The 51782-nt window shown below is 45.7% G+C and carries 43 protein-coding genes; 21 read left to right on the top strand and 22 right to left on the bottom strand.

What is annotated here, in order from left to right; genetic code table 11:
- Positions 1-1474 precede the first annotated feature (1474 nt).
- Entirely contained in the window at positions 1475-1888 is a 414-nt protein-coding gene (locus CWB98_RS16765; protein ID WP_138545901.1) for a hypothetical protein, read from the bottom strand.
- Positions 1889-2289: 401 nt separating this feature from the next.
- On the opposite strand from CWB98_RS16765, the gene CWB98_RS16770 reads away from it, so the two are divergent.
- A complete protein-coding gene (locus tag CWB98_RS16770; RefSeq protein WP_212751145.1) occupies positions 2290-3000 on the top strand; it encodes a DUF6058 family natural product biosynthesis protein in 711 nt (236 codons plus the stop codon).
- 24 nt (positions 3001-3024) lie between these two features.
- Here CWB98_RS16770 and CWB98_RS16775 read toward each other — a convergent pair whose 3' ends face one another.
- A complete protein-coding gene (locus tag CWB98_RS16775; protein ID WP_138545902.1) occupies positions 3025-3876 on the bottom strand; it encodes a bile acid:sodium symporter family protein in 852 nt (283 codons plus the stop codon).
- 352 nt (positions 3877-4228) lie between these two features.
- Between CWB98_RS16775 and CWB98_RS16780 the strand changes: the two genes are divergently transcribed.
- On the top strand, positions 4229-4576 hold the full coding sequence (locus CWB98_RS16780; protein WP_138545903.1) for a hypothetical protein: 348 nt from the start codon (positions 4229-4231) through the stop codon (positions 4574-4576).
- 113 nt (positions 4577-4689) lie between these two features.
- Here CWB98_RS16780 and CWB98_RS16785 read toward each other — a convergent pair whose 3' ends face one another.
- The 4 genes from CWB98_RS16785 to CWB98_RS16800 form a co-directional block, all read right to left on the bottom strand.
- Positions 4690-5604 carry a hypothetical protein gene (locus CWB98_RS16785; protein ID WP_171045685.1) on the bottom strand — a complete coding sequence of 305 codons (915 nt, stop codon included), beginning with the start codon at positions 5602-5604 and terminating at the stop codon, positions 4690-4692.
- Entirely contained in the window at positions 5558-5902 is a 345-nt protein-coding gene (locus CWB98_RS16790; RefSeq protein WP_138545905.1) for a hypothetical protein, read from the bottom strand. Before CWB98_RS16790 ends, CWB98_RS16785 begins: the two co-directional genes overlap by 47 nt.
- A gap of 547 nt (positions 5903-6449) precedes the next feature.
- The gene (locus tag CWB98_RS16795) at positions 6450-6671 is read right to left on the bottom strand and encodes a hypothetical protein (protein ID WP_138545906.1); all 222 of its coding nucleotides are present in this window, start codon (positions 6669-6671) and stop codon (positions 6450-6452) included.
- A gap of 174 nt (positions 6672-6845) precedes the next feature.
- Positions 6846-7025 (bottom strand): hypothetical protein, encoded by a 180-nt coding sequence (locus tag CWB98_RS16800; protein WP_138545907.1) that lies wholly within the window; start codon positions 7023-7025, stop codon positions 6846-6848.
- Between the two features lie 250 nt (positions 7026-7275).
- Between CWB98_RS16800 and CWB98_RS16805 the strand changes: the two genes are divergently transcribed.
- The 4 genes from CWB98_RS16805 to CWB98_RS16820 all read left to right on the top strand — a co-directional run bounded on the left by CWB98_RS16805 (position 7276) and on the right by CWB98_RS16820 (position 10603).
- Positions 7276-8481, top strand: a complete 1206-nt coding sequence (locus CWB98_RS16805; protein ID WP_138545908.1) for an RsmB/NOP family class I SAM-dependent RNA methyltransferase — start codon at positions 7276-7278, stop codon at positions 8479-8481.
- A gap of 15 nt (positions 8482-8496) precedes the next feature.
- Complete coding sequence (locus tag CWB98_RS16810) at positions 8497-8748, top strand: DUF2999 family protein (protein WP_046004601.1); 252 nt, start codon at positions 8497-8499, stop codon at positions 8746-8748.
- Positions 8749-8897: 149 nt separating this feature from the next.
- The gene (locus CWB98_RS16815) at positions 8898-9695 is read left to right on the top strand and encodes a glycoside hydrolase family 25 protein (RefSeq protein WP_138545909.1); all 798 of its coding nucleotides are present in this window, start codon (positions 8898-8900) and stop codon (positions 9693-9695) included.
- Positions 9692-10603, top strand: a complete 912-nt coding sequence (locus CWB98_RS16820) for a hypothetical protein (protein ID WP_138545910.1) — start codon at positions 9692-9694, stop codon at positions 10601-10603. Before CWB98_RS16815 ends, CWB98_RS16820 begins: the two co-directional genes overlap by 4 nt.
- A 100-nt stretch (positions 10604-10703) precedes the next feature.
- Here the strand turns inward: CWB98_RS16820 and CWB98_RS16825 are convergent, their stop codons facing one another.
- Entirely contained in the window at positions 10704-11927 is a 1224-nt protein-coding gene (locus CWB98_RS16825; protein WP_054013532.1) for a NupC/NupG family nucleoside CNT transporter, read from the bottom strand.
- Between the two features lie 17 nt (positions 11928-11944).
- On the bottom strand, positions 11945-12574 hold the full coding sequence (gene udk, locus CWB98_RS16830) for a uridine kinase (RefSeq protein ID WP_049865267.1): 630 nt from the start codon (positions 12572-12574) through the stop codon (positions 11945-11947).
- A gap of 316 nt (positions 12575-12890) precedes the next feature.
- Here udk and CWB98_RS16835 point away from each other — a divergent pair, with 316 nt between their 5' ends.
- The 5 genes from CWB98_RS16835 (at position 12891) to CWB98_RS16855 (ending at position 17431) form a co-directional block, all read left to right on the top strand.
- Entirely contained in the window at positions 12891-14105 is a 1215-nt protein-coding gene (locus CWB98_RS16835) for a phosphopentomutase (RefSeq protein WP_138545911.1), read from the top strand.
- A 17-nt stretch (positions 14106-14122) separates the two neighbouring features.
- The gene (gene deoD, locus CWB98_RS16840; RefSeq protein WP_054013530.1) at positions 14123-14824 is read left to right on the top strand and encodes a purine-nucleoside phosphorylase; all 702 of its coding nucleotides are present in this window, start codon (positions 14123-14125) and stop codon (positions 14822-14824) included.
- A 208-nt stretch (positions 14825-15032) separates the two neighbouring features.
- The gene (locus CWB98_RS16845; RefSeq protein WP_138545912.1) at positions 15033-16004 is read left to right on the top strand and encodes a hypothetical protein; all 972 of its coding nucleotides are present in this window, start codon (positions 15033-15035) and stop codon (positions 16002-16004) included.
- A gap of 98 nt (positions 16005-16102) precedes the next feature.
- Entirely contained in the window at positions 16103-16843 is a 741-nt protein-coding gene (locus CWB98_RS16850) for a ferredoxin--NADP reductase (protein ID WP_138545913.1), read from the top strand.
- A 129-nt stretch (positions 16844-16972) separates the two neighbouring features.
- Positions 16973-17431, top strand: a complete 459-nt coding sequence (locus CWB98_RS16855) for a nuclear transport factor 2 family protein (RefSeq protein WP_138545914.1) — start codon at positions 16973-16975, stop codon at positions 17429-17431.
- 260 nt (positions 17432-17691) lie between these two features.
- Here the strand turns inward: CWB98_RS16855 and CWB98_RS16860 are convergent, their stop codons facing one another.
- Positions 17692-18573 (bottom strand): TPR end-of-group domain-containing protein, encoded by an 882-nt coding sequence (locus tag CWB98_RS16860; protein ID WP_171045686.1) that lies wholly within the window; start codon positions 18571-18573, stop codon positions 17692-17694.
- A 124-nt stretch (positions 18574-18697) separates the two neighbouring features.
- On the opposite strand from CWB98_RS16860, the gene CWB98_RS16865 reads away from it, so the two are divergent.
- Positions 18698-19489 (top strand): substrate-binding periplasmic protein, encoded by a 792-nt coding sequence (locus CWB98_RS16865; protein ID WP_138545915.1) that lies wholly within the window; start codon positions 18698-18700, stop codon positions 19487-19489.
- Positions 19490-19748: 259 nt separating this feature from the next.
- Here the strand turns inward: CWB98_RS16865 and CWB98_RS16870 are convergent, their stop codons facing one another.
- The 3 genes from CWB98_RS16870 to CWB98_RS16880 form a co-directional block, all read right to left on the bottom strand.
- Entirely contained in the window at positions 19749-20045 is a 297-nt protein-coding gene (locus CWB98_RS16870) for a hypothetical protein (protein ID WP_138545916.1), read from the bottom strand.
- A gap of 319 nt (positions 20046-20364) precedes the next feature.
- The gene (locus CWB98_RS16875; RefSeq protein ID WP_138545917.1) at positions 20365-21000 is read right to left on the bottom strand and encodes a response regulator; all 636 of its coding nucleotides are present in this window, start codon (positions 20998-21000) and stop codon (positions 20365-20367) included.
- Positions 20993-22117, bottom strand: coding sequence for a sensor histidine kinase (locus CWB98_RS16880; protein WP_138545918.1), 1125 nt, complete (start codon positions 22115-22117; stop codon positions 20993-20995). The genes CWB98_RS16875 and CWB98_RS16880 overlap by 8 nt, the downstream gene beginning before the upstream one ends.
- Positions 22118-22274: 157 nt before the next feature.
- On the opposite strand from CWB98_RS16880, the gene CWB98_RS16885 reads away from it, so the two are divergent.
- The 5 genes from CWB98_RS16885 to CWB98_RS16905 all read left to right on the top strand — a co-directional run bounded on the left by CWB98_RS16885 (position 22275) and on the right by CWB98_RS16905 (position 28295).
- Positions 22275-22994, top strand: coding sequence for a hypothetical protein (locus CWB98_RS16885; RefSeq protein ID WP_138545919.1), 720 nt, complete (start codon positions 22275-22277; stop codon positions 22992-22994).
- A 313-nt stretch (positions 22995-23307) separates the two neighbouring features.
- Entirely contained in the window at positions 23308-25944 is a 2637-nt protein-coding gene (locus CWB98_RS16890; RefSeq protein ID WP_171045687.1) for a reprolysin-like metallopeptidase, read from the top strand.
- Complete coding sequence (locus tag CWB98_RS16895; RefSeq protein ID WP_138545921.1) at positions 25934-26287, top strand: hypothetical protein; 354 nt, start codon at positions 25934-25936, stop codon at positions 26285-26287. The genes CWB98_RS16890 and CWB98_RS16895 overlap by 11 nt, the downstream gene beginning before the upstream one ends.
- Positions 26288-26986, top strand: a complete 699-nt coding sequence (locus CWB98_RS16900; protein WP_138545922.1) for a response regulator — start codon at positions 26288-26290, stop codon at positions 26984-26986.
- Positions 26976-28295: a sensor histidine kinase gene (locus CWB98_RS16905; RefSeq protein ID WP_138545923.1), complete on the top strand. Its 1320-nt coding sequence runs from the start codon at positions 26976-26978 to the stop codon at positions 28293-28295. Before CWB98_RS16900 ends, CWB98_RS16905 begins: the two co-directional genes overlap by 11 nt.
- Here CWB98_RS16905 and CWB98_RS16910 read toward each other — a convergent pair.
- From CWB98_RS16910 to CWB98_RS16955, 10 genes are all read right to left on the bottom strand, one after another.
- Positions 28279-28704, bottom strand: coding sequence for a hypothetical protein (locus CWB98_RS16910; RefSeq protein ID WP_138545924.1), 426 nt, complete (start codon positions 28702-28704; stop codon positions 28279-28281). The genes CWB98_RS16905 and CWB98_RS16910 overlap by 17 nt on opposite strands.
- Before the next feature lie 30 nt (positions 28705-28734).
- Positions 28735-29520, bottom strand: coding sequence for an HvfC/BufC N-terminal domain-containing protein (locus tag CWB98_RS16915; protein ID WP_138545925.1), 786 nt, complete (start codon positions 29518-29520; stop codon positions 28735-28737).
- A complete protein-coding gene (bufB, locus tag CWB98_RS16920; RefSeq protein WP_249364704.1) occupies positions 29513-30349 on the bottom strand; it encodes an MNIO family bufferin maturase in 837 nt (278 codons plus the stop codon). The genes CWB98_RS16915 and bufB overlap by 8 nt, the downstream gene beginning before the upstream one ends.
- Before the next feature lie 97 nt (positions 30350-30446).
- On the bottom strand, positions 30447-30905 hold the full coding sequence (gene bufA2, locus CWB98_RS16925) for a BufA2 family periplasmic bufferin-type metallophore (protein WP_138545927.1): 459 nt from the start codon (positions 30903-30905) through the stop codon (positions 30447-30449).
- A gap of 297 nt (positions 30906-31202) precedes the next feature.
- The gene (locus CWB98_RS16930) at positions 31203-32321 is read right to left on the bottom strand and encodes a DUF3466 family protein (protein WP_171045688.1); all 1119 of its coding nucleotides are present in this window, start codon (positions 32319-32321) and stop codon (positions 31203-31205) included.
- A gap of 241 nt (positions 32322-32562) precedes the next feature.
- Positions 32563-32820, bottom strand: a complete 258-nt coding sequence (locus CWB98_RS16935; RefSeq protein WP_138545929.1) for a hypothetical protein — start codon at positions 32818-32820, stop codon at positions 32563-32565.
- A 22-nt stretch (positions 32821-32842) separates the two neighbouring features.
- Positions 32843-33235 carry a hypothetical protein gene (locus CWB98_RS16940; protein ID WP_138545930.1) on the bottom strand — a complete coding sequence of 131 codons (393 nt, stop codon included), beginning with the start codon at positions 33233-33235 and terminating at the stop codon, positions 32843-32845.
- Position 33236: 1 nt separating this feature from the next.
- Entirely contained in the window at positions 33237-33545 is a 309-nt protein-coding gene (locus tag CWB98_RS16945; protein ID WP_138545931.1) for a DUF883 C-terminal domain-containing protein, read from the bottom strand.
- 133 nt (positions 33546-33678) lie between these two features.
- On the bottom strand, positions 33679-34794 hold the full coding sequence (locus tag CWB98_RS16950; protein ID WP_138545932.1) for a DUF418 domain-containing protein: 1116 nt from the start codon (positions 34792-34794) through the stop codon (positions 33679-33681).
- Between the two features lie 141 nt (positions 34795-34935).
- Entirely contained in the window at positions 34936-35382 is a 447-nt protein-coding gene (locus tag CWB98_RS16955) for a helix-turn-helix domain-containing protein (RefSeq protein WP_138545933.1), read from the bottom strand.
- Between the two features lie 358 nt (positions 35383-35740).
- On the opposite strand from CWB98_RS16955, the gene CWB98_RS16960 reads away from it, so the two are divergent.
- The 4 genes from CWB98_RS16960 to CWB98_RS16975 all read left to right on the top strand — a co-directional run bounded on the left by CWB98_RS16960 (position 35741) and on the right by CWB98_RS16975 (position 51032).
- Complete coding sequence (locus CWB98_RS16960; protein ID WP_138545934.1) at positions 35741-37750, top strand: alpha-amylase; 2010 nt, start codon at positions 35741-35743, stop codon at positions 37748-37750.
- A gap of 462 nt (positions 37751-38212) precedes the next feature.
- Entirely contained in the window at positions 38213-39577 is a 1365-nt protein-coding gene (locus CWB98_RS16965) for a hypothetical protein (RefSeq protein ID WP_138545935.1), read from the top strand.
- 302 nt (positions 39578-39879) lie between these two features.
- Positions 39880-50451: a SpvB/TcaC N-terminal domain-containing protein gene (locus CWB98_RS24640; protein ID WP_283241213.1), complete on the top strand. Its 10572-nt coding sequence runs from the start codon at positions 39880-39882 to the stop codon at positions 50449-50451.
- Positions 50451-51032: a hypothetical protein gene (locus tag CWB98_RS16975; RefSeq protein ID WP_138545937.1), complete on the top strand. Its 582-nt coding sequence runs from the start codon at positions 50451-50453 to the stop codon at positions 51030-51032. Before CWB98_RS24640 ends, CWB98_RS16975 begins: the two co-directional genes overlap by 1 nt.
- The last annotated feature ends 750 nt before the right edge of the window (positions 51033-51782 follow it).

The following is a 51782-nucleotide window of genomic DNA, read 5'->3' on the forward strand; positions in this document are numbered from 1 at the left end:
GATTAGTTGACCACTACAAACTGAGCTACTTCGAAGGAAGAGTTACATGGGCACCTCTCTAAACTAAGCGGATAAAGCAGCTTACCTTGGTGAATGAGGGAAGTTCATTAAGAAATTATATTATGGCTGGAGGAGTGCACTTGAGAGCTTCTTATAGACAACCTGTTACAGCTGTTGTTTCTCGTGACAGCTTGAGATGACAACACGGGTAGAGTGAGTTAAAGGTTTCCTCGGTCAAAGAAAGTTGACGTAGACTATTGAATGACTAGTTATTTATTGATTTTTATTGGGATAGTGATTGATATATCGTCTTGCTTCTTTAATTCAAAAAAGAGTTTAAGGCGCGGGGGAGTGTCCGGGATACTTGTTATTCCAGCTGTTTTGTATCTACTGGTATTTCTATGGGACAGAGAACTAGTGGTTTTTGCAAAGACTCTAGATGTTGCAATATTCATTGGAATACATCTAGCTTTGCAATATGGTATTCCAAGCCTATTTTATCAAAGGAAGGACAATAGTCGAAACAAAAAGGAAAGCAAAAACAGAGTTGCACGGACGTATTTGGACGCTCCGGCGATGTCAAACCGATCAGGCCTGCGGGATAGCGAGTTTTCTTGACCTCTTTTACCTGTTTTAACGAATTACAAGGAAACCCGCTCAAAATTCGCACTCAGCAGTGTTTTTTGTTTAATAATGCCTGCGCGCCATATTGTGAATTTGGGAACAAGGATGCAGAGACCAACAGTGTAGGGGCAGTCGCACCAATTAGAGGTGTCATGTATCGTTCAATAAGCCTTATTGCGTAAATAGACGACATAGACACAGTGGAACTAAATCGGAGGTATCCTTGATTAGAGAAAACTACTTTAATAAAAGAGCTTCCCTGCATTGCGTTGCAATTGCTGTGATTTATCTGGTTCTAGATATTAAACTTCTGTTCTTTGGAGAGAGTCAAACCCTGAACTTTGAATTTTTGTTCAATGTTAAGGTGTTTGTATGTTTTCTGTACTTACTATACTCAGAAAAGATAACTGGATACTTTGAGCAAGAGGATAATCTGCCGTTAGACTTTACGCTTCATATGACTGCATTTTTATTTATGCTTTGGCTCATGATCGTGCCCGGAATCTTTGGCATCGCTTTTTCAAAGTATTTTGGGTGTGTCCTGATAATACTGTTGATAGGGTCAGTACCTATATTGTTTGAGGTTATAAAGTGCAGAGAAGTTAACCATGCCAGCTTTGGTCTCGTGAGTGTGGAGTTGCTAATTAAAGCAGCCTTTGTCTTCTGTGCTATCGTTATTTTGATGTATCTCGTATCTGGCAATTGGTCATGGGAAATCAGGCCGATCCACACACTGATTAAAAATCACTATTTATAACTTTGGGAAAGATGTCAGACAAATTTTTACTATAGTATTCGTCAATCTTAAAGTTAACTTAGCCTTCATTAAACTTAGATATAAGCCCGCACTCTACAAAAATAACTCTTTAAACTGATCCCACAGCCCTAGCGACTCATTGGCAAAAATATCTATACCTAACCAGGACTTAAGCAGATAAAGAACAACGAGTATAATACCCAACAAGATCATGGCAACAACTAATAAGGTAATCAAAAACATAATTGCTGCTGTGACTCTTTCTGTGTGGCTCAGGCGACGTTTGTTCACCCCGCCCAGAAAGACAAAATAAAAGCTCCAGGGTAAAAAGGGTAACGCCAGAGTGGGTCTGAAATCTATTTTATGATTGTTCCAGTCTCGGGTATTGATTGCTTTTTGCAGTGCTTTGCGTTGTTTATAAGTAAAGCTTGCTGCAACCTCAGGGTCCATTTTGCCAAGGAGCTGCTTAACATGAGCATGTCGTTGGTCTGATTTATTCACCGTCATACAGCCTCCTTAGCCATTGAGTCATATCAGTATTGAGACGGCAACAGGTTTTACGTGCGCACTCACCCCAAAAGATTTGCCAAGCTTTCTCTAAGTTTAGCGCTTTAAGCTCTGCTATCAATAGCTGCGGCCAATCAATCACGGCATTGCTTAATTGTGCCTGTCATGTCCCAAACTTGGCTTAGGGGTTGTAAGTTAATAATAGTATTGGCCTGAACTATATCTCATTTTCATCCAACCATAGTACGACCACCACCGAAGCATGGTGTGAGTAATTCTGTAGACTGCTAAAAAGCTCGGTGGCTATGGCGGTTTCACTTCGCTGGTCAGTTGAGTTTATTGTATGAAATACAGCCCACTTGAACACTTGCTTACGAGGCAAATTGAGGCACAAAGGAGTAATGACATTGGTACTGTTAAAATACCTCGATACCACATTTTACACGACACAAGAGTTGCTTGAGTTGGCAGATATCTCTGACCAAACACTCAAAGCATTCCAAGATAACAAATTGATGCCCAGAGCTTCTTATACGCTTAGTCTCAACTTAAACTGTGATTCGTTCTTTGGTCATTTTAAAGACAGTCACACACTGGAGTACTACGCGAAGGGCTACGCGCTGTGGTTGAATGTTATTAGGAAGGAACAAAATAAAGCACAGGTCTATGAGATATTTTCTGCCCGTTACCGAAATATGCTCACCCGACTTAATTGTCTTGGATATAGTTCAAATCACCCTAAGTTAACCACCTTTCTTGCTGATCATATTGCACAAGAGTGGCAGCACTTTTTAGATGGTACTTATGGCTTGTGCACTCGTTCTGGCTTGCCAGAGGAGATTGCTGCTAAAGAGTTTGCCATTATCAAGATAAACGAGCTTTGTGACTTGAAGCTGTTGGGCCAAGCAGACCGTGAAGTTTTAACTTTTGCCGTCAATTTACTAGATGGTGTGAGCGCACCATTTGCCCCGCACGAGCGGGATAGAAGCTCAAGGCGTCGTTTCGTTGATGACGTGAGGGAAAAGTATGGCCTTACAGCCAGTCCAATATCACTGAATGCCGGTATGAAGCCAGACCAAAACTCCAGCACGGGTCGCAGCGACAATTGGTAATTGCACTGTGTGCTAGGGTTGTGTTTACCGCTTGACGGCCCAGGCGGTAAACAGCCCGGCACTGATAAACATAAACAAGCTGTAGATACTTGGTGCTATAGACATCACTTCATTGCCCAACAGACCGGTAGTTACCAAAAGGGCGAGAGTGCCGTTTTGCAGGCCAACCTCAAGGGTAATGGTGCGGGTCTGTGTATCGCAGCGCAATAAAATACGCGCGACCAAAAAACCCATAATCATAGAAATCAGGTTTAAGGTGATCACAGAAGGACCCGCCTTGATCAGGTAGTCAACCAACTTATCGCCCAGTTGAATACAAATACTGACTATCACCAGAAGCAATACTGCGACTGAAAACCAGCTGATATAGGGGCTGGCTGATTTAGCAAAGCGAGGCCACTTTGCATTGACAGCCATGCCAACCAGAACTGGCAGAACACCGACCACAATAAGCTGCAACCAGGCTTTGAGTACCGGAAACTCTATCAAGGTGTTATTTTGTCCGTAATAGTCGATTGCCCATGCAGCCAACAATGGCAAACTAAATGGGGTGATAAACCCTATCACGGCAGTTAAAGACACCGACAGACCGACATCCCCTTTGGCCAGATACGAATAGAGGTTGGAGGTTGTGCCACCGGGGCATAAAGCCAAAATAAATAAGCCAATTGCCAACTCTCCTGTAAGCCCTGTGATCGCAATAACAGCAATGGCAAGCAAGGGAAGTAGAACCAGCTGACACAGTGCCCCAATGAAAAAGCTTTTGGGTTGCATAAACACGCGCTGAAAGTCTGCCATTTTCAGGCTAAGGCCGACGCCAGTCATGATCAGTATGAGCGCAATGGGTAAGCCTATTTCAATTAAATCAGATGGCATGTTTTTGTCCTTGTTTGGCCTGACTCAGCTTAATTTTAACAACGGATGTGATATGCCGTCACAGGTATTTTGTACAGGTGGGATGTGAAGTGCGTATGACGACAGTGCAGAGACATCAAGCTGAACTGCAGCGGAAAATTCGAAGGAGACAATATAGCCAGGTTCAGGCACTGCATCGGGCTGTATGCGTTGAGTGCTTCAAAACAGCTGTATCTATGCCTATTATTGTCATACTGGTGACTTTTTTGTCCGGCAATCGATTAAACTGCACTTCCTGACCATAGGTAAGCTAAGCCTACCCTACAGTGGTTGAGCCTGATAAAATACAGATAAACACAGGGGAAATAAAGTTATGAAATTAGCAAGCTTAAAGTTGGCCTTTGGAATGGGTCTGTTGTTTTTCAATACGTGTGCACTGGCCGCGGGTTGGACAGCACCTACCAGAATCACCTCAGTGGGCCAATATGGCACCAATTCAACCTTTTTCACCACCGAAGCTGATGTTAGCCAATGTGGCGATAAGAAAAAGCTCTTCTTTTTGACGAGTGATGCAACTGATCCTGAAAAATTCTACAGTACTTTGCTGATGGCATTTGCTTCCGGGAAAAGAATGAAAGTGTATTTACATGATCCCGTTGTTTGTGGTCCTGAAAATGCTCAAAAAATAAATGCAGCAAACTTTTTCTATGTTTTTGATTAGTACGCTTTGCCATTAAAGTAAAAAATAGTCTGTCCCAGGACAGGTCATTTTTTTATATCTCGCATGTTGTTGGTGCTGAAAGTTAAAAATTACGGTGTTCAGCCATATAGTTTTTACTCAGATACTTCAATCCCAAAACTATCAACGGCTGCACCTTTTAAGAGCGAGGTATCGTTATATACGTTGCCCGCATCGCCTTTTTGAAACTCCCGCCTGAGAGCCTCAAGTTCACCCGAAAAATTCAGCACAGCGACATCCAGGTTTATCTCAATCCCCTCAACTAAGGTGATGTTGGTATTTACACTGGTACCAAATTCGAAATCGGGAATGGTCGCCTGAGGTTTACTCATGACTTCCCATCGGACTTTACCATTGACAGTGTCTTCCCATAGCAACGTAATCACAACCATTCTAACTCGTGAATCCACCTCCGAAAAATCATGGTCGAACAGATTTCCGCTGTTTTGGTCTGCCAAGGACCGTGCAAATTGCTCGAACCCATTTTGAAAAGCGCTGTTGAATAGCAAAGGCGCGGTGCTCTCAGGCTGGCCGTCATCAGCAATGGTGTTTATGGTCGCTGATGAGGTGTACATATCAAAGCCCGGCAAATAAGTGTGCTCAGTAACTGAGTTGTAAGCATAGCTGATGATGGCAAGGTCAGGGAAGATAAACTTATTTCGCTGGTTTGAGCTCAGAATAAACTGAGTGCTAAGCTCTTCTTTATCATCAAAGGAGCTCAGAAATACGCAAGAATTAGGATAACCTTTGTTCGCGAAGGGTAAAGCGGCTATATTTACCCTCGCACCTTGGCTGTTAAAGGCGTCATCGGTTAACTCAAGCAGCCGGTTTCCTTCCAGGTTAAACAGGCCGTCACGCACATCACTGTAGTCTTCATTGCTGATATGCAGGATTTCATTCTTACTCTCGGTACATAAATAGGCCGTAGCTGGTTCTGGGTTGTGCAAAGAGATCTCGTCTCCACTAAAACCGCAGATATAGTAAGTCTGGTTGACTGGCAGTAGGGGCACTGGGGGCCACATTTTTCCTTGGGTGGTCACAGCTAGGCTTCTGATCAAACTCGATTATGCCGTAACCTGTGTTGGTAACATCCAGTAAGGTATAGAGCTGAGTGTGCAGTGTCTGGTCATCTGTACTCTTGGTAACTAAAGAATCATGATGTGTGTTCTCAGGTAGTGTTTGTGCGAGTTTACCGTCTGCACCTGTTTTAGCACTGGCCATGACCTGGCCACTGGCATTATGAAAAATGACACCGGCAACTATGGGGTTAGGAATTGCACTACAGTCGTTGATAAGTGTGGTTGTCACTGAAAACGATGTGGTTGAGTTGTCATTATCCGGTTTTGAGGTATTGGCTTTTGTTTGTTGTTCGTTACCTGCAACTGTCTTATCGCCGGATGCACCACCCTTATCGCTGGATGAACCACCGCAAGCAGAGAGCGTTATTGCAGTACTGATAGCTAAAAAAATCCTTTAAATTTCATTTTTTCTCCAATTTATAAATCGTTATTTCCGTACACAGTAAAGCTAAATAGCATTTTAACAGATATGGATGTGCTTGCATTATGGACAAGATGCTTAATTTGCACTCAAAGCTGGCAGACTGATTTTTTAGATGGAAATGAGGGCAGAAAATGAGAAATGCCAAAATGCCGCCTCTAGTGTAGTTTGAGCCAGCCAGGACGTAAACTTGTCGCAGGGACCCGAGGTCGTTCTAGTCATACCTTGCTCAGGTGCTGTTACACTGTCCACTGAGGAGGTTAGACAAGCTAATAGGCGCTCACTCAGCAGACGAGGATGCTCTGTAAGACTCTGGCAATGCAACCTCTTTGGCAGAAGTTGCATTGCCCGGCGATTAGTTGAAGTCGGTACACGGACCTGTAACTACGCAATACTGTCCGGGGCCTGGGCTTGTCGCAATGGTATCTGTGTCGGTTGGTGGCGGACAGTTACGATAACTTGGATAGCTGCTATCAGGTTCAATGTTGCCGCCTGCAACGTTAGGCGTTTGCGCCAGGTTTAACTGCTGAGACTGAGATAGCGCTTTTAATTTGGTTTTTTTGACTTGTAATTTCATGAATTATTCCTTAATTATTCATTTTAGAAGAGACCTACGATTTTCCTGCTGTAGGTACATTTAATGTGCATGATGTGTTTTTTGTTGTCAAACTATTTCTTTGGTGTTTCTTTTTTGTATTTTTAAGCGGTGGGTTGAAAGCCCGTGAAACGGGCTTTGCTGTATGCTTAAAGTTTAGTTACAGACACCTGTTATCACGCAGGGGCTGCCAGATGCACATTCTGCTGTGAGTGGAATACAATCCCGGTTCCACCAGGAAAACTCTCCTCCGGCAATCTGAGGTGTTTGGGCCGGAATCAGCTTTTTTGCCTCTGAAAGGGACTTCAGGTGCGATTTTTTCATTGTCAGTTTCATTTTTATCCTTTGTAATGTTCGTTATTCTTCCTTTACTGCAAACGTCAAAGGGGCGTTTTTAATTTGTCGCATCATTGCCTAGGTTGTCAAACAGTTTTAATTAGAGTAAATAAGTGACTATCATGGGTGGCATTTGCAGTTGGTCCGGGCCTTCGATAACGTGGCATTGTCTGTCAGTGAACCAGATATGGTCTGAGCTCGCTAAAAGCGCTACAATTCATCTTCAATATTTGCAGGCAGAGAACACCGCGTGACCGTTGATCGTCAACTTATCAGTACTTTACACACCGCATTTACCAGTATTTTCCAGCGATCTTTATATGCTGACAAAGTCATTCAGCACCATATACATGATAATCCGCAATGGCGTCGTGAAGACAAAGGTTATTTTGTCACGACTCTTTATGACTTGGTGCGGTTTGTACGCAAGCTGGCGTACCTTAGTAACGCCAGTGAGCAAGAGTTTTGGCCTATCTGGCAGGCGTATCAGTTGATCAATGATGAGCACATCCCTGACTGGCCAGAAATGCGCGACTTGTCAAAGTCTGACCTGAATGAGCGATTTGAAAACGCGCCGCTGGCGATCCAGCTTAGTTATCCTGATTGGCTGGATACACTGGGAGAGTCTCAGCTTGGACAGCAGTGGCCTGTTGTGGCTGACGCCTTAAATTGTGCACCGGGTTATTACCTCAGAGCCAATACATTGAAAAGCTCAGCCCAATCGCTCGCCGGTAAGTTAGCTAAGGAACAGATCCCGAGCGAGCCTGTTTCCCCGGAATTGCCGGATGCACTGACTATTCAGGCAGTCGATAAACTATTTAAATCCACCGCGTTTCAGTCAGGCGAATGCGAAATGCAGGATGCAGGTTCTCAGCAGATAGCCCCTTTACTGGATGTTGCGCCCGGTATGAAGGTCGTTGATGCCTGCGCCGGAGCGGGGGGAAAGAGCCTGCACCTCGCAGCCTTGATGAAAAACAAAGGCCGTTTACTGTCTATGGACATTCATCAGCACAAGCTTGATAACCTGAAAAAGCGAGCAAAGCGAGCCGGTTGCCATATGATTGAAACGCGGCTTATTAAAAATAATAAGACTATTAAACGACTTAAAGATAAATTCGACCGGGTTTTACTTGATGTACCGTGCTCGGGAACCGGTGTGTTACGGCGTAACCCTGACAGCAAATGGCACCTGACAGAGCAAAGTGTCGATGATCTTATTGCGCTCCAAGCTGGTCTGCTGCAAAGATACAGCCAGATGTGTCGCCCAGGTGGTAAGCTGGTGTATGCAACCTGTTCAGTGCTGCCAGTTGAAAATCAACAGCAGGTTGCACAGTTTCTGGATGCTAATCCTGACTGGACTTTGCAGCGGGAACTGAGTTTACTGCCGGGTATAAACTCAGAGTTTGACGGATTTTATGGCGCCGTGTTGTGCCGTAACGAATTAACACAAGATTAAAATAGGATAAAACACATGAATCCAATTATTGCCTTGCTCAAAGAGCACAACATCAGTGACGAAAAAATCAATGAAGTATTTCAGGCGTTGACCGAAAACCCGCTAATGGCTATGGCCGTTGTCCAGCAGTTGAATATTCCCGCTGATAAACTACAACAGCTGATGGCACTCGTGATGCAAAACCCGGCTCTGATCAAAGAAGCTGTGCAGGAGCTTGGTCTTGATTACGATAAAGTTGAGCAAGCAAAAGCGCAGCTTAAACAATAAGTAATCACATCAATACAAACAGGCTGGAAATCCTATCCAGCCTGTTCGTCGACCGACTTTTTCAGACTTCACATCAGACAAACCCGCTTCCTTTGACTAAACTAGATGCTAATCGCGTGGTAGCACTATTTTAAGAATAAGGATACATAATGCTCTCCAGCAAATCCCTTGAACACGATTCACCTATGGTGTTTGTGTTATTTACGGCAGTTGCCTGTTTATTTTATTTTTTTCGTCCTGGCTCAATGCCGCCAGAGCCACAAACTGATAAACCTGCCTCGGCTCTGTTTCCAAAGAACTTGCAGCACTATCTCAGTAACCCCGGTGCCAAGGTTGTATTAGGGATCGATGTGTCACATTATCAGGGGGCCGTCGATTGGCAGCAGGTTGCACAAACCGGGATACAGTTTGTTTATATTAAGGCTACTGATGGCATTACATATAGAGATCCAGCATTCTATTCCCACCTAAAAGGTGCACAGGCAGCAGGTCTGCAAACTGGTGCATACCATTTCTTTGAACCAGACGATGACCCGATTAAACAGGTGGACAACTTTGTGACGACCGTGCATGGCCTCGGGCTCACGCTCATGCCTATGCTGGATGTCGAGATCACCAGTAACCGCTCTGCGGAGCAGATCAGCAACGGGGTTGCAAAGTTCATAGCCGCAGTGGAGCAGCGAACGGGGTGTCAGACGGTCCTCTATAGTTATGGCGATTATTGGCAAGAGAATTTGTCGGCGCAATTTGCCAGCCAACCTTTTTGGTTAGCTGATTACGCCGCCAGCCCCGGTGTACCAAAGCAGGCGCAAGCCTGGTGGCTGTGGCAATATTCAGATTCTGCGCGAGTGCCCGGGGTAAAGACCCAAGTTGATATCGATGTGGTGATAGCAGGTGAATCAGGGTTAGAGGCAATGAAGTGCACAAGTAAAGGAGCAAAATCATGAACTTTTCGAAACAACTTTGGCAACATGAGCACACAGTGATGCGAGCACTTTTATTGCTGGTTGTTGTGAGCTTTTTAACTTTGATCGTGCTCCACTACCACGAATGGCAGCAACGTCCGGATGCGCTGTATCTGAGTAATCAGGCATATCTGCACCATGTTGAGGTGCAGGCTTTGGACGATTTATTCTATCTTGCCGAGATCAATGGTCTGCTTAAAGTGGTTGAAAGCAGCCAGGTAGGCGTGTCTTTTATTGCCGAATTTAAAGTGGATGTTGGCAATATGATTGCGACGGTCACGCATTATTTGCAGCAAGGGATTAATCTTAACCTAGCGTCACTGGTTGCTGTGGAGATCCTATCCTTACTCAGTGAAGCGGCCCATGTCATCGTTATGCCTTTATTGGTGGTTATTTTGAGCGGCGCGACAATCTGGCTGTGTGCTGAGCTATTTGGTTTGCCTGTCGTTATGTGTGCGGTGCTTAAGCGGGTATGTGAAGGCTTACTACTTACTTTTGTATTGCTTCACCTGATGCTGCCTTATGCTATCCATATTGGCGGAGCCATCAGTCACTCCGTCAGTGCCAGTTACAAAACCACGGGTCGCACAGCATTACTGCAATATCATCAGGATGTCACACGTGGGCAAAATAAAGCGTCGTTAAAAGATAAAGCGGAGTCGAGTATTCATGAGTTGGAGAGGGTATCACCCAAACATGTCAGATATCAGCAAAATGCTTTATCACACTATTTAGTCAGTACCCTGGCGGTTAATCTGTTTGATCTGATCTTAATGCCATTACTGCTTATTTGGGGATTCTATCGTGTTGTGAAGGGGCTGTACTTGCACGCACAGGAAACATACCGAATAACAAAAAGCAGTGAAGCAGAAACGATAAAAGGGCCATAAAGGCCCTTTGGTGAAGTATCGTTCAAGTTAGTTTGGTTACTCTAACCCCTTAAAGCAACCAACCAATTGTTTTGCAACTGAGGCTTATCTCATTAAGTTTCTAAGCTAGCGAGAGGAAAAACCCTGCAATTGCTGCGCTCATTAGGTTAGCCATAGACCCTGCTAAAACCGCCCTGAGCCCTAAGCGTGCGATATCCTTTCGTCGACTTGGCGCCATACCGCCCAGTCCGCCTAGTAAGATGGCTATCGATGACAAGTTAGCAAATCCACATAACGCGAATGTGACAATCGCTTGTGTGTGTTCACTTAACGTGTCGCGATAATTCATAAAGTCCAGGTAAGCAACAAACTCATTCACAACCAGTTTCTGGCCGATAAAGCTGCCCGCCTGAGTGGCTTCTGCCCAAGGTACGCCTAACATCCAGGCAACCGGGGCAAATACATAGCCTAAAATTTCTTGTAATGTCAGTGTCGGGTGATCAAAGAAACCACCAATACCGCCTAATAAACCGTTTAAGAGTGCAATCAGTGCTACAAATGCTAATAGCATTGCACCTACATTAAGCGCCAAATGCATACCACTTGAAGCGCCTGCTGCCGCAGCATCGATCACATTAACCGGTTTGTCGTCACCGCTATCAACCTCAGCAAGGTTTTCTTTCGGCTTTTCGGTTTCCGGCACAATCATTTTGGCCATCAGGAAACCGCCTGGTGCTGCCATAAAGCTGGCTGCAATCAGATATTTAAGTTCTACACCAATGGCAACATAGCCAGCCATGACTGAGCCTGCTACCGTTGCCAGACCACCTACCATGACGGCAAAGAGCTCTGACTGGGTCATCTTAGGAATGAAAGGCTTTACGATTAAAGGTGCTTCAGTTTGTCCCACAAAAATGTTGGCCGTTGCCGACAAAGACTCTGGTCTGGACGTTTTCAGCAGCTTTTGTAAACCACCCCCTAAGATTTTGATGATCCACTCCATAATGCCGATGTGGTATAACACACCTACTAACGCGGAGAAGAATACGATCACCGGCAATACCTGGATCGCAAAAATAAACCCTATGTTGTCTGCACCCGCTAGCGGGCCAAACAGGAAACTGATCCCATCATTGGCGTAACCAATGACAGATGAAACCGCTTTCGACATGGCCGCAAGCGCGTTTTTACCGGCTTCTACGAAAAGTACAAAGCCACCAATGAGTATTTGCATGATAAATGCGATACCCACGGTCCGATAATTAATGGCACTACGCTTGGTGGAAGCTGCGTAGGCGATGGCTAGTAGCATTAACATGCCGACTAAGCTCATTATTGTTGTCATGCCAGATTGTTCCCGTATTATTCTTGCAGTAAATATTTTATTTTACTTTTAATAATATCAATCGCAACGCGATTCATACCGCCACGGGTAACGACCAAGTCGGCATTGTGCTTTGAAGGCTCAATAAACTGGTAAAACATCGGTCTTACCGTTGCCTGATATTGCTCAACCACCGAAGAGATACTTCTACCGCGAGTTTCTATGTCTCGTTGCATTCTTCGCAGTAGACAGATATCAAGCGGCGTATCAATAAATACCTTGATATCAAATTCTTCGATTAATGCTGGATCGCTTAACAGTAAAATCCCTTCAACGACTAATATCTTTGCTGGGTTTACCGTGCGTGTCTCACTACTGCGCGTATGTTGAGCATAGTCGTAAGTCGGTACTTGTACAGACTTACCTTGACGCAGTTGCGTCAGGTGCTCTTTCATTAACGCATGTTCAAACGCATCCGGATGGTCATAGTTCGTTTGAGTTCTGTGTTCAAACGGCAAATGCGATTGATCTTTATAATAGGCGTCTTCTTCTATAACGGCGATGGCACCCGATTCTAGTTCGTTTACTAATTCGTTATAAATAGTTTGACTAAAAAGAGACTTACCGGACGCAGATGCGCCGGCGATGGCTATAATTGTTCGTGTCACTAAAGTTCACACCCAGCAGTTATTAATGTTGGAAGATCACAATAGCAAAAAAGACACGATTAATCTCTTTTGCCTCGCTTAAGGATCAAATTTAATTGTTTTGGTTATAACAAAACAGGACTTATGTCCGCTGGTCCAATTAGTGATGAGATTTAATTAATATAGGTACAAATGGTTTTTTGTTATGCTTTTATGACAGCGGACTTATGTCCTGTACGTTAATTTTGGCTACAAATAAAGTAACACCCTCTGATGAGTATCGATGATAAAAAAACAAAATCGCAGCGCGTCAGAATAAACAGATAAGAGGTAGATTATGGCAAGAGCAATCATATTAATGGCAGACAGCTTAGGAATAGGGGCTGCACCTGATGCCGATAAATTTGGAGATGCTGGTGCCAATACCTTAGCTCATCTGTTAGCAGCTTATAAGAAAGAGAGAGGCGAAGCCTTATCTTTACCTACTTTAAGTAAGTTAGGTTTGATTGCAGCATGTGAAGCTGCAGGCAAAGAAACGTGTGAAGTCGCCGAGCGCATAGAGCCACAAGCAGCCTGGGGCTACGCAAAAGAGTTATCCAGCGGTAAAGATACGCCGTCTGGACACTGGGAAATGGCAGGCGTACCTGTGTTATTTGATTGGGGTTACTTTCCCAATACACAGCCGTGTTTCCCGCAAGAATTTATTGATGAGTTGTGCAAGCGCGCAGAAATCCCGGGTATTTTGGGCAACTGCTATGCATCAGGCACGACTATATTAGAGCAACTGGGGGAAGAGCACGTCAAAACTGGCATGCCTATTTGCTACACCTCAGTTGACAGTGTGTTTCAAATAGCCGCACATGAGCAGTCATTCGGCCTTGACAAACTTTATCAGGTATGTGAAATCGCACGGGCACTGCTTGATGAAATGAATATAGGACGAGTGATTGCGCGGCCATTTATAGGCACTTCGAGTGCCGACTTTATTCGTACTGGTAATCGTCGCGATTACTCAGTGTTGCCACCGTCGCCAACAGTGTTAGATAAGCTGGCGAATGATGGTGGTGAAGTAATTAGTATAGGTAAAATCGCTGATATCTATGCACACCAGGGCATTACGCAAAAGCATAAAGCTCCTGGGTTGATGAACCTGCTGGAAAAAACCAGCGAAGTCATCGACAGTGCGCCGGACCATAGCCTGATCTTCACCAATTTGGTGGATTTCGACGAACAGTTTGGTCATCGCCGCAATGCGGTTGGATATGCTGAAGCGCTGGCACAATTTGATGCCTTTTTACCGACTATACTCGACCAGTTAAAAGACGATGATCTGCTGCTTATTACGGCTGATCACGGTTGTGATCCGACCGCACCGGGCACAGACCACACCCGCGAATATGTGCCAGTATTGGCGTATCGCAACGGAATGAACAATACTCCGTTAGGTGAAAGAAACAGCTTCGCAGATATGGGTCAGACACTGGCTCAATGGTTTAACTTATCTGCTTGTGAATATGGTGACGGCTTTGCAGCCAAACTCGCTAAGGCTTGATTTAAAGGAAACATGTTATGAGTACTCCGCATATTAATGCTAACCCAGGTGATTTTGCAGAAACGGTGCTAATGCCAGGGGACCCACTGCGTGCCAAGTACATTGCTGAAAACTTTTTGCAAGACGCACGTCAGGTAACGGACGTACGCAACATGTTTGGTTTTACCGGCACATACAATGGTAAGCCAGTTAGTATTATGGGCTCAGGCATGGGTATTCCATCTATGTCTATTTACGCTCGCGAGCTGATTGTCAGCTTTGGTGTTAAAAACCTAATTCGTATCGGTACATGTGGTGGTATCAATCAGGATACCAAAATCCGTGATGTGATCTTTGCACAAGGTGCCAGTACAGATTCCAACGTAAACCGCGCTCGTGTGCGTGGTTATGATTTTGCAGCGCTTGCTGATTTTGGCTTGCTGGAGAACGGTGTCAATGCAGCACGCCGTCTTGGTATTGAAGCGAAAGTGGGCAATGTATACACCACAGACACTTTCTATCAGGCAGACAGCAGCTTTTACCCTGAGCTTGATAAGTTGGGCGTACTGGCTGTTGATATGGAAACGGCGGGTCTGTACGGCGTTGCAGCTGAGTACGGTGCAAAGGCAATGGCATTATTCACAGTAAGTGATCACGTGATCACAGGTGAAGCAACGCCGCCTGAAGAGCGTCAAAGCACGTTCAACGAAATGGTTAAAATAGCACTAGAATCAATTTAAAGAATTTGGTCCTTTAACAGGGCCTCCCTGTTCCTTGGTAACGTAATCGCAGAGTTTTGGAGACACGCCTAAAACAACGCGAATCACACCCAAAAAGCCGCACTCAGTGCGGCTTTTTTTTGCCTGAAATTTGTTGCTCTATTATCTCTACTATACACTCAGAGTAATTTATCTAATATCAGGTTCAGATAAAATGGTTTTTCCGACGATGTTATTAGTTTGGGGAGTGGCAACCTCCGTATCTGCAACATGTACTATGCCCGTTGAACCACTTAAATCACAGGCCTATAACCTTCCCCAGCAAGCAATTCAAATCTACTTAGACAATAAAGAAAGTCTGCAGCGACAAACATGTCCTGATACAGCACTGATATATCGCTATATTCTGATGGCCGCTATTCGATTGCAAAACTGGCCCATGGTAGAGGAAGTGGTGCAGGCACTACAAGCCGAGCGTTTGGCCTCTGATGTGCAGGGGAAAGAGCTTAATATTATCAATAACATTGGTGTAGCTTATCGCAAAGCTGGTCAAACTGATGATGCGCTGGCCCATTATCGCTGTGCCTTGACCTATGCCGAAACCCACGATGCCAGAGCACTTATTAAAATTAACATTGCGATAGTTCATCGTAATGCGGGACAACCCGCGGTTGGGTTTCGCTTGCTAGAAGGCATAGAGGAAGAGTATTTACCAAATGTAATACTGGCTGGGTTACATGTTGCCAAGGGCAATACAGCGTTACAGATAAAACGGTATGATGAGGCAAAGTATGCTTATCGAAAAGCCCGAGAGCATTATCTGGCAATGAAAGACGATCGCAATGCTCAGGCTGTAGTGCCCAATATGTTAGTTGCGGCATTGGCCACCAATGATCTCACGGCCTACGATCAATTGCGTCCATTAAGCACCTTGGTACCAGAACTACTCTCAGATCATGGGCATCACTTTATTCAGTGGCTGGACACCTTCCGGTCATATAGTTCTGCTAAAAAACTGACTCAGGCACAGCAGGAAAAGTTGCTACAAACAGAAGTTATTGGTCCGGATTACCTCGAGTTTGTTGCTTTGCTGTCGTCTCGCTATGGCCTGAATCAGGATGTGATACAACGAATTGTACAAAAAAGCCGTAACCCTCCATTGCCAGGGGCGCTTGCTAAGCACTGGTGTGGGTCGATGTAATGACCTAGCGTTTTGATGGATTTAACTTAAAAATTTGTTTTTACCCCACTTTATGCCAGATTTAAGAGGCTGACACAATAAAATGAGCGGGAGCAAGTATGGCGAACTGGGTAAATGGTAAAGTGGTTGAGAAGCTGTGGTGGACACCCAGCCTGTTTAGTATCAAGGTAGCGGCTGACATAGAACCCTTTTCTGCAGGCCAGTTTACCAAGCTGGCTTTACCAGTTGAAGATAAGAAAGTATCTCGGGCGTACTCTTTCGTCAATGCCCCTCAGGATCCACTACTTGAATTCTTTCTGATCGAAGTCCCTGACGGTCAGTTATCCTCTCCGTTGGCGGCTTTGGACATTGGTGATGATATTTTGGTGGCAGGAAAGCCTGGCGGTTTTTTTACTCTGGATGAGGTGCCTGACGCCAGTGTATTGTGGATGCTAAGTACCGGTACTGCGATTGGTCCGTTTTTGTCTATGATTGGGGATGGGAAGCTCTGGCAGCGATTTGATAAAGTCGTGCTGGTTAATGGCGTGCGTCATGCACAGGATTTGTGTTATCAGGATATGTTGCTCGATACCGAAAAAATATTTAAGCAATTTAAGTATGTGCCGTTAGTTAGCCGCGAGCCAGTCGAGAACATGTTGGCCGGACGGGTCACGAGCTTACTGGAAAGTGGGGAGTTGTGTAGCCATTGTGGGTTTGCTCAGATCCCCGAGGACAGTCAGTTTATGTTGTGTGGTAATCCAGATATGGTGAAAGACACCGCAGCATTGTTGCAGGGCTTGGGTTTTACGCGCAATCGTCGCGCACAGCCCGGACACATTACAGTAGAGCAATATTGGTAAACGCAAAGCAATGTATCGGGATATTGACACCTGCCTTTGCGAATATTGTGCCCTGTAGGCTCTGAACCTGTATTCTGTTGGCCGAATTTGGTATCTTTCAGGCCAACTTGTCCCACCAAAAGGGAATTTATGAAATATCTATTTGCGCTGTTCTTGTTTGCTTACTCAGTTATGGGGAACGCTAATCCTGCGTTGGATGATCAGGCTAGTAACTACCAATTAGCAAAGACAGAGCAGGAACTAGCAGCAGAGACGGTCGTCGATAAACTCATACAGGCATATAATGCACAAAACATACGACAGTTTATTGCATTATATGCAGAAGATGTTGAGTTTTATATGTATCCTCAAACGCTGATGTTTACGGGAAAAGAAAAGCTAATTGAACGCTACGGGCTGATGTTTAAGAAAATGCACTGTCTTAAAGCAACATCCATAAAACGGATCACCCATGGTTCTATTGTTATTGACCATGAAACTTCTGAAATCTGTAGTAAAAAAGCTGGTGTTGTAGATAAGCGCTCTGAGTTTGTAACCAGCTATCAAGTAGAAGACGGTAAAATCAAAAAAGTAGTATTCTTTCGTTGACCTATTTACAGGCACTGATAATGTTTCTGAGCGTTTTGGTATGGGTACAAACGGTCCCGACTCCCCAACGTTTAAGCACCTGTAGCGCACCTAGTCTTTAGATGTGCGAACGACCTTTAGGTTATCGCACATCAACGCTTCTTTTAATGCATTAACCCGCTAAAGCTGAGGAAAGTCTGAATGTTCAAGGCACAGCAGAGCACTAAATATGCTGCCTGTCAGAATAGGGCGCCCTGAACTTACGTCGTGTTGCGAGATACTTACCAGTGTTCAACCAGTTCTTTAAAGCTCGGATTGCTCTCAAGTACCTGAAAGGATGGCTCGTGTGTCAGTTCATTTTTCAGGTTTGGTGAGTAAGCCAGGGCCATTTTAATGTCGGCTATGGCATCTGCTTGCTGTTCCAGCATGGCGTAAGCACAGGCACGTTGCCAGTAGGCGTAGCCATAGTCGCTGTCGATTTCCAATGCCTGATTACACAAGTTGATCGCAGGACCTGTTTGTTCCAGCTCCAGCAGTGCATCGGCTTTATACACCAGTGCTTCCACGTCATCCGGATGGCGCTTGAGTATTTCGTCGTACATTTCAATTTTACCCTGCATATCACTTTCGAGGTTAGCTCGCATCCACAGCGAGTGGATCTCATTAGTAATGGTGATTTTCCGCTGGTTATTTAATATCTCTTCAGAACGCTCTTTGAGCTTTTCCTCCAAAGTCCCTAGCCTTTGTTCATACTCAGCAGTGATATCTCCTACACGATCATTTACTGTTTCTTCTACTTTATTTTTAATGTCACGTAGTGAATTCCAACCTGCCAAGACCAACAGTGAAGCGGTCGCGGTAATAATAAACAGCACGTTGTTAATGGTATCGGTGGTGTAAGTTAGTGCCCGGTCAGCTGCATCCAGCTGTTTGTGTGTAAGCTGTAAGGTGACATCTTCACGTAGTTTTTGCTGATCCTGCCGTAAGGACTTTAGTTCATCAAGAACATAGCGTTCCATTAGCGGGCGATACATGGGTTCTTTCAGCTGTTGTAATGCTTGCTGTTGCTGCTGTTCAGTCAGAGTTGTTGTGGGTTGTGAGGCGTTTGCTGTAAGTGTCCAGCAAAACATCAAAGAGACGAAAAGAAGGATATTTTTAATCATAGCAGTGATCTGTTTGAGAGTTTGGTCTAGCATGTTGCATGAGAGGCTAAGAAATTGCAAAGCTGCCAGGTATGTTTGAGCAAAACCTGGTCGATACGGCAGGTGTTGAGGTTAAGTAGATTGCATGACGAATCGCGCGGTATTTCGGGGAGTGTTTTTCACCTTACTGGCATCCATAGTGTGTTTCAGTCACTTGGTTGTTGCTGGTATTGAACCACGTCCTGTACTTGTGCCTGACTCAGAACCCGATATTCAACTTCATGTTGTTACCGAGCAGTGGGTGCCATATAACTTTATCAACCAGCACGGAGAAGTGGACGGGCGTGCCACTCAGAAAGTCCGTGAAGTGCTTGATACCGCGGGGCTCAGCTATGACATATTGCTCTTTCCCTGGACCAGGGCAATGAAAATAGCACAAACTCAGCCTAACACCATGATCTATTCTATCTTTCGCACCCCGGAACGAGAGGCGAAATTTGAGTGGGCATGCCCTTTGTTAAGACCAGTCAAAGAACACTTATTTAGATTAACGTCTCGTAATGACATACAGCTTGACTCTTTAGATGATGCTAAACGATATATTATCGCGATGGTCAGAGGCAGCGTGACACACGAGTATCTGCTTGCTAAAGGGTTTAAAGGGGGAGTCAATTTGGATTTATCTGCTGATCCCAGCTCATTAGCCAAAAAATTGCTGGCAGGGCGGGTAGATCTTCTGATGACCACTGAGTTCACCATCTATGAGGCCCTGCGACTGATTGACCAGCCATATGAGGTGGTTGCCTCCGCACTAGAGGTACGCGATAGATCTGGAGAAAGAGCTTGTATGGCTTTTCATCCTCATACCGACAGCGACATTATCGATAAAGTGCGCCGTGCTCTGGCGGAGCACAACCGTCGCTACATCGGCCCTTAAAATAATATTGGCACTTGATGAGCACCAGGTTAAGAGGCTATGTATATCTTAATACAGGCTGACTCTAAACTAGTTGATTTCGGTCTGTATTTATTTTGTCAGTAATATGTTTGCCTGGTTTGCAACCATGCCAGATCGGAGCGTATCTGCTGTTTATTATAGCTGGCTTGGTCTGATGAAGAGCAGAATGGCACCCACTTGCTTGGCTAAACACAGAGAAAACTAACCCATGTTTACTGAATCTTTTTGAGGGGCAGCCTCATAATGATGAATTTGCCAGTAGCCGGTATAGTACAACAATCAGAAAAAGCGACACACAAACGATCAGGTAAAGTGTTGAAGCAGAGCGTTCATTAGGTTCCGCGACCAGGTGCTTGTGATATAACTGACGCCCGTATCCCGCGTTGATATCAGTATGTGCTTGTCTGTTTCGTGGAAAAGTCAGCAGGCCCAAAGTGACGAGCAGGCCAGAATTTACCCATTGCCCTTTCAGAAGTGTGAGCAGAGCCAAAGTGAGCAAGGCAATACTTGCGATCCATCTCAATAAATACGTCATAGTGCGTCCGATGCAGTCATAAAGTCAGGCTGTACTCTAGAGCTTGGATTCTAATCTTGCAAGTCAATTGTCCCCAAAATGAAAAAATTACAGGTTTAACCTATTTTTCTCACTAACTGTGTAGGTTATATCTCACATTTTGTTACGCCGACGTTATACTTATTTGCTTAATTAAGCGTTCTAATTTGAGGCGAGAAAATGGAGTCGATAACAGGCAAAAGTTTTGCTATGTAGTTGCTCTAAATGAGAAATTGTTAACACAGTTAGTTAGCATCATACTTGCTCCATCAAATTGAACAGGTATTGATTTACGTTGGTATTATCCGCTTTGCTGTACCAGACCTAGCTCAACGGCTTTTAGCGTGGCCTGTGTTCGATCTCTGACGTGCAGCTTACTGAGTAAATTGGACACATGATTGCGGATCGTGCCTTCTGCTTTGAACAGCTGGGCTGCGATTTCTTTGTTAGAGTGACCCTGTGCAATCAGTACCAGTATTTGCTTTTCTCGCTCAGTTAGTTCGTCAAGAATGGTTGCTGCGCGTGCGAATACAGTGCTCAGGGCGCTTTGGATCACCAGCTTACCGGAGTTTACAGAGTGGATGGCTGAGTGCAGCTCCTCCAGCTCGACATCTTTCAGCATGCACCCGTTTGCGCCGAGCGCAAGGGCGTGTTGGAGTTTGGTTGTATCATCAAAAGTTGTCAGAATGAGAACTTTGGGGGCATTTTGTATTTGCCTGAGTTGCTCAAGTACTCCCAATCCATCAAGTTCTGGCATACGCATGTCCAGTAGTACAACGTCAGCTTCAATCTGGCCTGCATGATACTCGTTGATAAATTCCAGACCATTTGCGGAGTTGCCACTACACTGGATATCTTCACATAACCCCAGCAGCGCTTGCATGCCCTGTCTTACTAATGCCTGATCATCGACAATATGGACTTTTACTTTATTCATGGTGCTGAATTTCCTTAAAATGAACTTGTATGGCAAAACCTGCACGAGTGCTTTGCCAGTCAAACTGACCGCCCAATGCAGTCACACGTTCCTGCAGACCGAGTAAGCCATTCCCGGGTTGACATGCTTGAACTGCGTTGCCGTTATCAGCAATTTCCATACTCCATTGCGTGCTGTCGGAATCACTAAACTCAATGCTCATCTGTGTTGCATTACTGTGTTTGAGTGTATTAGTGATGCTTTCCTGACAGACTCTTAGGATGCAATGTGCATGACTTAAACTTTGCAAAAGCGGGTGTGTACGAAATTGCAAAGAGACGTTAATTCTGGGTACATGGCTTATCAACTCCGTCAGAACGGCTTCCAGATCCAATGGCTGTTCAGTGCGTTTATCACTGACCAGGGCCCGGATTTTCTCTAATGTTTCTCGTGCCAGCGTATAGCTCTGCTGTAACTGAGGTTTCTGTGGCTCTTCAGCTGTCCGTCTGGCAACATCAAGGTTGACGATTAAGCTGGTTAATTGATGGCCAACATCATCATGCAGCTCTCTGGCCAAATGTAGTCGCTCTTGTCGAGAAACAGATTGGCTGAGTAAAGACTGAGTGGCTAACAGCTGGCTGTTGGCGAGCTGAGCCTGCTCTTTAGCAATACGCTCTTGTCGCATTCTGTGGCTAACTACGAAGGAAAAGAGGTGAAATGATGCAAACAGGCCGGCCTCTGTCCAAGGCCACGGTCGCTCCCAAAACAGGGTTTGAGTGAGCAAATAAGCTGAGCTTGCAAGCAAGATATAGCAGTATGACAGTACGGGTGTGAGATAAAAAGTCAGTATTGCAATGAGCATCACGCTGTATATTAGGTAAACAGAGCTAGGCAACAAGAAACCTGCACTGTGAATTAAAATCGCCATCAAAGCGAGTAGCCAATATCTGATTTTGTAACCATAACTGTGCTGTGATTCATTGGCGACCAGCAGAATCAAAGGTAACAGTAAGATATGTGGTAGCCATGCCCAGGCTGGCATAGCGGATAAGGCGAGCAGGCTTGGTATGGCCACAGCGCACCAGGTGACGAGTGCCGTCACTAGCATAGACGGTTGATATTTAAAGTAAGACTGCACGATAAGTTCATATTTTATGTTGAGATTCTGTACTTATATCAGATCCTGACATGAAAAAAAGCATGACGAATGTCACAGGTTTTTATGACATTCGTGACATGAAGAAAACAGCGCTTTTTCATAGTCTGAATGCACATCAATTTGAGGACTATAAATCATGCAATATCTTCATCAGTTTTCTCTCGTAATTCACATTATCGTGGGCAGTTGTGCGTTAATTCTATTCTGGATCCCTGTGCTGGCTAAAAAGGGAACAAAGCGCCACAATCAGGCTGGCAGAGCCTATACGTTCAGTATGCAACTGGTCGCCTTGTCTGGCATCTTGTGTTGTTTTTTGGTGTTACTCGACCCGATAGCGATTTATCAGACAAGCTATTCACAGGCTCAGAATAAGGCACTTTTTATCGAAACAGCCCGAGAGCGAGCCAGTTTTTTGCTGATGCTGTCTTTCCTTGCTTTAACCTCGGTCATGCATGGGACTCGCGTGCTCCAGTATAAGGCGTCTCGTCAATCGCTGACGCGTCTGGATATGATAGCCAACTATACTGCGTTATGCAGCAGTGCACTTTACGTCGGCTATCTGGGAAGTCGCGATGGCCATGTTTTGTATACAGTATTTAGCGTTATAAGCCTTGTTATTGCTATCAGGATGATACGTTACTCCTTCGCTCAAACAGTTAAGCCTGGACAATGGCTGGTTGAACACCTCAGTGCGATGATAGGCTCTGGCATTGCTGCATATACTGCTTTTAGTGCAGTTGGAGGGCGTTATCTGTTGGCTGAACTGCTTGGAGAGCAAGCGATACTGATGGCCTGGCTGACCCCCACAATCATTGGCACTATTGGGTTAGTAATAACTAAACGCAGATATCGTTAGGTTGTTTGTCCACGACAAAGCTTGCGCAGTCACAACAGTCTGTAAAGGTGAGAGGTCTCATGCGAGGTTAATAGAGACAGCGCTGAGATAAATGATGATTATGCAGAAAAGTGCAACTTTACATGAGGGCGCTGTCAAAGCAAAACGGTGTATAGTGCGTAGTCGGTTTCTTTATAATTATCAAGACAGTTATTGGTTTGGGTACATTTATCAATCCTGATACAAAGCCCCTACAAATGGTTACTTACAGTCTATGCTTGTAGTTGTATGGTTGAATTATGACCGCAATAACAACAATCCGACGGGGCTTACCATGAATAAATTCTCACTGATGTGCCTGTTTTTGATTCTCACTTGCCAAAGTGCAATCGCGGTCCATTCTATCGGGCAGACTCACTGGACTCAGCTTGATCAAAACCAGCAGTTTAACCAAAAGCGCACAGAGCAAACTCTGGCGTTAGATGTGGCGACCATAGAGGCATTGCTTGCAACTTCCGATTTTGTTGACATGGCACTCCCTTTGCCTTCAGGTCAATTTGTCAGATACCGACTTAAGCCCAGCCAGGTGATGGCTCCTGAACTTGCTCGCAAGTATCCGCAGATAATGACGTTTCGCGGGGCTGAGATAGGTCAGCCTGACAACCTGGGATCTTTTGATTTATCATCGAAAGGGTTCTTTGGGATGTTTGAGCACGGTGGAAAAACAGTGTACATAGACCCTGTAAAAGGAACGGAACTGTATCGTAGTTACTATTTTACGCATGCTATGAAGCAAGCCAGTCCGGTTAAGATAAAACGCCATCCGCCGATACGTTTTCCGGAACTATCAGACGCCACAGGTAAAAGGCCTGACGACCAATTGCAAACGAGTCAGATTAGTGAACGGATTGTCTATCGACTAGCAGTCGCAGCAACGGGTGAATATACCGCGTATCACGGCGGAACGCGTGAACTTGCGCTGGCAGCACTGGTTACTATGGTGAATCGGGTTAATCAAGTTTATGCGCGAGATTTGGGAGTTACGTTCCAGCTGGTGGCGAACAATGATCAACTGATATTTCTGGATGCGGCTACAGACCCCTTTACTAACTCAGATCAGGATATAAATGGTGATATCATCGCCGATGCCATAGAGGCGGTGATTGGTGTGTCAGATTATGATATCGGTCATTTAGTGGTGACCGAGGGGGGAGGAGTTGCCGGTTTAGGAGTGGTATGTACCTCTGAAAAAGCATCTGGTTTAACGGGGAGTTCTGTACCCGAATCAGATGCTTTTTACATCGATTATGTCGCCCACGAAATTGGCCATCAACTTGGCGCTGAGCATACCTTTAACGGCTTGGTTGGTGCCTGCCAGGGAAATCGATCCGGATTATCTGCGTTTGAGCCGGCCAGTGGCTCAACCATTATGGGATACACGGGCATATGCGGCACGCAGGACTTACAAAGAAACTCAGATCCCTTTTTTCATTTGCACTCTATCGAACAGATGGTTGCATTCACCCGTCAGGGCGTTGGCAGTACTTGTGGAAACCGAATTGGTCTTACGAATCAAAGCCCTGTAGTTGACGCTGGTAGTGACTACTTTATTCCGGCGCGTACACCCTTTACCCTTACTGGCAGTGCGACGGATCCTGATTCAGACACGCTTACATTCAGTTGGCAGCAATTTGATTTGGGAACCGCAACCAGCAGTCCAGATCAGGATGCCATTGATAGAGGTGCCGGGCCTTTATTCAGAGTGTTTGACCCAACTTCTGAACCTGTAAGAACCTTTCCCAGGTTAATAGATATTTTGACCAACAGCAGTGTACTTGGTGAGACTTATCCTACGACAAACCGAATCCTTAATTTTCGGCTAGCCGTGAGAGATGGCCAGGGACATGTTGCGAGCGATGCGATGCAGGTGAGTGTAGTGAACTCAACGAATGGATTTGCTGTGACACAACCAGATGGTAGCAGTCAGTGGGAATCTGCTGTTCATTCTATAAGCTGGGATACAGCGAATACTCAAAATGCTCCGGTATCGTGCAGCAGAGTCAGCATTAGCTTGTCTACGGATGGTGGTATGAGTTTTCCGACTCCACTGGCAAACGCGGTGGATAACGATGGGCAGCAGGATGTGTTGATTACATCGGCTATCAGTACGAATCAAGCCAGAGTGAGGGTGAATTGCTCGGACAATATCTTTTTTGCGATCAATTCAGGGAACTTCACCATCAATTTCGATGGCCCTGCGGAGCCCATCATTCCTGTATACCAGTCTCAGGACTCGCTTTCAGTCAACGAAGATGAGCGATTGACGGTCAAGGTAGAGGATTTAACCTTTGCTTTTGACCTGGCTATTGATTCTATCACTTTAATGGCGGGCGATAATTATACCCTTGACGGTACGACAGTGATCCCAGATGAGAACTTCAATGGACAATTGGTTGTGCCAGCTACCGCGACCAAAGGCAATCAAAGCAGTGAGCAGTTCAGTATAGAAATCACCGTGGTCGAGGTGAATGATGTGCCCATGGTGGTAAATGATAAGGTTGAAGTCGCGTTTCAAGCCAACCTGGTTGTGCTTCCAGTGCTCAGTAATGATACTGATGTTGATGGAGATACGCTGAATATATCGAGTGTGGATTATCAAGGGGAGGGAACGGTAACGATAGCATCAACCAATTTAGTTTATACCGCGGGCAACGCTTTCTCAGGTGCAGAGACCTTTAGCTATACGGTGAGCGACGGCAATGGTGGTAGCGCATCAGGCGAGGTTGAGGTGACAGTGGCCCCAGCCCCAGCCTCAGTCCCTGTAGAGCCAGACCCTGAGCCGAACTTGCCACCTGAGCCACCAGCACAATCACTTGATGATGGAAGCTCCGGAGGTACATTGTTTGCTGTGCTGTGGATTTTGATTATATGCTGCGGTACCAGATTAGGAGTAAAAAAGTATGGCATGTAAACTTGCTACAGTATTGGCTTTGATTGCTATCAGCATAACGACTGGATGTCAGGGCATGAGTAAACAACCCTCAAATGCAGATAGCAAACTGGAACAGGCGGTGTCTCAGGCTCTGGCCGTGGATGATTTCCGCCTTTACTACACGACGGGAAGAAGGCCCGTTGTACCAGGTTTTGAGCAATTGGCATTCAAAGAGCTAAAGGCCCGGTGTGGTGTTAAAGCTATGCCCGGAACAGGGGATACCCTGCGTAGTGAAGCTGATAAAAAGGCGCGCTCAGAGGCCTATCATTACGCCAGGGCGTTTAATATCAAAATGTATGAAGCGTGTTTGAACAGGCAATAAATGACAACAGAACAAAAAGTATTACTGATAGATGATGACACAGAGCTGACTCAGTTAATGTCTCTGTTTCTTGAAAAAAATGGCTACCGTGTTTCGTGTTACGCTCAAGGAAGTGGCGCGGTTGAGCGAGTTAGAGAGTTTGCCCCCGATTTGCTGGTACTTGACCTGATGTTACCGGGCCAAGATGGGTTGAGTATTTGTCGTCAGATACGCGGGAGCTTCGGTGGGCCTATTATCATGCTGACAGCACTGGTAGACGATATAGACGAAGTAACTGGACTGGAAGTCGGGGCGGATGACTACTTGTGTAAGCCAGTTAAACCCCGAGTGCTGCTTGCGCACATTCGGGCCCAGTTGAGACGCCATGATATGCTCGTTGCGCAGAGTAACCAGCATGTCAGAACGATTCACGAAGGTGAGATTTGTGTGGATCTGGCTAAACGCAAGGCAACCTGTGGTGACAAAGAAATCCTTTTGTCCAGCGCTGAATTTGAGCTTTTATGGCTACTCGCCAGCTCACCCGGGAGAATTTTATCGCGGGATGAGCTTTATCGGACGCTCTTTAAATTGGAATTTGACGGTATGGATCGATCAATTGATTTACGTATTTCCAGATTGCGTAAGAAGCTTGGCGACGATCCTAAGGAACCTAAAATAATTAAAACTATAAGAAACAAGGGATATTTGATTGCAAGTTAACACTTTACGGGTGTTCGCCTTTATTGCCGTAGCAATTGTGCTTAATAGTGTGGTCGCTTTTACGGTACGTAATACCTTACTTATTGACATAGAAACCCAGTATATCGAAACACAAAATCAGTTTCTGGATGATGTGAAAGCTCAGATTTCTGCAGCCCTTACAGACCCTGAGCGTTTACCTTTATCGGGTATTCAAATGCAGCTGGAGGCGCAATATGACACATCCGCGCTACTGGTGGCGCGTGATGATGAGTACTTCCCACAGGATCTACTGGCCGAGTTAGCCTTGCCTCACAATCAGCATGGGCTGGTGGATTACTTAAACGCAACCGTCTATTTTGCGTTAAACGATAAGGATGTACTTGAGGTTGGGCCACTGGTCGAACAGAATATGTTTTATTTTCTGGTCGACTGGTTTGACTGGTTGATATCAGCTTGCCTTAACCTGCTATTATTAATGATATTTTGGCTCGTGGTCAATAAAGAACGTCAGGCATTAGTAGCACGACTGAACACGATGCCGGTACCCTTAACCCAGCCACAGGACCTGAACACCAGTCTGCAGCAGCTTTCGCAGCTTGTTGATGCCCAGCTCAGTGAAGGAGAAGCCAGGATCACTTTACAGCGAGATCTGCTTCATGGCGTGGCACATGAGTTTCGTAGTCCAATGGCTCGGATGCAGTTTGCACTGGATATGCTGGAGGAAGCCGGTGAAGATGAGCGAGAAGAGCTCCATGCCAGCCTGAGTCAGTCACTCAAGGACTTGGATAGTCTGGTGAGTGAGCTGCTGTATTATGCCAGAGTCAAAGACAACTCAGTCAAACCAAACCTGACCACCCTTAATATAAATACCCTGTTGCAGGATACGCTAGATAAAGTCGTGCCTTTTTATCCTCATATTGGGTTTGAGCTGGACAGCGCTGATATACACTGGCATGGGGATGATGCACAGGTGAAGCGTCTGTTCACTAATCTGATGCGTAATGCGGGTCGTTTTGCCCGAACACGTGTTCGTGTAGCGGCCTGTATGCAGGGAAGCGAAGTCGTTGTTCGCGTGGCCGACGATGGTATTGGCATTCCTCCAGGAAAACAGACGCGTATTTTTGAGCCATTTACTCGGCTGGATCCCAGTCGCTCAAGAGATTCAGGTGGGTGTGGGCTTGGCTTAGCAATTGTTCAGTCGATCGCTATCAAGCATCATGGCACGGTTCGGGTCAGTGACGAAAATGCTGAGCTGGGCGGTGCATGTTTTGAAGTCAGATTGCCGATAATGAACGAGTCACATGGTCAAATCACTCCAGGTCATTAAGTAGTCGTTTGATTTCACTGCGCACACTATCTATGTCCTTAACGACCAGGTCGACAGCCTGGGTACTGGCGTAAATATTTTGCCAGTTGTTATTCCAGGTCGTTTTCAGTGTTCTGGCACTTTGTTGCAGATCGCCATTGGTAAGATAACTGAAGTCATTGATTAACCCGACACTGATCCACCCTTTTCGCGGGCTACCCTCTGTTTTATTTTGATCGTAATGGGCGACATAGATCAGCTGCTCTAATTGTGCGAGCTCCTTCAACATCTCGAAACAAGCGGTACGTATATTGTTGTTTTGCTCCGAGACTTCCAGCCGCCAGGCATTATAGGCAAAACCGACAAAAGCAAATAACATGCTGGCGATAAGGCTGAGCTGATATAGACGGATTTTTTCACTAAGCTTCATAGAGTTCCTGGTCCATTTAAAAGTGGCGTTTTATGGCAGCTGATAGTCACTGAGCCAGTTTGCTGTGAGTGCTTTTTGTAATAACTGCATGACTGCGAGTGTGCCTGCCTCAGCATCCTGGTGAATATTGGCAGCAGTCTCGCAAACGAAGCTGAAAGGTAAGCCCTGTTCCATCGAATGCAGGCATTGATATTCACCTTGTGTTAAAGGATGGAAGGCCGTACGTAGATCGGTCTCGCGAATAACCAGCCAAAAGCGTTCAGACTCAAGCTCTGGCGAAGGGGGAGGATCCCCGTGTTTAAGTGCCTGCCAGCTTTCAATCGCAGCAAACTGACAGCGCAGCAGTCGTGCGCTTGGGTGAAGCGTAAAAACAACATTCGGCCATAAATCTGAGGGGATCTGCTGAATTTCAGACAGTGTCAGGCGTTTTGTGTCAGGGGCATCGAACGCCTGTAGCAGCTGGCGCTCAAACAATGCGATTTCACTTAGGATCCCATGTTCAGAAAAGGGCTGCTGAGTGGCAAGAAAGTGGGGAAGTTTGTCGCCAAAATGCCGTAAAGAAGGGTCATTTGAGGGATACTGAGCCAAATATCCCGTCACCATGTCATCAAACAAATCGTCACCCAGATAGCGCCCCAGCATCTCATGATCTTGCTCTAATACTTTGGTGAGGCGGATACGGTAAGCGTTTTGGTAGATCAGTGCTCGGTGCTCAGCATCCAAACCGGGTTGTGGCGCAATATGGTTAATCAAATCCTGATCAGTGCCGTTAAGCAAGGCCATAAACGCTTGTTGAATTCTGGCCAGTTCAGTCATTGGAGCTCCAGTTCAAAGGAGCAAGCTTTCTTGCTTGATTTAACTCGGCTATCAGCGAGTCAAAAGGGGGAAAGTTATCGTCTCTTTCGATCATCGTATTGATAGGCAAGCGAGATTGTGCGTAGCGCTGAAATAATTGCCATACCGCGTCACAGACAGGCTGGTCATGTGTATCGACAATATGGCTGCCAAAATCACTGTGACCTGCCAGATGGATCTGTGCAACGGCCTGCTGTGGAATCGCATTGAGGTAATCCATGGCATCAAAGCCATGATTTCTGGCGCTAACATAGACATTATTGATGTCGAGCAAAAATTGACAGCCCGATTGTTGATGTAGCGATGCGAGAAAATCCCACTCTGTCATCTGAGATTGATGATACGTCAGGTAGCTGGACACATTTTCCAGAATCAGTGGGCGCTCCAGGTAGTCCTGAACAATTCGCAAGCGATCGCATAAATGTGTGAGTGCCTCTTCGGTGTATGGAAGCGGCAACAAGTCATGACTATTAAAATCGCCAATAGACGAAAAACACAGATGGTCAGATACCCAGACAGGTCGGATGCGCTCTATGGTGCGCTTCAAATCTCTCAGATAGTCGAAATTGACCTCTGTGGTGCTGCCAATTGACATCGATACACCGTGCATGGCTATGGGATAGCGCTCTTTTATCTGATCAAGATAATGCCAGGGCTTGCCACCCTCAACAAAGTAGTTTTCTGAAATAACTTCAAACCAGTCGACTTCAGGCTGAGTATCTATGATGTCTTCAAAGTAGCAGGTGCGTAATCCCAGGCCAAAACCCAGATAGGGAGGTGATGAGTTCAAAGTTAGGTCCATTTGGGCTAGTGGCTTTGTTTAGCTTGCGATACGGATTATTAGTATCGCAAGCTAAAACTGGGCCGTAAATTGTAATACGGAATGATTAGCTTTCGATTTTGCCGCCGATATCCTGGCACGCTTTGACAGGCATTTTTACGAAGCCCGTGCCTTTACATGAAGCATGACCACCACACGCGTTATTGGCAGTTTTGCAGTCGTTATGGCCACCGCAGATATTCACATCATGGCACTTCACCAGATCTGATTTGGCAACAGAACCGACCCATTTGTCTTTCACTTTACCGCCCACATCTGCGCACGCTTTACCCGGCATTGCTACGAACCCTGTTCCTTTGCAACTAGCTTGTCCTGAGCAGGCATTGTTGGCAGTTTTGCAGTCATTGTGACCACCACACACGTTCACATCATAGCAATGTACCAGATCGGTGCTTGCACCGCTCGTGCCTGTGTTTGCTGCATCGGATGATGAATTGTCTGTTGCATTACAACCTACCAGGCCTGCAACCATGACCGCCATAGCGGCCCCCGTTAGTGCTTTCATTTTATCTTCCTCATTGAGTGTGTGCCATGCGGAGTATGGCGGTTACCGATCCATAATTGCTGTTGTCTTAGAGTGGAAAGGTAGTTCAGCAGCATGTTCAATGCCCGTACTTATTGGTAGCCAATTGCCACCTGAACATGCTGCTGTAACGACAAGACCTGCCCTGACCAAGTTTCATTTCAGTTTAGTCGAAAATTTTTATTTGAAAGAGGAAGGAAGTAGGGAATAGGGTGGGATCCCTGACCACACCTCACGACCAGGGATCCTGTTGCTAATTAACCTCTCAGGGGAATGTGATTACTGTACTTTTAACAAAAAGGCACGACGCTGGTTGTCCTTGGTGACGTAAATGCCCACAATGTCTCCCTGTTCATTCACTGCTTCAGCCGTTTGCAGCCTGCCCGGCGCTGAAACCAGACGGTTTAAATCATAGAGTTTGCCTCGATAATAAACAGTGGCCTGTATGGTGTCTGAGGTCGATGAGAAACCAACGGCAGTACCTGAGCGGTTAATGTCATTGAATGCCGATTCTTCGCGTGATGTTTGCTGTAGTCCGCCTACAACATGTTCTGCAACACCCCCAAGCATAGAGGGATACCAGATGGTTGCTTTTAGCGGAGTCATGGCGCGGACCATCTTAGAGCCGGCAATCATGCCATAGTCATTGATTGCATTCATTTCGCTCATAACGCCTTCACGTTCATCTATCACAGATACCTGTCCGTGTTTATAAATAAAGGCTCTGTTGGGCTTGTACGACCAGGCTTCATACTCAAAGCCGACAACATCACCCAGATTATTCAGGCCAGTAGCACGACGATAATAGGTGTTGTGCGCTGCTTCTGTCGAAATGGCATTGCCCTGCCAGGATACCAAAGTGTCCTGGCCGATCTGGTTGTCTGCCCAGCCAATGATTTTACCCTGATCATTAATATCAACAGCCATTGCACTGTCCAGAGGCTTGCTACTCAGTACTGGCAGAGCTTGGGGAGCACCTTGTTCAAATCTGACTGGCTGATGATAACTTTCTCCCATTTTTGTGTCATCGTTAACGCCGCGTAAAACCTCATACCCTACGGCGACAGAGTGATTGTTTATGGCTACGGCATGTGAAGACTGTACTGTGTCCTGGCTGTGGCCGAGATCAATCATGGCGCCGTTTTGATACTTGAACGCATATTCACAGTTCATTGGTTTACTGACCGGGGAAGTACAGTCCATATTGTTATCGCGGGTGGACCAACCGACTATAACGCCCTGGTCGTTTATATCGAGCGCTGCCGATTCACTTCCTCCCAGAGTGCCCAGATCGATAAATCGGTACGAGGGTGACTCAGAAGCCAAAGTTGCGGCAGAAAAAGTGCAAAAAACGGTGCTGGCGATCAGCGTGGTTGTGAGAGACTTAATGTAATACATCTTAATACTCCTTTTAGTTACATTAATAATAAAGAACGGGTTTTTTAATCTACTGAGACTAAAATTACCCATTAATGATGACAGAAAAAAGTATTAATCGTTAAGGTAAAATAACAGCCTCTATTGATCTGGAGCAATAAAGGTACATTTTATTAGTTTTTATATCATGTATATAGCTCATAAAACGTTCAGGCAAGGTTCTGTAAAGGATGAGACTGCAGAGGTAGGGGCGCATGGCCGCCTATGCTTGCCGGATCAAGCGCCTGAGCATGACCAGCTTTCGTAATACTGAGATTTTGTGTTTACTTTTGAACAACAGCATACCGCCAAGTGCCAACAGTGCAATACCCTCTGGTGTGCTCGCCATTGCTTTGGCTTTGTAGCAAAAGCGCCTTTTATTAAACTGCGCATGATACAACTGCTTCATCAGGCGCAGTTGTTGTTGCTGTGCTTCTTTGTGTGCACTTTGGTAAATGAAACGTGCCAGCCAGTTCATCATAACGTCCTTCTAAAATCATGAATCAAAACACATCAAGCAGATCGCTCGTGGTTTTATCGAACAGCTGTATCGCAGCTGCGATCAGGTAGTAAATCAGTGCCAGGTTCAGCGTCATCAGCAATCCTGCGGATACGAACCAGCTCAGACCGGCTTGCACCATCGCATAGGCAATTAAGCCCTGAAGCGACAACCAGGTTGCTGTGATAAGCAGTGCAGAAATCATCAGCAGGATGAGACAGGCAAGGATAGCTTTAAAATGGGCACGAAGTTTGGCCTTTAACAATGCAGCGCACATGCGGGCAAGGTCAACATAGCTGGTGGTCACTGATTTACCTTCGTGCAATAGCCCTTGTAATTGCGCGCCCATGATTGCCGGTTGATGATATTCAGCATTATTGTCTGATGACGCGCTCATATTACTTACCCCTTAATAGCATGGTCAGAAGGACACCGGCACCAAAAGCAATGCCCGCTGTTTTAACTGGGTTTTCGGTTGCGTATTGCTTAATATCCGAAGTCTTCCACTTTTTTTCGAGAAGGCGTTTTTGTGCCAGCAGAGCCTGTCCGGAGGCATCGCCCTTGTTCCTTAATTGCTTTTCAGTTCTGGCTGCTGTGTCGTGCAGAGCATCGACAGTGGAATGCAGAGATTCAGCTAACTGATCTGATACCGGGTGTGTGTGGTCTTTGTTTGCCTGATTGTTGGCAGTCGGTTTCTTGGTACTCATAATAACGCCTTGATTGCGAGAATTAGTATGGTGTGAGTTGCAAGTGGCTTGCCATTTAAATGCTTTTACTATTCAAGTTGTTAGTGATTTTCTGTGAATGGGGATAGGGGGCTTTTACCGATATGTGAATATTTTACTCGGTATTATTTACGCGCAAGAATCGGTTTGAGCAGCTCTCTGCGCGTGAAATGAGGTGCCTGAATAGCCACTCGACGGGTCCCTGAGTAAATCGCTGGTACCATAATGTGGCAAACACCCAAGCCGACAAGCAAAAAAGCAGGCTACTAAACAAAGCCATTTCAATAGATTGACCTCCGAGCATGTTCAATGCTTCTAATGTACCCATACCAATAATGACATGTGCAATATAAAATGTGAGTGATAACTTACCTGTCGCCTCCAGAGAGCGAAAAACTCCTGTGTTGTGATATCTCTGTGCCAGCCTGATGCATATGAGCAGGACTATCACTGAGCTTGCAGTGGCAGAGATCAGGTATTGGGGTAAGGGAGGAATAGGCCCCGTGCTGAGTAAAAAGGCAATTTCTTCACCCTGTATATCCGCGTTTTGTGCCATCATACGTAAGAGATAAAATGCACTTTCGATGAGTATCAACACCAATAGAGCAATTTTAGACAATCGTTTCTGGGCTGCCCGCTGATGTAACGGTTGGCGACCAAGCCACATGCCAAACAATAGCAGCGCAAACCAGGGAAAAACAGGATGAAAACCATTATAAAAAATGCGTCTAAGCATCCCTTCGGGTGTCCACAGTTCGAGGTAAGTCAGGGTCTCCCAGTGCCAGCCCTGAGAATAATCGATGATCAATAACAGTGCTGGAAACGTTGAGACAATTACTGCACAGAGCACAAGTAAGGTACGATGAGACGCAAATAGTAACCAGGAAGCGAGAATAAAATAGCAGCCATAAAAATGCAGAATATCTGCAGGCCAGACAGGCAGATAAATCAGCCCTAAACACAGTAGTAAAATACCGCGCATGGCCACTTTATTTTGTAATTGTTTCCTTTGCAGCAGGCTGTGATGCTGGGCTTTGCGACAGCTCAGTGCCAGGCCAACTCCAACAAGAATCACAAACAAAGCGGCAGCACGACCTTCAAACAATGCACTTGCTGATATCAACACAGTGCTGCCCGTGGTCGCGCCCATAACGAGTTTAAAGTTTACGACCACCATACCAAAAATTGCCAATGCTCTGGCAAGGTCAATACCATGGATCCGCTTACTCATTAGTGTTTCCACTTGTCTATTCAGTGTGTCTTAAGTTAGTCGTTGTAGGCGGGATATTCCGTTAATAAGTGTATAATTTTGTAATCGTTATAGGTACGAGTGGGAAGTGAAAAAAATATTTAAAACATATTACCTGTTAACTTAGCTTCCCTGCCAGATTGCGAATTTATCTCCCAGATATTTGCTGTAGCGAATGAAATACGCATTGATGAGCAATAGCAATCCACCAACAAGTGCTGCTTCGCTGAACAGCCCCATAAGGCAAAAGCTCAAACCAAAGCCATGTAGTATAAACTCAAGGCGTGTCAGAAATTGTCTGTCGGGTTGGCTTTGAAACGTCCCCAGAAAAAACCACACTCTGAGCCATAAAGGCAGTGGGCGGATAGATGCGTTTTGATGTGGCATAAATGACTCCTTTTGTAGTGTATCAATATCGATCTCCAGTGCAGCAGCAATACATTTCAATGACTCCATGCTTGGCTTATGCCCTTGTTCGATGCGTTGAATGGTTCTGATATTTAGCCCCGACATCATGGCCAGTTGGGCCTGAGTCAGGTGCTTGCTTAATATGAGTTGTTTTAGGATCATAAGTAACTCGCTACACGGTGATATCAAAAAGTGTTACCAGAAGTTCTGCAACAGACAAGAAATTACAGTCGGCTTTTTTGTGACAAAGTATAAATATCAGTAGGTTAAGATTTTTCCTAAATACTTAATCAGGCAAATAGACGAAGCTTTTTAAGCGTTCCAGAGTGATATCATTCGGCTGCTCAAAATATTCAGCTTGGCTGAATCAGCGCAGCCCGGTGTGCTTTTTGAACGGATTGTGTGGTAAATAGACTTGCGTGTTTTTATGCATACGTATTCAATAGACGTTTAATCGGATCTCTCTATATTGTTACCGTGATGTAAATATTATCGTTATGACAACAACAGAGAGCACACAATGATTAAACAGTCACTCAAAGCGTTGAATACAGCGCTAATTACCGCTGGGCTGGGCATGTCCGCTCAGGCACTGGCAACCCCCACAACTTTTGTTCACTTGTTTGAATGGTCCTGGCAAGATATTGCCACTGAATGTGAAACGTTTCTTGGCCCAAAAGGCTATGCTGCGGTTCAGGTTTCTCCTCCTAGTGAACACATTACCGGAGCGCCGTGGTGGACACGTTATCAGCCAGTGAGCTATCAACTTGAGAGCCGCAGCGGTAATCGTGCTCAGTTCACCGATATGGTGGAGCGTTGTAAAGCCGCGGGTGTAAATATCTATGTTGATGCAGTGATCAACCACATGGCACACGGCAGCGGCACAGGCGTGGCTGGCAGTACTTATGGTGATAAACACTACCCTATTTACAGTCCGCAAGACTTTCACGAGACATGTGCAATTAACGACGCTGATTATGGCAATAATGCCTGGCGAGTACAGAACTGCGAACTGGTTGGCCTGGCCGATTTAAACACCTCCGCAACTTATGTTCAGAACACATTGGCAGCTTACCTTAACGATCTCGTTGGAATTGGTGTGGCTGGGTTCAGACTGGATGCCAGTAAGCACATGGCAGCATCGGACATTGCGACAATCATGAACAAGGTCAATGGCGAGCCTCTGGTCTTCCAGGAAGTGATCGACCAGGGAGGTCAGGCCGTGCGGGCAGACGAATACTTTGGTAATGGCTTAGTGACAGAGTTCAAGTACAGCACCAAGTTAGGGGATACCTTTAAGTCGGGCAAACTGGCCTGGCTAAACAGCTTTGGTGAAGCCTGGGGTATGATGCCAAGTCACCTTGCAGTGGTTTTTGTGGACAATCATGATAATCAACGCGGTCATGGAGGTGCCGGTAATGTCGTAACCTATGAAGACGGTGCACTCTACGATCTGGCCAATGTGTTTATGCTTGCCTTCCCATATGGTTATCCCAAAGTAATGTCTAGCTATGACTTTAACCATGACGGTGACGCAGGTCCTCCGGGAAGCTCTGTACATCAGGGCAACACCCTTAATTGCTTTGCTGGTGAATGGCAGTGTGAACACCGTCGCGGCATGATCGCAGGCGCTATGGATTTCAGAAATAACACCACGGGCCACTGGACGGTAAACAACTGGTGGGATAACGGCAATAACCAGATTGCATTTTCGCGCGGCAGTGAAGGCTTTGTGGCAATCAACCGTGAAGGCGGGTCACTCAATCAAACGCTGCAAACAGGTCTTGCTGAAGGAGTCTACTGTGATGTTCTGAGCGGTGGAAAAAACACCGCAGGTAATGGTTGTTTAGGCAATCAGATTACCGTGTCACAAAATGGGGTTGCCAGTATCAATGTCAACCCGATGAGTGCAGTTGCAATTCACCATAACAGCAAAATTGGTGATGCCCCGGATGTTCCTGTGGGTGACTGGCAACGAACTGTGGTCTTTATTAAAGCCGAAACCGCAGCGGGCCAGGATATGTTTGTACGTGGTGGACTGGACCATGCTGTTGCTGCGACACTGGGGCGAGACTGTGAACAAGACCCGATGCAGTGTGCGATGCCGATCCGTCATAACAACCTGAAGAACCCAACAACACAAGGCTGGAAACAGGGCGACAATTACCTTGACTGGCACGGTGCTGAAGCCACTCAAAGCACTGAGGCACAGGGGAGCGCATTGGACTGGACCACCAATTTGTGGCCTGCAGAATGGGGAACCAAAGCCACAGTTGAAAGCACTGGATATGGCGAAACACCGCTGAACCAGTGGGGAGCTCATTACTGGATGCTGGATGTAGATATGGATTGCGCTCAGACCCACGACGGCTGGTTTGAGATCAAAGCTTTTGTGAAAAACGGCCAGGGCTGGGAAGGTGATATCAACCAGACTAACACCCCTTACAGCAGTAATAATCACTTCGCTCGTTGCGGACAAATCTCTGTATTTGAATTTAATCAATCTACTGCGAGTTACAGTAATTTTTAACCACTAACCCAGAACCTATGGTGGTTCGCATTCGGTAGCGGTCACTCTCCCTGGTGGCCGTTGCCTCCCACAACCACGATCGACTAAACTTCCAGCGACATGCAAAGAGATACCGGTCGAGAAACTGCTCTTTTTTATAGCGCAAGGCTGTTGATGATACTGGCAGTCATGGATCCCCCATCTTAAATACCATTTATATTTAACTCTACAAACTAGCAGGCCACTATTTTGACCCGTATTGATGTGGTATATACACCCCTTTAGTCGTATTTAGAAAAGCTTTTTATAATGAGTTTGTTTACGAACCTCCGTCATTTCTGATTGTAAATCATGCAATTTTAAAATAAAATCTGTCGCTATTTTGAATACTGTGACCGGATTTAGGCCAATATTTGCATGATTAGTAGACTTTTAATGTTGCTTTTTACATTACATTTCGTCGCGGTAACAAGTGTGACCGCAATGGAATTTCAGCAGGAACATGCCCCAATTAGAGTTCGGGGAATAACCACTTTTTTCCCAATTGAACGCGCACCGGATGCACCTATTTATGTCTCAGTTCAGCCGAATGACACTGGCGATAAACTGGTTTGGTCTGCTGTAGACTCTGCAAAATTTTACTCTATCGAACAGTATATTAATGGCAAGTGGGAAATGGTAAACGCTAGTTATCGAGGCACCCAATATACACTGCCTAAATCTGCATCGGGTGTTTATCGAGTCACTGCTTGTGACGAATACGGGTGCGCAGCAGCTAAGGAACAAAACCGAGTTGTTTCAGAGCCGTTTGCTATAAAGGCCTTCTATAGTGATCGTAGTCAGGTTGACATGTTTGGCCAGGTTAAAGTTCACTGGCAAATATCAGGCGCAGCGATGGTGTCTGTTAGTCGCGTTGAAAATGGAAGTACCGTTAAAACTTGGCCAATAGTCAACCCTCAAAAAGGAACATTGAGTAGTCAGATAAATCACCTGTCCTTATTTAAGCTAACCGCCTATGACTTTAATGGGCAAGCAACCACTCGGACACTCGCAGTCGCGACTTTGCCTGAAAACCCGATCATGCTAGATGGAGTTAAGGGCGAGTATCATCAGCCTTATTTTTTATCAGGCTTAGACGTGGTGGAGCATTCCGTTCTAGAAAATGAGGACAATCTCTTCTTTGCTACTCACAACCAAACATTACATCGCTATTCAGTTATCAAGGAAGGAGGCAAAATTGTTGATTGGAAACCTGAATGGAAAATATCTTTGCCGGGTGTGGTCAATAATGCGCCTGCAATCAGTAACGGCGATCTTATCTTTTCCGTCAGTATGTTCAACGGCACCGGACAAGTGTATCGAGCGCGATTATCAGATGGCAAAATAACGCAACGCAGCAAAGTTACAAACAGCAATCTTATTGCGAGTCCACTGATCGTTAAACCTAAGCTTTCTACCAGTGCTCGCGCATTTCGTGCCGCCTCAGGGGTCTTCACCTCAACCACTGAGGTTCAGGGTGGTATTTACGTCTTTCATCGCGACGGACTTATACAAATCTTACATCCAGATGACCTGGAATTTGTGGTCAGTGAATATCGTGTGAGCAATATGGAAATGCAGTTTATTAATACGCCGTCTCTGGTTATTGAACCTTCTAGTCGAAAGCAGCAGCTTATTATGCAAAAAGACGATGAAATGTTTGGTGTAGATGTTCCTACTCTGACTTCTCCTTCCGTCATTGAAAATACCATGGAGCAGCTTTTTGGCTCAGATCAGGCGCAGCCTCAGACAGATAAGGCGGGTCAAAAAACTCAAACACTGCCTGTTGTCTGGAGGAAAAAGCTATGAATATCGTTAAAGCAATAACGCTTTTCTATTTGATGATTTTGGCTTGTTCAGTGCGGGCTATTGAATATGTCGAGCTTGCGCCTATTTGCGAGAGCGACCCCCTTCACGCCATAACCAATAGCGAATTACAAATTGACTTTGGTAGTCAGAGAGAGCATCTCTTATTTAGCAAAAGACCTTCTATATCTCTAAAAATATACAAAAACGGCACAATGCTTAAATCTGTGTCAGATCGATTCTCATATACGTACAACTTTACTACAGCAGGTACATACACTGCTACTTTGAAGGTAGGAACTTATGTGAACGGCGACCCGGAGCGCTTTTGTAGCAGAAGAATCATTGTTACTAACAACAGCAGTCCCGAGCTGATGGACTTTAACTATCAGGGGGATAATAACATAGCAGACTATAAAGACTGGAGATTGTTTGGTTTTGCATCTTTCAGGGATGTAAACCAGGATATCACCGCTCTTAAACTGTCATACGATGTGTTTGCAAACGGCGTAAAGCGGACCGACAAAAGCTTTTCAAAAGAATGCAGTGTCTGGGAAGATCAACATGGCAGTTATAAATGTGCCGAATCTATCCCTAAAAGCCACCTTGTGCCAAATGGCACTTATAAGTTTAAAATTGAAGCATCTGATAGCCAAAACAATACAACAACGCACTCTTTTTCTGTTTTGGTCAAAGAAAAAAATACCCCCCCCAGCCTTTCTGTGAAGTGGGGTGGTGCTGAAGTTACTGAAGGCACCGAGATTGAAGTTGCACCGGATCAAAACCTGACCCTAGATGTAAACGCATATGATGGGGATGATGCCTTCTCCAATCAAATAGACAAGATAGAGCTCGATGCAGGTAATGGTTTTATCAATGCTTCTGCCTACAACGGTGGCTCGTGTTACAAATCGGGAAGAGACGCTTTATGTACCGGTTTGGTTATTCCTGTTACAACTGATATCTCTCCATTGCGTGTTAGAGTGAACGATCGAGCGGGAGCCAGTATGATGCTTTCATTCAACGTTAAGATTACGCCTCCACCCGCCGTAACTCTGAAAGCCAGTAAAGTGAGTCCGTTTTTTGACGAACCTGTCACATTAACGGCCACCGCAAGCCATGCATCAGGCTTAAAAGAGTACAAAATATGTAAGGCACAGGGAGACTATCAAAGTATCACTAATGGCTGCGCAATACCTGTGCGTAACTGCAGTATCGCTAATTCAAACTGTACCATTACATTAGATGGGCAAGATAAAGCAGGCGAGGTAACTTACTACGCCTATGTTGTGCCTAACATTGGTAAGCCAAACGCAGCCAATAGAGTTCTGAACTACATTAGTCATTACGGCATAAGTGTATCCAGCCCTTCAAAGTCATTGTTTGTTATTGGTCGAGACAAAGTGGACTTTACTGTACACGCATCGGCATTCTCGCACCGCACTGCCAATGGCGAGCTACCTAAATTGTCCTCATTAACGCTCAAACGTAATGGGTCTCCCGTCTCAGGCGGGGTAACTATCTCGCCGTTGTTAAACAGCTTCGTATTGCCGATGGCGAGTGACCAGGCGGGCGCCCAGAAAGTGCACTTTAGCTGGAATCCATCAAAGGCCGACGCCGGAGATAACATTGAGCTTACTCTGGTCGCAAAAGACAATGACGGCCACGAAGTGACTGCCAGATTACCTGATATCAAGCTATTTGATCCAGTTCCGACAGAACCCAGTGTTCCAAATATCGCTTTGAGGGATTTAGGTGCAGGGTTAGTTGAAGTAAAATTTACCCAGTTAAACAACACAAATGATCTGGTCATGCGAGCCACTATGAACGGCGGTGAGTATCTGATGAAAGACGACCGGGTGAGTGTTGATGGCACCTCTTACACTACCACAATACAAACTAAAGTGGCAGATCATGGCAAGTTGTTACGGGTATCTGCCTATGGCATTGCCTTAAGCTCCCACAAAAACGTATCGGGTCAGGAGGGCAGCGCAGCAATAACCGTGGTTAATCACGAAGCCAAACCTCTCCCGCCTGTTTTTGATACAGACATTACTCAAGTTGGTGGCCCTTACGCTCTTAGTTGGTTACCAAATAACGATGGCGTGACCAAAAAATACAAACTGGTTTACTGGAAAGGACTGCCCAGTGACAAATTTAATGCTGCTCATGTAACACAGTATGAGGGGCCGAATATCAATGAGATGATATGGGACATACATCAGGGTCGGTTTACCTATGAGCTTCACGCGTGCAATAGCCAAGATGTCTGTACAACAGGCCAGCAGCATACTATTGAACATATCGCTCCGTATATAGACTCTGCAAGTATCACACCTTGTGACAGTGCCGATGGCTGTTCTAGTTATTACGCCAAAGTGTCGATAACTGGTGTTGGCTTTAATGCTTATAGCGCTCGTATGACTGTAATCGCGCGCATGCGCAGAACCGGAGAGACTTTCCCAGTTTTTCTGGATCGGGATGCATCTCAGATGTATACCCTGGGAGATGACGGATATACTTTGTCTGGCAAGGTGAATGAACGTGTTTTACTCGGGTTACTGAATGCGGGCGTCGAATTAGTTGCGCGAAACGGAGTGCATGAGGACGATAAGCCGGACAGCCCTTACCTGCAAAACAAAATTATTCTTGACAAAACAGGTTCTGCGCAACGCCCTCGCTTAAGAGAGCGAGAATATACAGTCAGTGAGAATGGCGTGCTCTACATGGGGAAAGGCCCAGAGCTCAGTGGGCTTTGGGCATACAAGTTTCACACGGATAAAGAGCCGGATTTTTTAGGCCGATACAATGAGCCCGAGAGTGACCTTTACGTTACAGCTAAACCATTGGTTAGACAGGAGCCAGTGTCTGATGTACCCAATGCCAGGAAAGTCGATAATATCTACTTTGGTTCATTGAATCGGCACTTTTACCGGGTGGTACATGATCCGCTTTCCAGTATTGAAATGGCTAAAAAGTGGCAGTTTAAAACACAGGGCGAGATCCAGGCCGGTGCGCAACTTGACCAAAACGGCGTACTTTTGGTTGGCTCGATGGATGAGGCGCTTTACTCACTTAATCCAAAAGATGGTCTGGTAAACTGGCATTATACTTTCCCGCGTAGTGGGGGAGTGGTGATGCAACCCCTGGTGTCTGCATCTGGCCATATTTATGTTACAACGCAAGACGGTGAGCTTCATGTCATCGATGACAGGATGATTGGTTCTAATGCGGTAACCTGGCAAAACGTTGAGAGTTTAGCTAGTCAGTTTTCAGAAGCAATCAGGCAATGGGAAGCGCAACAGTGGCAGCCCGAACAGAACACAGATGGTGTTGTGAAGCTGACCAAAGCTATGTTGATCCTGTTACAAAGGACACCGAGCAAAGCTGAGGTTAGCTTTATGGCGTATCTGGTGGCCAATGGTCACCCGTTTAATGAAGTGATCAACGTCCTGATCAAGGCAAATCCAGCATTGTCCGAATCAACCAATGCTCAGTTCATCAGTGCCTTGTTTGAGTATCTGTTGGTTGGTCAAGATACAGGCCAAGTTTTGTCTGGGTCAACCTATGGTTCTGGCGATCAAGCTTATTGGGTCGATATTCTTGAGCAGGGTGTTACCCGGGCTGATGTAATCATCGATCTGTTAGGAGCGAGCGAACCCAACTATGAACAGGCGACATTTAATCTGCTCAAATACTTTTATGGCCGCTGCTTGGTGGGTGACAACTGCCACTTTGATTATGACACTGACGGTGACGGCCTAAGTGATGAGGTAGAAAACGAGATAGGTACTAATCCGGCTGATGGGCGAGATGGCCTACCCAAGCCCTCTCTGGATGCGATAGAGAACAATGGCCTAGTTGATTTTACCATGACTGCAACCGGGCAGGTTGAGGAATATGAATTATACGGGTTAAAACCAGGCAGCAACCAGTTTGTAAAGATTGGAACAGTCGATGCTGATAGAACTGCTGAAGGGAATTCGGGCACCTTTAATGAAGCGTTTATTCATAATGGCCACTATCAGTTTAAAGCAAAGGCCTGTGTTAAATCCATTGCGGTGCTAAAGTACAAGCAGACGTCCAGGTGTAGTAATAACTTCTCTGACGAAGTCATTGTCACGATCACGGGCTCGGCAGTGGAGGATGAGCCAAATGTCTCAATGCCTAAAATTAATATCGAGAATCATTTACCCAGTGAGGTTGTGCGATTGGCCCATGCCAGCTTACAGCCAACCACAGGTAGCTTCCGGGTAACGGAAAGTGGTGCTGCTTCTTATTCAGTGCCAATCGCGTTACCAGCTGGTATCACAGGTGTGCAGCCAGAGGTGAGTCTTAACTACAGCTCGCAGGGAGGCGACGGTTTAGTCGCTATGGGCTGGAGCTTAAGCGCAGCATCAGGTGTTGCGCGATGTCGACAAACCAAAGCGCAGGACGGCCAGTTTAGAGGGCTCACGTTAAGTGACGAAGACCGCTACTGTCTGGATGGCCAGCGCCTTATCAGCAAAGCTGTTCATACCCACGGTGGCAGCTTTGATGGTGAGCAAATTGTGGATGAGTTTATGACTGAAATAGACTCGTATACCACTATTTACAAGTTAGGCTACGGCAGTCAGGCTCAGTTTGTTGTACTTGCAAAAGACGGCTCTGTTAAGCGTTATGGTGCTTCGGACAATAGCCGCCACAATCTCACTGATGCAGATGGTACTAAGCATACTATGAGCTGGATGTTGTCAGAAATACAGGACAATCTGGGTCAGGCAAGTACGACTGTTAACTACGTATACGAAGAGCTGGTAGATAAGAGTAACGCTGCAAACACAGAAAAGGTGCTGGCAGAAATAAACTACAGTGGCAACCGTGTTGTGTTTACGCATACATCAGGTGAGCTTCGACAGGTTGGCTATATCGACGAGGCAAGAACCACTCAATTTGCTCGCCTGAACAATATCCAGGTATTCAATCATCAGGGGACTGAGCTGGCTAACTATCAGCTTGGTTTTGCAGATGCAGCTAACGGTGTCCGACTTCTTGAAAGTATTGCACATTGTCGCGGTACAGTCTGTCGTGCACCGGTGACCTTTAAATACGATAAATTTGCAACCGACTTAAGCTTTGAAGCGTTCAGACAAGTGTATTTCAAAGAGCGCAGGGATAATGCTCTGGCGTCTATCACCTTAGCCGATCTCAAGGGTAGCGGACAAACACAGCTAGTCACATTAGAGCAGACCGATAAAGGCGCAATGCGTTATAAACTCTGCGTTTATCAGGGGCATACATATCGCAACGCAGAAGAGCTAGCTTGTCAGAACATCTACCGAAAAGATGATCATGAAAGTGTCAGCCTGTTTGCCATTGATCATGATTTGGATGGCAAACAGACACTGATGGTCAATATGCGTTCTGAGCATACTTCGGATGCAAATCCTGGCTACTGGGCTCATTATGCACTGAGTGACAACAATGTTCTGCAGTATCAGGCTCTGCCTGAAGGGTGGTCGAACAATCAATATATGCGAGAGATCAAGCCCGCCGATATGAACGGTGATGGTTATGCTGATCTGGTATACAAGCAGAAAAAGGATGATCCTAATTTATATGTCAGGCTAACAAACCCGCAAACTAAGGTGTTTGGTGCACAGTTTACGCTGCACACGAAAGAGAATAGTTATGGGTTTGGTGCATACGGAGACTTTACCAGCAAAGGCAGTGACTGGCATGTCATTGACATGAACTTCGACGGTCTGGCTGACATTGTGTCGCTAAAATGTGAGTCGAGTCAATGTGACAATGACGATGCTAAGCGTATTTCTGTGCACTATAACCAGGGGCAAACTGCGTCTGGCGGGTTTGAACGATTCCTGGCGCAAGACGTTGCATCTGATGAAAAAATAGAACTGTTAACGCCAAGTGATGTAAATGGCGATGGCCTGGTCGATCTAATTTATCTGGCCACAGCGAAATACAACCATAATGTTAAGTACTGGCATGTTTTACTCAACCAATCCAGTGAGCGTGTTTCATTTAAAGATGTCTTTAACGTCGTTGCTAAGTCATCCAGTAATGATAACCGGTCGGTCAGTGAGCTGATCCCGCCAATGTCAATGGATGTGGATAAAGACGGCAAGGCAGACTTGTTCTTCAAAGAGAAGACGAACAAGCGATGGCGTCGTTATGAGTGGTCGCCAGCACAGGAGACGTTTGAAAAGATCACTGACAATGCCTTTGAACTTGCGGTAGATACGCGTGGTGGTGATTTTGCCTTTTTCAGTGACTATAACAACGATGGTGTTGCTGACATTCTCATCAAACACAATTACGGCGTGAGCGTGAGGTATAACCTGAGTCAGCTTGCAACAGCAGGTATGCTGCGTGAGGTGAATCAGGGGTATGCGGGCCAAACCAATACAACTGTGATTAACTATGGTTTCATGTCTGACACTGCGGTGTACACAGACCTTGAAGATGAGCTGACTTCAGATTCAGGGCGTTTTAATGATCAGCAACTGTTAGTCAGTAAAATGATAGGCGCGGGTGTTTTGGTTCAAAGCGTTGAAACAGACAGCCCGAGCAATCGCGATGGCGCTTTGTCTGCTGATAAAGCAAAGGTGGAGTATCACTATCAGGGCGCACGCGTTCAGTTTGGTGGTCGCGGTCCTTTAGGGTTTAAAACGCTGAAGACGACCACACAAAAAGACGGCAGTACTTTTGAGACAACCACGCGTTATCACCAAGCGTTTCCTTTAACCGGCATGCCATATTCGACGCAGAAGACAATGCTATCAGCGGGTAGTGGTGTGCTGCTTAGCAAAGCGGTCAATGAATACTCTGTCAGTAAAACACAACAATTAGGTGATGTGACAGCCTATCGAGTTTACAACTCAGACAGTCGTGAATGTAGCGCGGTAGTTAATACGAACATGAGTGTAGGTGCATACACTTGTACCGAGACCACAACAGTGCAAGACAATCACGGTAATGTGAAAAACCTGACTGTGAACACCTATGATGTAGGTGCCTCAGGCGCTGAATACTTTACAGCTGTCAGTGCTGGAGGCGATCTGCAGCGCACTGTAACCACGGTAAACGAATACGGTACTACTGACTTGCATAAGCGATTAGGCCGGTTATCGAACACAACAGTAACTTATGCAGGTCAGGGCCAGGACTCAATGACTAAGAAGAGTCACTTTGAGTATTACCCGCTTGGCCACGCCCATGAAAACATGCTGTATAAAGAAGTTGTTGGGCAAGGGTTAGGTTGTGAGTATGAGCTGACAACAGAGCACTCGTATGATGCTTTGGGCAACAAAGTGAAAGTGGCGAGCACCAATACAGGGTGCAGCGGAGCTGAGCGTGAGACACGTACTTCTGAGACTATCTTTGATGCTGAAGGACGTTACGTGCTTTATACCAAGCAAAGTGGCAGTAATAGTACGCTGTCGTTGATTTCCGGGAAAGTCGTCGAAAATGGTCAAGGGGTTGCTGATCGAAATGCCTTTGGTCAGCCCTTGTCGGTCATAGATAATAATGGCGTAGTGACAGAGCTACTATACGATCACTTTGGTGGAGAAATAGGCTCATTCAGCAATACCGGTGCCCAGGCATATAGTTACTACACAGCATGCGGTGAAAATGAAAACTGTGCAGTGCGGTTGAACAAAGAAGTTAATGGCGTACTTCGGGAACAGCACTTATTGGATAAACTGGGACGTGCTTATTCGGTGCGCAAACTGACGGTACTGAACAACCAATGGCTGACTTCCTGGTATCAGTTTGATCAGTACGGCCGCAATGATGTAATCAAAGAAGCGGGTTCGCATGCCGTCACTAAGCACTATGACGCGCTTGACAGAGTGACCAGTGTGGTTGACAGCAACAATGGCACAACGTCGGTGACGAGCATTGCCGGTCGTGAAACCAAAGTGACCATCACAGGGACTGATATTGCTGCGCAGGTCAAAACATCGCTAAGCAATGCGATTGGACAGACGGTTCAGGTGATTGATGCTCAGAACCAGACTCTGGATTATGTGTACAACGCGTTGGGCGATCAGGTAACCGTTAGCTCATCGGCAGAGTCCTACAATCAGCAACTGCTGAGCACAATTCACTATGATAAAATGGGTCGTAAATCGCTTCAGCAGGATGCAGACAGAGGAAGCTGGTCTTATGAATATAATGCCTTTGGTGAGCTAGTCAGTCAGACTGACGCGCGAGGTGTTGTATTGACGATGAAATACGACTTCCTGGGCCGTAAAGTCAAGCAGACCCAAACAACGCCAAGCGGTGTTGTCAATGAAGGTAACAGCGAGTGGGTATACGGTAAAACCAATGATACTGTGCATCAATTAATATCCAGCACTCAGGGAAGCAGCTGGAAACAAACTTACTATTACGACACCTTTGGACGAGCAGCGGCAACGCTGACGTCATTGGATGGCACCGCTAAGTGCGCTGATAAAGTTAAACCCAATGAAACAACGGCAGACTTACGTATTACGGATGGCTCTACTCTTGATCCAATCGAAAATAGCTGTGTGATTCAGCAGAGCTTTTATGATAGCTATAGCCGGTTAGCGTTACAGTTTGACGACTATCGACGCACGGAGCAGGGCAAGTTTATTGAAGCCCGCGGTGTTGCAATGACTTATCAGAATGGTCAGCTGTTGGAAAAAAGAGAAGCGCGTAACAGCAACACAGGACAGGTTTACTACAAAGTTGCTGCACTCAATGAGCGTGGTCAGGTCACCCAGTATGAAAAGGGTGGCGTTACTATGAACATATCGTATGACCAACAAGGCATGGTCGAGACGATTTCAGACAGTAGCCGTAACATTCAAAACGATATTTATAGTTTTGATAGCCTGGGTAACCTGAAAACCCGTTCTCAAATTGGGATGGCCGTACGTACTTATCATTACGATGATCTGAACCGTGTGCTGGGCGTAAATCAGGTCGACCTGTTTAAGTACTCAGCGTCAGGTAATCTTATTGAAAAAGCCGACTATCTGGTTGGTACTGACATCGAATGCCCAGGGTATGGAGAGACTTCGGTCATGGTGTTGGGTCGCTGGACTCAAAGGTATGGTGAAAGCAACGCGCCGCTGCATGGCATTTCATCAAGAAGCCGCGTAAGCAATTCAGGCTGTTTTGGTACCCTGCCAGGCAAGACTGAGTCGTTCAGATATGATGCCAATGGTAATCAGGTTGAACGGGTTGGCAGTGACGGTACGACATCAATAGCCTATAGCGCCCGAAACAAAGCGATTGAAATCTCTGGGAACGGAGAAACAGTTACCTTTAGTTATGACGCAAACAACAGTCGCTACAAGCGAGTCGACAACACGAATACCGTGTACTACGTTGGTGCGCTGGAACTGACCATCCCTAAGGCGAAAGACGGTCAGTCAGTAATCAACCGTTATATCGGCAATGACGCACAGCAAACGTATTACGACACAGGCCTGAGTAAAACCAAATGGTTATTTACCGACCATCAGGGCTCAACGATAGCGGTAACCAACAGTGAGCATAAAGTCCTGACGCGTTATGCGTACGATATCTTTGGCAAACAGCGCGAGGTAGAGTCTAACCCCGGGCTGATGGGTGATGTGTTTAGCAACATTAACGACAACCTGAGAGCGTACACGGGCCATGAACCGGTTTCACTGGGTGGCGACAAGCGTATCGTTCATATGAATGGGCGTATCTATGACTCGGAGACTGGTCGATTTATGCAGGCGGATCCGTTTGTTCAGGCACCGACAAACCTTCAGAACTATAACGCTTATAGTTATGTATTGAATAATCCGCTGAGTTATACGGATCCGAGTGGGTATTTGTTTAAGAAGCTTGGGAAGTTTATTAAGAAGTACTGGCGACCAATGCTTGCTATTGTGGTTGCATATTACACTGGGGATTGGGCAAATGGTTTAGAGCTGTTTACAAGCTCTATTGCAAATGGTGCTGTAACAGGTGCTATAGCTGGTGGCGCAGCTGGCGCTGTAGGGAGTGGCTCACTCAAAGGTGCGCTAACTGGCGCGGCCACAGGTGCAGTTTTTGGTGCGATAGGGGCCAACTTTACGGGGGCTGCTGAGGGAAGTTTTGAGCATATTGCATCACACGCATTGGCAGGTGGAGTACTTGCTGAAATTCAGGGACAGAACTTTGGTCATGGATTCTGGAGTGCTGGCCTTACGAAGGGGATGGATGTAAACGGGTTTATGCCTGGGGTTGGTGCTACTATGAATATGGCACGAACTTTAGTTGCTGGTATTATTGGTGGTACTGTATCCAAGTTGGTTGGTGGCAAGTTTGCTAACGGTGCAGTTACAGCGGCTTTTGCTCAGGCGTTTAACGGTAATTCATTTTGGGATAGGGCTAAAGAGCTAGGTGAATTTGCAATAGGGGAGCTTCCCGGTGCGGATTTGGTTGGCTGTATGAGAAATGAATGCTCAAAGATGGAATGGACGCTGGCTGTAGGCGAAGTGGCGATGACCATTGCTGGCGGTGGCGCAGTTACTGTCGCATATAAGGCATGGAAAGTTTCTAGAAAAGTCCAGCAGGTTACGAAGAAGCCAGTAATTCGCGTTAAAGATAGTACTAAAGGTCAATCAGAGCAAAATTACGACATTTTAAATATGAATCGAGCTGGATTTGAGAACCACTTGGTCGACAGCGGACTTTCCAAGCGAACAATTCCTACTAAAAAGGGAGATATAAATGTCTTTAGTGATACAGATGGGAAAAAGGTCTATACCACCAGAGGTTTTGCAACTAAGTCAGGAGACTATGATGGGCCTACCGCAGAAATGTTTGGTGCAGATGGAAAAAAAAGAGTCGCTAAAATAAGAATCAAAGGAGAAGAATATTAATGAGGTTTATAACTTCAAAATCAATGTTTCTTGAGCAAGAGAAAAAAGTTCTATCTCAGTTAATTGAGTTTTCTGAGCTTCCCGAGAAGCTCCTTGCCCAAGACTACAGGTATTTTCTTATTGTGGACTTTAGTTTTGTTTTATCTGCGAGCTTTTATAATGCCATGGTTGGAGTTAATGAGCGTGAAGAAGGTTTTAATTTAATTTATCACGTATTAGATCCAGAGCCTGAACATTACTATAGAGACCATATAGAGAAGTATAAATCAATGATTTTTTCCGGTAGTGATTCGGTTGATGATTTTATTTCAGCTTTAAATGAATATTCAGGTGGGCTGGAGCCTGATTGTATTATGGATAATTCCGACATAATTATGGCAATGTCAGATGAAGTAATAACTATTGCAAATAGAGAGGTTGACTATACATTAATCGGATTTAAATGCTCTGCTGCCAAGGAAAGATTTGAAAGAGGAAGCAAGCCAGTCCGATTCTACAACTTTGAAACCGCTAAAAACTTATTGAGTGAAACTATGGGGGACTCTTTTGACTCTCACCAATTGAAAAACAATTATTTTTAAACCAACGGAATTATCAAGGACATATATGGACGCTCCAGCTATGTCAGGTCTAGGCCTGCTGGGTAGCGAGTTTTCGGTAGTCGCATAGACAGCCACCTAAAAATGGCGTACAGACTGTACGCCATTTTAGCTAACGGGTTACACGACATATATGGACGCTCCAGCGCGGGTTACACGGACACCCACCCCAAATTGGCGTACGGGATGTGCGCCGTCTAACTTTAGGTAATACTCAATGAATGAGGTAATGCCAAGGTTACACGGACAGCCACCCCAAATTGGCGTACGGGATGTGCGCCGTCTACCTTTAGGTAATACTCAATAGGGGGAGCAGCAAGGACAGCCACCTAAAATGGCGTACAGACTGTACGCCATTTTAGCTAATACTCATTATCCACTCTGAATGGTTGCGCAGTTTTTAAAGGTAGCTCTCCCCTAAACTGGCGAATCAAGTTTTGGAAGAACCATTGACAAAAGAGTGAAGGAATTTAGATGCACGGTTACACGGACAGCCACCCCAAATTGGCGTACGGGATGTGCGCCGTCTACCTTTAGGTAATACTCAATAGTAAGTTACATGACATATATGGGCGCTCCAGCGATGTTAAGCCGAGTAGGCCTGCGGGGTAGCGAGTTTTCGTTATCCCGTTCGTTATGTTACCCGTGTTGCCATGCCTGATGTTTGGTCTAATCCGCTATAAATGTGTTGCTCTGAAATATATCCGGGGTTAACTGATTGTTCAGCGCCCC

The sequence above is a fragment of the Pseudoalteromonas rubra genome, assembly GCF_005887115.1.
Taxonomy (GTDB): Bacteria; Pseudomonadota; Gammaproteobacteria; order Enterobacterales; family Alteromonadaceae; genus Pseudoalteromonas; species Pseudoalteromonas rubra_F.

Excerpts from the sequence above, each read along its gene's own strand:
- CWB98_RS16765 (WP_138545901.1), bottom strand. The coding sequence starts at position 1,888 with ATGACGGTGAATAAATCAGACCAACGACATGCTCATGTTAAGCAGCTC.
- CWB98_RS16770 (WP_212751145.1), top strand. The coding sequence starts at position 2,290 with ATGACATTGGTACTGTTAAAATACCTCGATACCACATTTTACACGACA.
- CWB98_RS16775 (WP_138545902.1), bottom strand. The coding sequence starts at position 3,876 with ATGCCATCTGATTTAATTGAAATAGGCTTACCCATTGCGCTCATACTG.
- CWB98_RS16780 (WP_138545903.1), top strand. The coding sequence starts at position 4,229 with ATGAAATTAGCAAGCTTAAAGTTGGCCTTTGGAATGGGTCTGTTGTTT.
- CWB98_RS16795 (WP_138545906.1), bottom strand. The coding sequence starts at position 6,671 with ATGAAATTACAAGTCAAAAAAACCAAATTAAAAGCGCTATCTCAGTCT.
- CWB98_RS16800 (WP_138545907.1), bottom strand. The coding sequence starts at position 7,025 with ATGAAACTGACAATGAAAAAATCGCACCTGAAGTCCCTTTCAGAGGCA.
- CWB98_RS16810 (WP_046004601.1), top strand. The coding sequence starts at position 8,497 with ATGAATCCAATTATTGCCTTGCTCAAAGAGCACAACATCAGTGACGAA.
- CWB98_RS16815 (WP_138545909.1), top strand. The coding sequence starts at position 8,898 with ATGCTCTCCAGCAAATCCCTTGAACACGATTCACCTATGGTGTTTGTG.
- CWB98_RS16820 (WP_138545910.1), top strand. The coding sequence starts at position 9,692 with ATGAACTTTTCGAAACAACTTTGGCAACATGAGCACACAGTGATGCGA.
- CWB98_RS16825 (WP_054013532.1), bottom strand. The coding sequence starts at position 11,927 with ATGACAACAATAATGAGCTTAGTCGGCATGTTAATGCTACTAGCCATC.
- CWB98_RS16835 (WP_138545911.1), top strand. The coding sequence starts at position 12,891 with ATGGCAAGAGCAATCATATTAATGGCAGACAGCTTAGGAATAGGGGCT.
- deoD (WP_054013530.1), top strand. The coding sequence starts at position 14,123 with ATGAGTACTCCGCATATTAATGCTAACCCAGGTGATTTTGCAGAAACG.
- CWB98_RS16845 (WP_138545912.1), top strand. The coding sequence starts at position 15,033 with ATGTTATTAGTTTGGGGAGTGGCAACCTCCGTATCTGCAACATGTACT.
- CWB98_RS16850 (WP_138545913.1), top strand. The coding sequence starts at position 16,103 with ATGGCGAACTGGGTAAATGGTAAAGTGGTTGAGAAGCTGTGGTGGACA.
- CWB98_RS16855 (WP_138545914.1), top strand. The coding sequence starts at position 16,973 with ATGAAATATCTATTTGCGCTGTTCTTGTTTGCTTACTCAGTTATGGGG.
- CWB98_RS16860 (WP_171045686.1), bottom strand. The coding sequence starts at position 18,573 with ATGATTAAAAATATCCTTCTTTTCGTCTCTTTGATGTTTTGCTGGACA.
- CWB98_RS16865 (WP_138545915.1), top strand. The coding sequence starts at position 18,698 with ATGACGAATCGCGCGGTATTTCGGGGAGTGTTTTTCACCTTACTGGCA.
- CWB98_RS16870 (WP_138545916.1), bottom strand. The coding sequence starts at position 20,045 with ATGACGTATTTATTGAGATGGATCGCAAGTATTGCCTTGCTCACTTTG.
- CWB98_RS16875 (WP_138545917.1), bottom strand. The coding sequence starts at position 21,000 with ATGAATAAAGTAAAAGTCCATATTGTCGATGATCAGGCATTAGTAAGA.
- CWB98_RS16885 (WP_138545919.1), top strand. The coding sequence starts at position 22,275 with ATGCAATATCTTCATCAGTTTTCTCTCGTAATTCACATTATCGTGGGC.
- CWB98_RS16890 (WP_171045687.1), top strand. The coding sequence starts at position 23,308 with ATGAATAAATTCTCACTGATGTGCCTGTTTTTGATTCTCACTTGCCAA.
- CWB98_RS16895 (WP_138545921.1), top strand. The coding sequence starts at position 25,934 with ATGGCATGTAAACTTGCTACAGTATTGGCTTTGATTGCTATCAGCATA.
- CWB98_RS16900 (WP_138545922.1), top strand. The coding sequence starts at position 26,288 with ATGACAACAGAACAAAAAGTATTACTGATAGATGATGACACAGAGCTG.
- CWB98_RS16910 (WP_138545924.1), bottom strand. The coding sequence starts at position 28,704 with ATGAAGCTTAGTGAAAAAATCCGTCTATATCAGCTCAGCCTTATCGCC.
- CWB98_RS16915 (WP_138545925.1), bottom strand. The coding sequence starts at position 29,520 with ATGACTGAACTGGCCAGAATTCAACAAGCGTTTATGGCCTTGCTTAAC.
- bufA2 (WP_138545927.1), bottom strand. The coding sequence starts at position 30,905 with ATGAAAGCACTAACGGGGGCCGCTATGGCGGTCATGGTTGCAGGCCTG.
- CWB98_RS16930 (WP_171045688.1), bottom strand. The coding sequence starts at position 32,321 with ATGTATTACATTAAGTCTCTCACAACCACGCTGATCGCCAGCACCGTT.
- CWB98_RS16935 (WP_138545929.1), bottom strand. The coding sequence starts at position 32,820 with ATGATGAACTGGCTGGCACGTTTCATTTACCAAAGTGCACACAAAGAA.
- CWB98_RS16940 (WP_138545930.1), bottom strand. The coding sequence starts at position 33,235 with ATGAGCGCGTCATCAGACAATAATGCTGAATATCATCAACCGGCAATC.
- CWB98_RS16945 (WP_138545931.1), bottom strand. The coding sequence starts at position 33,545 with ATGAGTACCAAGAAACCGACTGCCAACAATCAGGCAAACAAAGACCAC.
- CWB98_RS16950 (WP_138545932.1), bottom strand. The coding sequence starts at position 34,794 with ATGAGTAAGCGGATCCATGGTATTGACCTTGCCAGAGCATTGGCAATT.
- CWB98_RS16955 (WP_138545933.1), bottom strand. The coding sequence starts at position 35,382 with ATGATCCTAAAACAACTCATATTAAGCAAGCACCTGACTCAGGCCCAA.
- CWB98_RS16960 (WP_138545934.1), top strand. The coding sequence starts at position 35,741 with ATGATTAAACAGTCACTCAAAGCGTTGAATACAGCGCTAATTACCGCT.
- CWB98_RS16965 (WP_138545935.1), top strand. The coding sequence starts at position 38,213 with ATGGAATTTCAGCAGGAACATGCCCCAATTAGAGTTCGGGGAATAACC.
- CWB98_RS16975 (WP_138545937.1), top strand. The coding sequence starts at position 50,451 with ATGAGGTTTATAACTTCAAAATCAATGTTTCTTGAGCAAGAGAAAAAA.